The organism is Flavobacterium sasangense DSM 21067 (assembly GCF_000686885.1).
GTDB classification, from domain to species: domain Bacteria; phylum Bacteroidota; class Bacteroidia; order Flavobacteriales; family Flavobacteriaceae; genus Flavobacterium; species Flavobacterium sasangense.
In genome coordinates this window covers 172,757-230,427 of record NZ_JMLU01000003.1, presented here as the reverse complement: position 1 = coordinate 230,427, position 57,671 = coordinate 172,757, and the positions used below count along the sequence as shown (strand labels likewise).

Genomic DNA, 57,671 nt, shown 5'->3' with positions numbered 1-57,671 from the left:
AAGCAAAAGACATTAGATCTTCTTTTAATGCCACCGCAATTAACTACGATGATTGGAATAAGCCCGAACAAGCTTTGTTTTATCACAAACAAAATCTAAAATATATAAAGGGAAAAGACACGCTATTGCTTCATAGCACATTTAATAACATAGGAAACACGCTTTTAAAACAGAAAAAATTTGAAGAAGCAAAAAAGTGGCTTTTACGTTCAGTTAAAATTCTTGATTTTAAAGTTAAACAAAATGATATTTTATATACTGATTATGATTATGCCACTTGTTATACAAATTTAGCCACAATAGCAACAGAATTAAATCAGTATGAGGAGGCCAAAAACTATTTTGATTTAGCATTCGAATATTCAAAAAAATCGGAAACAGCCGAAAAACTTCGGGATTACTATCAGCAAAAGATAATTTTCAACAAAAAATACAATAAACTTGCGGAAGCTATTGAAGAACAAGAGAATTACATCAAACTAAGAGATTCGATTTATACGACTGAGAAAAACAAAACTATTACCGAATTAGAAACCAAATACCAAACGGAAAAAAAAGAAAAGCAAATTTTGCAACACCAAGCCGAAGTGAAGCAAAAAAACATTTGGTTACTCCTAATTTCAAGTTTTACCATCATCGGTTTAATTGTGTTTCGAAATTTTAGAGCCAAAGCCAAATTGCAAAAAGAACAATTAGAATTAGAAAATAAATTATTAGAAGAACAATCCAATTATAAAATTCAAGAACAACGTTTGGATATTTCCAGAGAATTGCATGACAATGTGGGATCGCAATTAACCTTTATCATTTCGATTTTAGATAACTTAAAAAGCTCTTCGGTTCAGTTTGATGATGCTATTGATAAAAAAATAGATACACTAACTAATTTCGCTAACAAATCCATTTCCGAGTTGCGTGATACAATTTGGGTTTTAAATTCTAAACAATTGAGTTTGTTTGAATTAAAAACTAGAATGACCAATTTTATAAAAGATGCTTCTGAATCAGTTGATACGATAAGCTTTCATTTTGATTTTGATATTCAAAATGATGTTCAGTTGTCTTCAAAACAAGCCATTAATTTGTATCGTATTCTTCAAGAAATTGTAAACAATGCTATTAAACATGCTAATGCAAAAGATATTTCGGTTTCAATTTCTCAAATAGAAAATGAATTGCAAATTAAAATTTCAGACAACGGAATAGGCTTTGATTACGAATCCCAAAAGAGAAAATCATTTGGGTTAACCAATATCAAAAATCGAATTCAAGAAATAAATGGAAATTTAGAGGTAGAATCTAATGAAACAAAAGGAACTAATTATTCTATTAAAGTTAAATTGTAATTATGATAAAAGTAATTTTAGTAGAAGATAATTTTTTTTTGCAAAAAGCATTGGAAGAAAAACTATCTAACTTTTCAGATATTGTTATTAAAGATAGCGCTCAAAACGGAGAAGAAGCAATTGCTATTTTAGAAGAAAATCATGTAGTGGATTTAATTCTAATGGACATCGAAATGCCAGTAATGAACGGAATTAAAGCAACTGAAATTATCAAAACGAAATATCCGCAGATTAAGATTGTAATGATTACCGTTTTTGATAACGACGATAATGTTTTTAACGCCATAAAAGCAGGAGCTGATGGTTATTTGCTGAAAGAAACCAAAGCAGAAAAAATCTATGAAGCTATTATTGAAACTTTAGCAGGTGGCGCAGCTATGTCGCCATCAATTGCTATGAAAACTTTAAAATTATTAAAAAATCCAATTCCTTTTGAAACTGCAAATGAAACGGAATTAGTTGAACTTTCTACTCGTGAAATAGAAGTTTTGGAGCATTTAAGCAAAGGTTTGAAAAATAAGGATATTGCTGATAATTTGTTTTTATCTACATCTACAGTAAAAAAACATATCGAAAATATCTACCGAAAACTACAAGCACACAATCGAATTGAAATGCTTCAAAAAGCAAAACAGAATAAACTCATATAGTAAAAATACGCCAAACGGCTTATTTCTTTGTGATGATTTTTAAGGCAACTTTGTAGTATTAAAAATCACGAATCATGAAAAAATTCTACACTTTACTTTTATTGTTATCAGTTGCAATAATAAATGCACAAAATCCTCTTGTGGTAAAAGATGTTACATCTTCATTAAAACCAACTGGTAATTCAGATAAAGCCGATTTAAACTATGCAAAATGGAATGGTAAAATATTTTATGCTGGAAGCGGAAGTAATATGCTTTGTGTTACCGATGGAACAACAGCAGGAACAATTGGTATTTCTGCTTTAGGAGGAACTACTAATATTTCAACCATAATTCCTGCACAAGATTTTGTTTATGTTATAACTAGTGATATTACATTTTCACCATCTATAGCTTCAACAGATAAGATTTGGAAATCAGATGGAACAGCTGCTGGAACTTCGTTAGTTTATGCATTTGAAACAGCACCTGGTTCAACAAATATAGGTGTATTTTATAGTGTTTCTACTCATAAAAAAAATTATTCTGTTGATGGAAACATACTTTACTTTTCAGCTTATGATAGTACTAATGGAAAAGAATTATGGAAAACTGATGGAACAGCTGCTGGTACTATAATGCTTAAAGATGTAAAAGTAGGAACAGGTAGTAGTCAAACTTCTGGGTTTTGTAAAATTCCTAGCACTACCCTATTTATTGCACAAAGTATAGGTCTTGAAAGTAAATTATGGAAAACCAATGGCACAACTGTTGGAACAGAACAAATTCCAGTAGCAGAGCCATTTTATATTGTAAATCAGGACATGGCAAAGTTAGGCGATAAAGTAATTTTCTTTGCTCATAATACGGTTGATGGTTACGAACCATACGTTAGTGATGGAACTGCTGCAGGAACTTTTATGTTAAAAAATATTAATCCAAGTGGGAATTCTTTAACCACACAAGCTATGGGATTACATTTAAAAATAGCAGGTCAATATTGTTATTTCATTGCCAATAACGGAACAAATACTGCCCTTTGGAGAACCGATGGAACAGTCGCTGGAACATTAGAAGTTATACCAAATGTTACAAACGGAATCAGTGATGCAGGCTACTCAACAACGGATGCAGAAAATTTATGGTTTTTAGAATATCTTGGAACAAACGCAACTTTAAAATTATATAAAACTAATGGAACGGTTGAAGGAAGCTCTTTAATTTATTCTAACTTGAGTTATGCTCAAAACTTAACTACTTACAAAGGAGCGCTTTGGTTCAGATCGGCGAATATTGGAACACCTGCAAATGCAGAAGTTTGGAGAAGTGACGGATTAACAGTAAATACAGAATTAGCTTTAGATTTAGAACCTACAATCGTTTCAGGAATACCAATGAGTAGTAATCCAAATGCGTTTTTTGAATTAAATGATAAATTATATTTTTTTGGAAAAGGAAATAACAACAATTCACATTATTTATATCAATATACAGGAGATTTTACCTTTAACGGAAGCGTAAGTAACGATTGGAATAATAAAAACAACTGGAATAGCATGTTGAAGCCAGGAATAACAGACGAAGTTACTATTCCAGCAGGACAAAATGTAAATGTGAGTTCAAATGCTTATGCTAAAAATGCCATGATAAATGGGAATGTAAATTTAGTTACAGGAAATTTAGATTTGTACGGCTATGCATTAATGAACAACAATGCTAAAATTACCTTAAACACAAATAATTTGAATTTAAAAGGAGCTAATTCTTCTTTAGTGGGTTCAAGTACAAGTCATGTGGTAACTAATGGAACAGGGAAAATTACTATTGAAAAAATGAACGCTTCAAGAGGAACGGTTTTGTTGCCAATTGGAACAGGAACTTCATTTCATGAAACAGGAATTTTAAACAATGGAACTTCAGATACATTTAGTGTACGAGTTGAAAATGGAGTTGCTTCAAATTATATTGGAGAAACACAAGGAACTGCAATAACTGAAAAAGCAGTAAATACGACTTGGCATATTAGTGAATCTACACCAGGAGGAAGTGATGTAGCTTTAACTTTTAGATGGAATGGTTCGCAAGAATTATCAAACTTTAATAGAAATACAGCAAAAATTGGTCACTATAATGGCTCTGCATGGGATATGTTAACCAGTTCTCTTTTTGGTAGCGGACCTTATACTTTGCAAACTAACAATGTTTCAAGTTTTTCGCCTTTCATTGTAGTAAATGAAGAATTATTATCAAGTAATCAATTTGAAAATAGTTCAGATTTTATGGTTTATCCAAATCCATCAAATGGGAATTTCACGATTCAAGTTCCTGATAGTTTTATCGGAAGTAGAGCTGTAATTTATAATTTGTTAGGTCAATCCATCAAAGAATTTTCTGTTGATGAGGTGAATCAAAATGCCAATCTTGAAAAAGGAGTTTATTTGCTTCAAATTCAAAAAGGAAACCAAGTGAGTACTAAAAAAATCATAATTCAATAAACATGAGAAAAGCATTTTATTTGATAATATTGACCACATCGGCAGTATTTTCACAATGTCCAGAAGGACTAATCACAAGTGAGCAAAACTTGGTTAAAAATGGAGATTTTGAAGAAGGAAGCACACCATTTAATTCTGATTATAACGAAGAAGAGTTAGCAGGTGCGGGTAATTACAGAATTACAGATGATGCCTATAAGTTTTCACCAATTTATTTTAAAGGAAAAGGAGAAGGTAACTTCATGACAGTTGATGGTGCAAACGGAGAAAATATGACGGTTTGGTCTCAAAAGATTTCAGTAAAAAAGAATACCACTTATTTTTTCTCTTGTTGGACAAGCACTTTAAATGTAAAAACAGGACCACCTGCAGTTTTGCAATTTTCTATTAATGGAAAATTATTAGATGTACCATTTAAGTGTCCGAAAAAATTAAACAAATGGGAGCAGTTTTTTGTTCTTTGGAACTCAGAAGGAACAGAAGAAATTGAAATTAGAATTGTGAGTCAAAATCCAGATTGGGATGGCAATGATTTTGGTTTAGATCGAATTAAATTCTACGAATGCCAAGAAGTAAAATTAAAAATTGTAGAGGATAAACCTGTAGTGTTGAGAAATGTACTTTTTGATACTAATAGTGCTGTAATTTTGGAATCTTCTTTTTCAGAATTGAATGAGTTAGTTGGTTATTTAAAACGAAATAAGGATAAGAAAATTGATATTTCTGGTCATACGGATAATGTTGGTAGCGATGCTTCAAATCAAAAATTATCAGATGCCAGAGCGAAATCGGTTATGAGTTATTTAGTTACCAACGGAATTGAAGAAAGTAGAATGACAGCTGTTGGATTTGGTGAAGAAAAACCAGTAGATTCGAATTATACTTTTGAAGGAAGACAGAAAAATCGACGTGTAGAATTTATTGTCGTAAAATAAAAGAAAGTCCCGATTAATCGGGACTTTCTTTTATAATTTACTTTCTAAACTTTGCCAACCGCCACCATTTATGCAATCAATTCCGTGTTGTTTTAAAATAGAAGTTGCTTGACCACTTCTCATTCCAGAACGGCAACAAGCGATAATCGGTTTGTTCCATTTTTTAATGGTTTCAATGTTTCCGTTTAAAACTTGCAAAGCAATATTTTTTGAACCTTTGATATGACCTTCTCTATATTCTTCTGGCGTTCTTACGTCTAAAATAATAGCGCCTTTTTGAACGTATTCCTGAACATCATTTGTTTTACTTCCTAATCCTAAAAAATCTAAAATTCCCATAATTGTTTTTTTTGACAAAGATAGAGCTGATTGAAAATCTTATCAGTAACAAAAGTTACTTTGGTCAGGCGTTAGCTTTCTCAAAAATCAATTCCAATCCATTGTCAACTAAATGAGCAATTTCTGGGCGATTATTTTTTACTTTCTCCAAGTGATTTAGAACTTTATCTACTAAATCTGAATTTCCTTCTTTTTTAGCTAATTCCGCAATCTCTACTGATAACAACCAATCATTTGGATGTCCAGCAGAAACCGAAGCAAATGCCTCTTTTAAAGTAGTTGAAGCAGGTTTTCCTTCTCTAATATTGCGAACACTTAAATATAATTTTTCTAATTCTTCTCTCTCAGCCGATTTTTTCTGTTTAATCGTTTGTGAAGACGGAACGTGATTAATCATATCAAAACTATTCACATCAGCTGGACCTGAAAAAGCAGAAATTACTTTTTTGCCAACCGCCATGTCATAAATGCCCCATTCTGGTTGGAAAAGAACTGTGTCGTTGTGAGTAACGGTACAATTTTTAAATTTAATCAATAAGATCTCACCTTGTAAATTGCGTGTTCCAGTTACAATTTCACCTACAACTTTGATATTTCCTTCAAATTCTAAAGTTACTTGTTCGCCTTCGTAAATATCATAAGCACGTAAATCTCTCGGACTCATTTCTTCAATGGCTAAGTTGATGCCTTTTAGTTTTCCAATTGGCGAACCAAAGCCTTCTGCGTGATATTCTGTTCCGTGACCTACTAATTCTTTTTCTCTGTAGGATAGAGCTGTTTTTCCTGTAGTTTGAACATAAACTGGTTTTCCTTCGTCTTCAATAACATTCGTGAAAACTCCCGAAATTTGAAGTCCAGTGCTTAATTCGATAGTTCCTAAAGCATTCGAATTAATCAATTTTTTGATTCCCGATAACCCTCCAGTTCGTAATGCCATTTTATTCGCAAACTCCTCTAAAACTTGACTCAATTGAGCAAAATCAGATGTTACATAAAGTTGCGGTTGTGGTTTTGTAATATCGAAACTTTGATCGGCTGCCGAAATATCATAGGGAATTTTCTTTACGTTGTCCGTCATACACCAAGCACTTTCTCCAATTGAAGAAAGTAATCCTGCGCCATAGATTTTTGGATTATCAACCGTTCCAATCAAACCGTATTCGACTGTCCACCAATGTAAATTTCGAATGCGAGACATTTCCGATAATTCACCCATATTATTCTGTAAGAAATCCACTTGCTCTTCCGCTTTTTTGATTTCTTCTTCTGGTGTATCTTCTGCTTCTTTTAAAATCGAAAGTAAACGAATGGCTTCATACAATTCATAATCACGTGCCGACGAAATCGCTTTACAACCAATTTCACCAAAACGTCTTAAATATTCCGCATATTCTGGATTCGCAATAATAGGAGCGTGACCAGCACCTTCGTGAATAATATCTGGAGCTGGAGTGTATTCAATGTGTTCTAATTGGCGAATATCGCAAGCAATAACTAACACATTATACGCTTGAAATTCCATAAAGGCATTAGGTGGAATAAATCCATCAACAGCAACTGCGGCCCAACCGATTTCTTTTAAAATTCGGTTCATGCCGTACATGTTTGGAATATTGTCGATTTCCAAACCTGTTTTTTGTAAACCTTCTAAATACGAACTATGAGCAACTTTTGAAAGATAATCTACATTTTTACGCATAACATAACGCCAAACGGCTTGATTAATAGGCGTATAATCATCATAAACTTGTGGCTTGATGAATTGTTTTAAATGTTTTGGTAATCTGTCAATCAGTGGATTACTTTCAAAATGCGTTTCCATAATTTTACTTGTGATGTTTGACGTAAAATTACGACTTTTTCACAAAGAAGGAAAACATTTTGAGAATTTGATACAACTAAATGGGATAGTACTATTCTGTTTTTTCAACAGGAACGGCTGGTTCAATCTTAGGGACACTATCATTCTGAATGGTTGGAGTAGGAGTGGTAGTTGCAGGAACCGTCGTATTAATAGGCGTTACACCATCAACATATTCCGTCTCTTCTAAATCCTCTGATTTTCTTCCTAATTTGATGTCTGGATTTTCTTGTGTTCCCAAAACTTTAATTGGAATTCCAATAATGCCTAAAGGTGGTAATCCAACACGCATTTTTAAGTTTAATTTACCATCTAAACTCGTTTGTCCTTCAAAACGTAACCTAAAACCAGCAACTTTAAATTTGAAACGATCAACAGTTACAATATTGTTTTTAATGTTTGTTTTGATGTCAACTTTGGAAATATCAGGATCTTTGATGTCTGGATTTTCGGTTTTAGCTGAAACGACATTCAATAATTTAAAACCTTTCATTTTAACTTTCTTCACTGAAAGCGTTCCGCTTCCTTCTAAAGACGGCATTACAGGTTCCATTTGATTATTTAAAACACCTTTTATCGAATAATTCAAACCTACAATTCCTTCCGCGCTTTCTGCAGCGGTTACGATTTCTCGAAACATTTTAATTTCGTTGTAAGCGCGTTTAATATCAAATTCGGAAGCATTGATTTTATAATCGAAATACGCTTTTTGTGTGCCTTCGTTTTTATAAAAAGCATCCATTTTAGCGGTAGCACCAATGATACCCAAACTGCTATTTGAAAGTTGTAAACTACCGTTTTGAATGACTAAATTACCTTTTAAATTTTCAATGGTAATGTCTTCGTATTGTGTTTTTACAGCATTAGTTTGTATGGAAATATTTAAATTTGTTGGAATTTGAACTACTCCAGAAACTTCAGTTTTCTCGGTTTCATCATCCGTTTCATAAGTTAGGGTTGGAATAAATTCGTTAACATTCAAGTAATTCGATGTTAGACTAAAATTCCCTTTTAAAATTTGATTTTCCGAAAGGACAAAATTGATAACGTTTTCTAAATTTCCATTCATGGTAATATCAGACGTTCCGTATGTTCCATTGAAATTAGAAAAGTTCATTTTGTCTTGATTGAAAGTGAACAATCCGTTTTTGATTAAGAAGGGTTTTGCCAAATAAGCACTTGTAGTTCTGATGTTTTTTACTTCAAGAGTTCCACTGTTTTTTAAGTTGCCATATTTCCCACTAGTGGCGTCGCTTTGTTTTCCAACCAGACTCAAATCAGCTTTTATGAAACCGTCAACATCTAATCCTTTTTGCGAGAATACTTTGTAAATTTTGGCAACATTTAAAGTTCCTTTAGCTTTAACATCGTAAGTGATATCGTCAAAGTTTTTAAATGAAGCATTTAAATTAAAAGGTTCTCCTTCAAATGTAAAATTAGCTGGAGAAAGGATAAAAGAAGCATCTTTAAATTCACCTGTTGGGCTATTTAAGTTCGCTTTTAAATTAATATTTTGAATCGGTTTTGGATAATAAGCGGTTTGAATGAAACCGTTAGTAAGTTCAAATTTCCCTTTAGTTACGGGGAATTTTTTATCTTTTTTAATATAATCTCCTTTAGAAACGATATCGGCATCCAAACTTCCTGCTAATTTAAAATTCGGAATTTGAAGCGCATTACTCAAAAACGCCAAATCTAATTTTGATTTTACTTTTGAATCAATTTTAAGTTGTTCTCCAAAACCATCTGAAATTAAAATCGCACTTAATTTGTTTTTATTTACATCAAAATACAACGAATCTAATCGTATTTTTAGTTGATTGATGTCTAAATTTGGAAGTTTAGTATCTAAATTCAAGAAAATATTCTCAACGGGATAAGGCGCTTTTTCATGTTTTACATAACCATCTCTTACTTTGATGTTGAAATTAACTTCTGGACTTAAATTCTCAGAAGCAATATATTTTCCTTTTAAAGTTAAGAAAGCGGAGGTTGTTCCCTTCATTTTAGTTTCGGTCATCCAAGAAACATATTCGGCAGGTAAAGCAGTGAATAAATCATCTAAATCGCTGTCTTCGGTTTTTAATTTGAAATCCACTTGATAACCATTTTTCAAGAAATCAAAGAAACCCGTAAATTCAACGGGTAATTTGTTGATGACCAAATCGTTTTTCTCAAAAATAAAAGAAAGCGAATTGGTGTTGATTTTTGTGATTAAATCCGCTTTTACTTTCTTGTTTTTTAAGTATTCACTTTTGTCATAAGTAAAACTCAAACTGTCAATTCTGGCAGATGTTTTTAAACTAAAATTCGATGCTTGTAAATCACCTTTTCCTTTGTAGTTGAAACCTTTTGCTTCGATAAGAATTTTGGTTGACTTATCGTTATATACCAACTGACTATTATTGATTTGAATGTTTTCTAACTTTAAAGAGGCACTTTCAGATGAAGTTGTTGTGTCTTTAGAATTCGATTTATAGATGTTGTAATTAGCTTCTCCCTTTTGGTTGACTAATACATTAATTTTTGCCTCTTCAAGATAGATTTCTTCAATTTCAGTCTGACTTCCAAAAACTACCGACCAAACGTCGATGCCAAAACTTATTTCTTTAGCAGAAACTAACGATTTATTCTTATAAGGTTTTGAACCATTAAGATTTAATTCGTGCAAAGTCAATGTTAAAGAAGGGAAATGTTTGAAAAAGGACAATTCTGATTCGTTGAAATTTAATTCACCCTCTAAGTTTTTATTGGCCAATATTTTTACTTTTTCCGTAATGGTATCAGCAAAAACAATGGGTAATAATACAATGATTAGTAATGAAATAATAAAAGTGATTCCCGTTACTTTTAGAATTTTAACGAGTAATGTTTTTTTTGAGTTTTCCATTTTTATAGTTGTAGAGAGAGATATAGCAAAATTACTACAATTTTTTTGTGAGAATTGAAATGTTCGTAAAAAAAAAGAGCTAGTAAAAACTAACTCTTTTTTAATTATCGTTTCATGGCGAAATGCGCTTTAAATTGTTTCTTAGCTCCGTTCTCTAAATAATCAACAGTGAACCAGTAATCGGTAGATGGAAGGTTTTCTTGGTTATAAGTACCATCCCAAAACTCAACACCTTTCAACTGTTTGATTAATTTGCCATATCGGTCAAAAATATGGATTACATCTGTGTTTTGTAAACCAGCGATGTACCAAGTATCGTTGATACCGTCTCCATTTGGAGTAAAATAGTGAGGATAATCAATCACCAATAATGTATAAGTTAAATAAGTACATCCTTGTGTATCAACTACTGTTATAGTATGAGGTCCAGCACTTACATTGGTAAACACATTAGAAGATTGTAAGGTTCCTTCATCTAATGAATACATTAATGTTCCGCTTCCTCCTGTTACATTCACTGTTAAAGTGGCATTTCCACTAAAATAAGCACTTTGGGTTACAGTCATACTTACCGCTGGTGTTACAGATGTAACATTTGCAGTTACCATAGTTGTAACATCTGAAGAAACACAATTCGTAATACTATTGGTTGCAATTACACCATACGTACCTACTGCATTTGCAGTATAAGTAGCATTGTTTGAATTTGGAATCGCTACTCCATTGAAATACCATACAAAATCATAAGTAGCATTATCTAAACCAGAATCTAATGTGTACGATTGGAATGGAACTCCAAATTCATCCACACAAATTGCGCCATCAGTTAAAATTGGTGCAGGTAATGGATTAACATATACTCTAACAGTTATAGGTGTTCCAGAACAGCCAGATGAACTTGGTACAATGGTATAATCTACATAACCTTGAGTGTTGCCACTAGTTGTTAGAGTTTGAACAATTAGGGTTGATAATCCAGTAAAAGTTCCAGATAAAGCACCATTAACCCCAACCGCATTTACAGTCCAAGTAAAAGTAGTATTGTTGTTAAATGTACTAACACTAATATTAGTATTTCCACCACTACAAATTGGAGGATGAGAAGGGTTGGTAAATAATTCTGGACGTGGATTAACTAAAACCGTTACCGATTGTGGTGTTCCAACACATCCATTGAACGTTGGAGTAATTTGATAGGTTACACTTCCTTGCGATAATCCAGTTGTTGTTAAGGTCTGTTGAATATTAGTTCCTGTTCCATTAGAAGCTCCTGCTAGGTTTGTAATGTTAGTAATTACCCAACTATACACCGTTCCAGGAACACTTCCTGTAAACGAAATATTAGTAGTCTCTCCTGAACAAATTGGACCTGGGTTATTTGAAACCATTACATCTGGTATTGGATTAACTTGAACTCTTATTTGAGTTGGTGTGCCCACACAACCATTTGCTTCTGCTACAATTGTGTAGATAACTTCCACTGTTGTTGTAGTTCCAGGACTAACGGTTAATACTTGATTAATAGAATTACCGTTTCCACCTGCTGCTCCTAAAACATTCACTCCGGTAACCGTCCATGAGAAAATGGCTCCTGGAACATTACTGCTTAACTGAATATTAGTTGTGCCTCCTGAACAAAACGTTGGATTTAAATTCGTTGCAGTAACAGTTGGTGCTGGATATATTTGAATTGTCATTTGGGTATTCAAAGCACATTGCCCTGAAGTAGGAGTAAAGGTATAAGTTGTTGTTGCATTATTGTTAAATGCTGGTGACCAAGTTCCAGTGATACCATTATTTGATGTTGTTGGAAGCGGTGACGAAGTTGCTCCAGCACACATAGGCAGTACTTGGGTAAAAGTTGGAATTGTACCATTAGTTAAGGTAATAGTTCCTGTTAAACTTTGTGAGCCACATCCGCCAATAGTAGTTATGGTATAATTGTAGGGTGTTCCAATAACTCCAGTTGGATTCCCACTGATAGTTACCGTTGTCCCAGAGGTTGAAGCGGTAACACCTGCTGGTAAACCTGTGACTGTTGCTCCAGTAGCTCCATTTCCAAAAGTGTAGGAGATAGGAGTTATGTTGGTAGCACCACAAATGGTTTGGTTAGTTGTATTCGCAGCAGAATTCAAAATTAAAGAAACGTTAGGATTAACCGTAATAGTTCCGTTAAGAGTGGTTGTCCCACATGATCCTCCAGTCGTAACAATAGTATAGCTAAAAGGCGATCCAGTTGTAGTACTTGGTGTTCCAGTAATAGTTACATTATTTCCAGAAGTTGTTGCAGTAACTCCCGTTGGAAGTCCTGTAACGGTAACTCCTGTAGCACTTCCTCCAAAAGTATAAGTGATGGTATTTATTGAGGTATTAATACAAACCGATTGACTTGTAGTAGCTACAGCAGAATTTAAAACTAAAGTTGGATTTGAATTTACCGTAATAGTTCCGTTAAGAGTTACATTTCCACAATTACCACCTGTAGTTGTAATAGTATAAGAAAATGGAGAACCCGTCGTTGTAGATGGAGTTCCACTAATAGTAACATTATTTCCAGAAGTAGTAAAGTTTACTCCAGTAGGTAATCCTGTAACTGTAACCCCAGTAGCTCCATTTCCAAAAGTGTAGGAGATAGGAGTAATGGCTGAGTTAATACAAACCGATTGATTGGTTGTGCTTGAAGCAGAATTTAAAACTAAAGTTGGATTTGAATTTACAGTAATAGTTCCATTAAGAGATAAAGTCCCACATGATCCTCCAGTCGTAACAATCGAATAGCTAAATGGCGAACCAGTTGTAGTACTTGGTGTTCCTGTAATAGTTACAGTATTTCCAGAAGTTGTTGCAGTAACTCCTGTTAGAAGTCCTGTAACTGTTACTCCTGTAGCGCTTCCTCCAAAAGTATAAGAGATGGTGTTTATTGGGGTATTAATACAAACCGATTGACTTGTAGTAGCTACAGCAGAACTTAAAACTAAAGTTGGATTTGAATTTACCGTAATAGTTCCGTTAAGAGTTACATTTCCACAAGTACCACCTGTAGTTGTAATAGTATAAGAAAATGGTGAACCCGACGTTGTAGAGGGTGTCCCAGAAATAGTAACATTATTTCCGGAAGTTGTAAAGTTTACTCCAGTAGGTAATCCTGTGACAGTAACTCCAGTAGCCCCATTTCCAAAAGTGTAGGAAATTGGAGTAATGCTGGTATTTATACAAACCGTTTGATTGGTTGTGCTTGGAGCAGAATTTAAAACCAGAGTAGTATTAGGATTTACAGTGATAGTTCCATTAAGAGATAAAGTCCCACATGATCCTCCAGTTGTAACAATAGTATAGCTAAAAGGCGATCCAGTTGTAGTACTTGGTGTTCCTGTAATAGTTACAGTATTTCCAGAAGTTGTTGCAGTAACTCCTGTTGGAAGTCCTGTAACGGTAACTCCTGTAGCACTTCCTCCAAAAGTATAAGAGATGGTGTTTATTGGGGTATTAATACAAACCGATTGACTTGTAGTAGTTACAGCAGAACTTAAAACTAAAGTTGGATTTGAATTTACCGTAATAGTTCCGTTAAGAGTTGCAGTTCCACAAGTACCACCTGTAGTTGAAATAGTATAGCTAAAAGGTGAACCTGTTGTTGTACTCGGTGTTCCAGCAATAGTAACAGTATTTCCAGAAGTGGTAAAGTTTACTCCAGTAGGTAATCCTGTAACAGTAACTCCAGTAGCTCCATTTCCAAAAGTATAGGTAATAGGAGTAATGGCTGAATTAATACAAGTAGATTGTGTAGTAGTACCTGCCGCAGAGGTTAAGGTGAGTGTTGGACTTGGACATGAAGTCGAACAAGTAACGGTTTCTGGTGGTACACATGCCACGCCATTTGCAGTTATAGTAAAAACAACAGTTTGTCCTGCTGTTAAACCCGAGACTGTAAAATTGGATGGTGAAATATGAGTTCCTGTGATCGGTGCTCCACCATCTATGGTATAACTATAGGTAAAACTACTTTGCCCTACATTACTAAAATCAAAAGCTAATGAAGTAGGTGTTGAATTTGGACCATCACAAAATAAATTCAAAGAACCAGCAGTATTCACAGAAAGAGTTCCATTTAAAGTAGCATTTCCACACGAACCACCTGATGTTGTTACCGTATAGCTAAATGGTGAACCTGTTGTTGAAGAAGGAGTTCCGCTAATTGTAACAGTATTTCCCGAAACTACAAAACTGACACCGCTAGGTAAACCTGTAACCGTTGCTCCAGTTGCACTACCACCAAAAGTATAAGTAATTGGCGACATAGGAGTATTCAAACAAATATTTTGAGAAGCCGTTCCTGAAGTTAATGTTAAACTTGGCCCTCCAACGTTTATAATTACAGTGTCTGAAATCGAAGCAGCACAAGAATTTGTAGCTGTTAATGTTAAAGTAATACTGCTACCACTAGTTGCAGTTGTAGGTACTGTGTAAGAGGTTAATAAATTATTTGCTGCTGAAAAACTTCCAGATGCAGCGCTCCAAGAAACACTAGTTTGTCCTTGGGCATTTCCAGATAAATTAATTGTTTGTCCAGCACAAGCTGCAATAGGAGTAGTTCCTGCCTCAACAGTAAAGGGTTGAACAGGAGCAACACAACCATTATTCACATAAGAAGCAGTGCCCGATGGGGTGAAATTTACGGTAGCACCATTGTTCTCGGATTCAGTTCCTCCTGAAGCACCAAAAATATTTATTAAATTAGCTTTTTGATAGGTTACACTATCCGAACAACCACCTCCAAAAGAAACACTCAAAGTCCTAGTTGCTGCGGGTAAGCTGTAGTTTGCAAAATGTCCAGCAATTCTTGTTGGATTATTTTGAAATATCATGTAAATTGTAGAAGTTAAAGAACTAAATGAATTTAGGGTTATATCTAAATTTTGACTTGTTACAACAATTACAGTTGAATTTGCCGGTAAAACACCTCCAGTGGGTTCTAAAATTTGGCCGCAACCTCCAGCCGCAGTAATATTAGCATTCAATTGGGCTACTTTTGAAGCAGTTGTAGCATTTTGAATTAAGCCAAGCCAACTCTGAGCAGGCCAGTTTACACTCAACGTACTCGTATTTAAAGCTGTTCCGCCAATTTTCATTCGGAACATTTCGTTATAACCTTCGTCAGCAGTAGAGCCTGAACCATTATTACAAGCATCAACTAAAATACTTTCAATTTCAAAACACTGTGAAAAACTTTTATGGGATATTATGAATAAGCCAATTGATAGCGTTAAAATCTTTAAAAAATTCATTTCGTAGATTGCTTTATTAGAAAAGCGGATGCAAAATTACAAAAACTAATTTTTCTACAGTTAATTTAATATTATTAAAATAAAAAAGGAGAACTTAATTCTCCTTTTTTATTTGTGGTGGATATTGTGCTAATATTCTACTTACAAATTCTTTTATTACGGCCTCTTTCTTATCTCTATTTTGGGTAAGATAACCGGTTCCTTGTCCTTGCCAAACTAATTCTTTTGTTTTTGCATCTACAAAGTCAAGAAAAAGGGTTCCTTCGGGTGTGGTTGTAACTGCAGGACGATTTATTCCCATGCCCCAATAAGGTCCCCAACCCCAGCCAAATCCATAATTTTGATAAACTTCTACACGTTCACGTTCTTTGGTGAAAATATTTACAATAATATCTGGATTTTCCGACTTCGTAAAACCTTTAGTTGCCATAACTTCGTCAATTGCATTTAAGATTCTTTTTTTATCAAAGTCCGAAATGGCAATATTGTCTAAGTTATTCTTCATGTAAGCATACGTTTTGTAATTGCTAAATGTGGCATTTTTGTCATAGTCAGCATTAACATAGACAGAGCTGCAAGAAGCTAAAGTAGCAATAAAAAGTAGCGAAAGTAATTTTAATGTTTTCATAATATTTAGTTTTAAGTTTTGATTTCAGGAATAGAAGCTCAACTTGAAACTTGAAACCTGAAACTACAATAATGATTCATCAACTATATTAGGGATGGTAACTTTTAATAAAGGTTGCGTCTCCATGGCTCTTTTTATTGCAAAAATAGCACCTTCATTTCTTGCCCAACTTCTTCTCGAAATTCCGTTGTTAACATCCCAGAAAAGCATTGATTCTAAGCGTTTTGACGCTTCTTTACTACCATCAAGAACCATACCAAAACCACCATTAATTACTTCGCCCCAACCAACGCCACCGCCATTGTGAATAGAAACCCAAGTAGCACCTCGGAAACTATCTCCAATTACGTTTTGGATGGCCATGTCTGAAGTAAATCTTGAACCATCATAAATATTAGAAGTTTCACGATAAGGAGAATCAGTTCCAGAAACATCGTGATGGTCTCTTCCTAAGATTACGTAACCAATTTCACCACGAGCAATCGCTTGATTGAAGGCTTCTGCGATTTTTATTCTTCCTTCTGCATCTGCATATAAAATACGAGCTTGAGAACCAACCACCAATTTGTTTTCTTGTGCACCTTTAATCCATTGGATGTTATCCGCCATTTGTTGTTGGATTTCCTCTGGAGAATTTTTCATCATTTCTTCTAAAACATCACAAGCAATTTTATCTGTTTTAGCTAAATCTTCAGGATTTCCTGAAGCGCAAACCCATCGGAACGGACCAAATCCATAATCGAAACACATTGGTCCCATAATATCTTGAACGTAACTTGGATATTTAAAATCAATATGATTTTCTGCCATAATATCGGCTCCAGCACGAGAAGCTTCTAACAAAAAGGCATTTCCATAATCAAAGAAATACGTTCCTTTTGCAGTATGTTTGTTGATGGCTGCAGCATGACGGCGTAAGGTTTTTTGAACTTCTTCTTTAAAACGCTCCGGCTCATTTGCCATCATTTCATTTGATTGTTCAAAGGTAAATCCAATAGGGTAGTAGCCTCCAGCCCATGGGTTATGTAAAGAAGTTTGGTCAGAACCTAAATCAATATGTAAATTTTCCTGGTCAAATCGTTCCCAAACATCAACCACATTTCCTAAATAAGCAATGGAAACCACTTCTTGATTTTCTAATGCTTTTCGAACTCTAGCAACTAATAAGGTAATATCTTCTACAATTTCGTTTATCCAACCTTGTGAATGACGAATATGGGTAATTTTCGGATTTACTTCGGCACAAACGGTAACGCAACCTGCAATATTTCCAGCTTTTGGTTGAGCGCCACTCATTCCTCCTAATCCAGAAGTTACAAATAATCCGCCTTTCGGTGATTTTTTTATTTTTCTAAAACCATTTAAAACGGTGATTGTTGTTCCGTGTACAATTCCTTGTGGACCAATGTACATATAACTTCCAGCCGTCATTTGTCCGTATTGAGAAACGCCTAAAGCGTTCATTTTTTCCCAATCGTCTGGTTTGGAATAATTTGGAATAACCATTCCATTTGTAACAACAACTCTAGGTGCGTCTTTATGTGATGGAAATAAGCCCATTGGGTGACCTGAATACATGGCTAAGGTTTGTTCTTCGGTCATTTCTGCCAAATATTTCATGGTTAAGCGATATTGTGCCCAATTTTGAAAAACCGCTCCATTTCCACCATACGTAATTAGTTCGTGCGGATGTTGGGCTACAGCATAATCCAAGTTATTTTGAATCATTAGCATAATCGCTTTCGCTTGTTCAGATTTTCCTGGATATTCATGAATTGGTCGTGCATACATTTTATAATCTGGACGCAGACGATACATGTAAATTCTTCCGTAAGTTTCTAATTCCGCTTTGAATTCTGGAATTAAAGTAGCATGATGTTCGGGTTCAAAATAACGTAGCGCATTTTTTAAAGCTAATTTTTTTTCCTCCTCGGTTAGGATTTCTTTCCTTTTTGGAGCATGATTAATTTCAGTTTCATACGGTTTTGGATTGGGTAAAACCGATGGAATTCCTTCTAATATTTGTTCTTGAAATGTCATTTTAGGTGTATAGTTTGTTGTTTATTGGACACTATTGTCAAATTGAGCGAACTCAAGATGGATGTAAATAAATAATTCGTTTTTGTCAAATCGAGCTCAGTCGAGATTCTTATAAATAATTCGTTAGTTTAATAATCAGTCAAAATTATTCTTCAAAAGCCTTTTGGTTCGGCTAATTCATTTAGATTTTTAGACCTAATTAGCAAAACTAAGGGTAACGAATATCAGACCTGTGATAGGACTTATAAATTTTAATTCGGTATTTATATAACTGTATGTCCATTTTATTTTTTTATTGAAACGAAAAAGTCACCCCAAGTCTCCCAATCGCCCATTCTCTCAGTCTCCTACTTCTTCTTATTATTAGTTCCAGTTTTTTTATCAAAACCATAAGGGCAATGTCTGCACCCACTTTTACAACAATAGCCTCTTTTTAGATGGTATTTTTCTGTGAAACACTTGTATCCTTCTGGTGTATAATAGAAATCTTCACCTTCTTTTAAATTATTCGGATTTAATTCATTGTTCATATGGGCAAATTTACCAATTTTGTATAATATGATTGTACTAGTTTTTAAATATTTAATTCCGAAAGGATTTAGAGGTTTTACCTTTTTTCCGTTTGTGTTTTTATCGGATAAAAAAGATAAAGCACATACGGTCTTATTAAACCATGAAAGAATTCATATTCGACAACAATTAGAGCTTTTGATTGTCTTATTTTTTATTTGGTATGGAATTGAATTTTTAGTTCGATTGGTAAGATATAAAAATAGGAGAGTGGCTTATTATAATATTTCATTTGAACGAGAAGCTTATGCAAATGAAAAAGACCTCGACTATTTAAAGAGGAGGTCTTTTTGGAATTTTTTAAAATATTTATAATTAGTAAATCGCTTTTTTACTAACAACAGTTCCGTTTGATAATGTCACTTCTACTAATAAAGGACTTTGTGTTTTAGCAATGTTTTTAGATGAGAATGTATTGCTATTCACATTGTTAAACGTTCCTAAAACGCGGCCAAGTAAATCATGTACGCGTACCGATTTAATAACTTGGTTTGAAGCACTAATATTAATACTTTCGTTAGTGTATACTGTTACATTATTTGCAATAAAGTCTTCGTTACCCAAAGTTTCATTATTAAATTTCAATACAAAACGATTTTCAAATCTACCAGTAGTAGCAGTAAAGCTATACGGAGCTACTCTTAAATCGTGAGTAATGCCTAAATTTCTATCTTCAAGATATATTCCTTGTGAAGCAGATTCAAATAATCCATCAACTGTTGAAATTCCTAAAGTATGTGTTCCATTTTGAGCAATTGAGATACCTAATGGAATTTGATCTGTATCGTTAAATGGTAATGACTTTCCTTGAATGTTTAATTTATCTGTATTAGAGAACGAATATAATTCAAAGTTTGTTTTAACATCTAAAGCAGGCGCATCATACATTCTGTCTAGTTCATTAGTTGCTCCAGAAATATAACCAACTAAGGTTGTAGTTGAAGTTGAAGCTGGACTAATTAAATTTAACCAAATTCTATGTTTTTCTTCATTTTCAGAATTAGTTGTATTTGAATTTCTAAAGAAATTATCATTTCTATAGTCATTTCTTCTCATGCTGTTATTGAAAACTACATTTTCTGTCGTAGCAGCTGAAGTATGATTCATTAATACAAAGAAACCTTGTCCTGCTGCAATATTACCATTTCCTATAGGAGGATTTGCTCCTGTTGCATTATATGTAACATAATCTGCAACCGTATAATTTTGAACATAGTTGTTATAGAATGGGTCAGAAATTGCTGCTGATGGAAGTGTTCCGTGAGTCCAGAATTTTATAAACCCAGCCAAATTTGTATTGGTTGCTAAGAAAGTATTTGCACTAATTGCAGACGGATAAGGATTTCCTAACAAATTCCAGTTGTCATCGTCTGCTGTTCCTAAAGTTGTAGATACTAATGTATTATAAGTTCCTCCATTATAGGTTCCCCTACTTACAGGTATTGTAATGTTTCCATTGTTTGGTACTCCAACAAAATTAGCAGTAAAGTTTTGTAAGGTTGATGTGTAAGTACTTGGTCCTCTAACGATATAACCTCTACCGTTAACCATAGCTTCATTGCCACCAACCCAATTACCGTGATTATTCACAGTTCCTCCAAGTGTTGGAGCCCATTTGTAAATGAATCCTGTTGGTGTTAATGGTGAAACGGCACTAGAAGCAAAATTAGCAACAGGTGATGACCAGTAAACATAATCTAATTGTCTTATGTTTACATTACGTTTCATAGAAATGGTACCACTATTAGCCACATTGTTCACTTGGATTAAACTTCCTGTGTTTTCAATGTTGAAAATACTCGTTGCACCTCTAACTTCAACAAAATCTGTAATGGTTAGAGTGTTAGAAGGATGAATCGTTAAATTACCACCGTTTACAACTTGTAATGTTTTTCCAAATCCATTATAATTGGTTCCTAATACATTAGAAGTATTGGCAGCAGGAGGGATAATAACACAAGTAGTGGCATCAGGAACTCCTACTGGAGACCAGTTGTTTGGATTATTCCAATCCCCATTTGTTCCACCTTTCCAAACTTTTGATTTGTTATTGATGCTAACCAAACTACTTGCAGAACAACCATTGTTTAATACTGCAGTCGCAGTAAACGAATAGGTAGTTTGTTCTAACTGCGCCATTGTTGGTTTTATATAAACAGTTACTGCTGGTGTTCCTGCTACATAATTTGTTGTACAAGCAGCATCTAAATAAGCATCAACAGGTAATACACTTGTCCAGTTGAAAGAAGTGTTTAATGGTCTTTTTCCAAATAATTGAATATCATCAACTGCCGCACCATCATACCAATCTTGAGCATAATAACGAATACGCACTCTAATGTTTGGACGGTTGATGTAAGCACTCATATCATAGCTGAATTCTTTGAAATCAGTTCCGTAACCTTGATCAGTTACTATATCACCACTTCCAGTGATACTTGTCCAAGCGCCACCATTATCAGATACCTCAACTTGCATGTATTCTAACGTTGGGTTATTACTGTCTGGATAGTATCTTGAATAATACATTCTAAAAGTTAATGTTAAATCTAAGAATGTACTAGTGTTCACAGAAGGAGAAACCAAAGCATTATGAATGGTTATTCCATTGGTTCCAATATCTGAAGTTACAATTGCAAAATGATTGGCTCCAAAATTTGAGGAAATTGCTGGATACCATGATGATCCATTAGGGATGTAGGTACTGGTTTTCTTTTGCCAAGCAGTTTGTGTATTGTAGGCAGTGCTAGTGATGTGATCATTAGAAAAAACACCTAATCCACTTCCTTCAAAATTTTCATCTATTAAATAAATCAACTCGGTATCTCCACCAGCGGTAATAGATACAATATTGTTTTCACCACATACTTCTGGTACAGATGGTGTAAATGTGATAGTTGGTAGTGGACTAATTTTAGCAATTACTTCTGTTCTTACTAATGATTCACAACTTCCGTTAAATGCAGTTACCCAGTAAGAAGTAGTAGCTCCTATAGCAGGTGTAGTCCAACTGCCAGTTGCTGTTGTAGCAAGTAAAGCTCCTCCAGTTTTTGCACTATACCATCTGTATTCTGTAGTTCCTGGTGTTCCAGTTACGGATACATTTACTGCTCCTGGACCACAAATTTCACCATCAGTTACAGTAACAATGTTAGCTAAACACATTTCAACTACTGTAAACAAATAGTCTTCTGTTTCTCCGTATTCTGTGAAAGTAACATTATCTCCCCCGCATCCCGCATTTATGAATTGACTGTAAGAGGTAAATTGGGTACAACTATCAAAGTGGTTTGCGCCATCGCCATAGTATTCATAAGCAGAATCGTCACAAGCATTTCCAAATGGATTGTAATTTCCAAAAGCATTGTAAGTTCTAATTCTTACTCTATAATCACCTGGAGTTGCTCCTGATGGAATGATAAATCCAAAAGTATTAGTAATCATGGCTACACCGGCAGAGGTGTAAACTAATTCACCTGCATCGGTAAAGTCTCCATCTTTATTCCAATCTACCCAAGCTTTCCAAGTTCCGCGAGAATTACTTTCAAATGAAATGTTAACTCCGCCACCTTGTGCTTGTCTCGGTCTAGTAGCTAAACCAGTCCAGTCTTGATAACCTCCAGGAGCTGGTGTAGTTGTAGAACCTGTGTTTAAATTGTAAATATTACCATTCAACATACCTAAGAAGCTAATATCATCAATATAGCGAGTAGCTTGTCCTGTTAGCGTGGTAGCGTTACAATAGGTAGGTGCTGTTGCGCCTGTAGTTAAGTTTCCTGTTAAAGGAGTTGTATTGTATAAAGGACCTCCACTACAAACATTATTCATTGAATAAACATAGAAATAATAAGTAGTCGATGGATTTAAACCTCCGGCTGTAAAAGTAGTATTGGTATCTGTATCAACTACAGTATATCCTACTCCTGCATTACCTCCTATTGTGTAAGTAGTACCATTTGAAATAGATGGTGCAATATTTGAAGTGCTTACTACAACTAAGTAAGAATTAGGAGCGGGTACTGCAGCTGTAAAACTTCCGTTAATAGCAGTTCCTGAAGGAGTTCCTGCACTTAAAGCTAAAGCAGTAGGTGCAGCTGTAGGTGTTGTACAAGCAGGTGCTGCTGTAACTACAATAGTGTAATCTTCAGCTTCGCTGTAGTCTTGATTACCACAAGGGGTTGGAGCGGTATTATAGCTTGCTCTTACTCTCATTTTAAAACTACCTACGATATTAGGAATACTAATGTTTAATGGACTCAAACTACTTAAAATTGGATTTCCATTAGTTGCACTTCCTAAATTGTATTCTTCACCAGGATCTGTGAAAAAACCATTGTTGTCCCAGTCAATCCATGCTTTTACATTTACGGTATAGTTTCCTTCAGTGTTTACCGAAACGCTTAATGGATAAATGTTTGTTCCAGTAACAGTTGTTGATATACCAGTATTAGTATAAGCAGCTGCACCTGTTGTAGTGTTGTTTATTGTATTGAAAGTTACATTAGTTATACCAGTATTGTCGTCTGATGTTGCTGTTGGTATACAAACACATGGTGCGTTTGATGTCGTAAATGTCCAAGTTGCTGGAGTTCCGCTAGTAGCGCCACAAGCATTTCTTGGTACAACTTGCCAGTAATAAGTAGTATTGGCGTTTAAAGTTCCTAAAGTGTAAGAGTTGGTAGCAACGTTAGCAATTGCTGCTCCTGGTAAACTTCCAGCGCCAAAATATACGTCATAAGAAGTGGCTCCCGCTACAGCATTCCAAGTTAGGTCTGTTAAAGTAGAACCACCAGCATAACAAATTCCAGTTGCAGCATTAGTTGGAGCAGGTGTTCCAGCAACAGCACTTAAAGAAGGTGTTATGGTAATAGCAACACTACCCGAACCAGCACTCCAACATCCTGTTGTGTTGTTTTGAGCTCTTAAGTGATAAGTTCCACTTGTAGTAGCAACAAATGTAGCCCCGCTGTTAGTGGTATTGGTGCCTCCAGCAACCGTTTGCCAGTACCATGTTTCTCCCGCAGGTGGTGTTCCTGTTCTTGTAAGGGTAACGCCAGGAGGGTTACATTGTGGAGAATTACTGGTAGGATTTCCTGGGTTAGCAGGCAACGCATTTACAACAAGTGTTCCATTGATAGTTGCGTTAGAACAAGGGGCTCCTCCAGAAGTAGTTAAGGTATAGTTAAAAGTACCATTAGCAGTTGGTGTACCACTAATAGTATAAGTATTTCCTACTAAATTTGCAGTTAATCCAGTTGGTAAACCTGATGGATTAACGCCTGTTGCACCACCACCTATAGTATAAACAATATTAGTTATTGCGCTACCTCTACAGATCGTTTGATTAGCCGTAGCAGCAGCAGAAGTTAATGCTATGGTTGGTAAGGCACGTACCGTAATAGATCCGTTAGCGGTAGTAGAACAAGTCCCTCCTGTTGTGGTGATGGTATAATTAAAAGTACCAGAAGCACTTGGAGTTCCGCTAATGGTTACGGTGCCAGCCGAATAATTTCCGGTAACACCAGCTGGTAAGCCGGTAACAGTTGCTCCTGTAGCGCCACCACCAGCTACTGTATAGGTAATATTGGTAATTGCGGTATTAATACAAAGCGTTTGAGCATTCGTTCCTACAGCCGAAGTTAGAGAAATAGTTGGTAAAGGATTTACCGTAAAAGTAGCTGCCGATGTTGCAGTTCCTGCTGGTGTAGTAACCTGTACAGTTCCTGTTGTTCCTGTTCCTACTGTTACGGTTACAGATGTTGCTGTTGTTCCTGTTATGGTGGCTGCTGTTCCTCCAATAGTTACTGCAGTTGCAGTTAATAAATTAGTTCCATTAATAGTTAACGACGAACCAACGCAACCACTTGCTGCTCCTAAACTTGTGATTGTTGGAGGAGAAGTGTGAGTTACGCAAACGGTAAATCCGTTAGCCATTAAGTCCCCTTGAAAATCATGTATTTGAATCTTATAAAAGTTTCCTACAGTTAAACCTGTTAGCGTTAACGTTTCTATACCACCATTAAAAGTTGCATCAACACATCCTCCACCAGTTGGGTTTCCTGCTACTCCACAAGTATTTAGAGCCTGAATCACAGGATCAAAACCTACTGCTCCATCAACGGTAACAACATGTGTTGTAGCAACTGCTTGAAATTGATACCAAACCGCATTTTCTGTTCCAATTGTACAATCTCCTGTTTCATTATTGTCAGTAGCTCCTACTGTAGATCCATTTATAGTTGTGCATGAAGTGTTAGAAGTTAACATAAAAGCGTTTGCACATCTATCATTCGTTAAAATATGAAATGATGATAGTGGCATATCATTATTTGTTGAATTACCAACTCTGACATAATATGTTACACCATCAGTTAACCCGGTTAAATTTAAAACTTCAGTGTGTCCTCCTGTTCCTGTATTTGCATTTACAGAACCAATTAAAGTCAAACCACCACAAGCCCCTGAGTATGCAAATATCATTGGATTTCTATTTCCTGTTACAACACGAATACTTGCTTCAGTGCCGTTGGAAACGAATGAAAACCATCCATCTCTTTGCATAGTTTGTCCATTAACTGGCGCCTGTGTAGGGTCATTAACTGTGTTGTCAGTTACAGAAAAAGCAGTGTACTCTGTGTTTACATTAACAGAAACTGCTAAAGCACAAGTATTACCCTGTCCCAACGCATCAGTAAATCCAAATACGGTAAATAACAATAACAACCAAGTGGTTGCTGTATGTTGCCAAGATTTTTTTGCAACGATCAAGGCTAAGGGGTTAGCCGACATTGCGGTTTTTGAGAGGTAATTTTTTTTCATAAAATAAAAAATTTTAGTTAAAACAATGGCTCGGGGAAGCTTGTGTTTTGTAAGTATGTCTGTAAAATCATTTTACCTATTTTACGTGCTTTTTTCTTTAATTAAGAAATTAGATTATGTAAACTTAATTAAAAATATGTTAAAAAAAAGAATAACTGTATCTTTTTTTGGAATAACTGTTTCTATTGGGCAAATGTACGTTTTATTTTCAAACAACAAAATTTTTATCGACAAATTGTGGGTTTATTTCGTTGAATTTTAGCTATTTAGTGGTTTATTAGGACTGGTTTTTTGTACGAAATAAAAAAAAATATTTTTCGCATTGTTTTGCTCTTCTTTGCAGGATAAACGGGAATTTTTTGAACATTATTTTGCGGAATTACGCCTTCAATTCTTTTTGTTTACTTGTAATTTGTAATTCTTTAAATGTTTTAAAATGTGAGTGTTAGCTAGTACTAACGTATCTAAAGATTGTTTTTATAATTATTTTAAAAATGTTTGCTATTAAAAAAAACCGACTTCAAAATTTTTACGTAAGTGATTGAGAGTGTTTAAAATAAAAATCGATTAAGTGTTTAAAAAAATCGTTGAATTGCATTTTTGAGTTGATTTGAAGTGTGGGTTTTTTTCATGATTTCCTTTTATTAAATTTTTATGAATTTATGTGGATATTTCAAAAAAAAATAGAATTAATGAATTGAATTCGGGTTAAAATTATAAAAAACAAGATGAAATGCGCTTTTCTATCGTTGTATTGCTAATCAAAATAATAATAAATCAATAATAATTGCATATATTTGCAGATGTAATATTCTAAACTCCAGTATTATGAAGAAAATTATACTTTCCACCTTAGGTTTATTAGGTTCGTTTACAGCATTTTCACAAATGTATGTGAGTCCAAATAGCTATGTATTCGTAAATAATCAGTTTGTTTACGTAAAACAAGACGTTAATTTACAAAATAACGGTAATTTCTTTCTGAGAAATAATTCGCAGTTGTTGCAAGGAACTACAGGTGCGGGTGCTAATACTGGTGCAGGTAAACTTTCTGTTTTTCAGGAAGGTACCGTAAATAATTTTCAATACAATTATTGGTGTTCTCCAGTAGGGAATGCATCAGCGGTTGTTGGAAATGAACCTTTCGGAATTACGATGTTACATCAACCTAATTCTGTAATGGGCAGTACTCCGGCAACTATTTTACCAACGAATAACTATAATGGTACAGCAAGTCCATTAGCTATTGCACCTTATTGGATTTGGCGTTTCGTTACGTCAAATGCTTATGCGCAATGGGCATATGTGGGAAGTGCTACTGGAATTAACGCTGGTGAAGGATTTACTATGAAAGGAACTTCGGGTACGGATGCTACGATTGCTCATGCTGTTGAAAACGTTCAAAATAATACGGGAAGCAAACAGCGTTATGATTTTAGAGGAAAACCTAATGATGGTAATATGGCAGTTGCTGTTTCGGCAGGTAATTTTACTTTAGTGGGTAATCCTTATCCAAGTGCTATAGATTTAAATGCTTATTTATTAGATCCTGCTAACGCCGCTTTAATTAACGGTCAAGCTTATTATTGGGAACAAGTAACGGTTAATACACATACGTTAAATCAATATCAAGGAGGTTATGGAATTTATAATCCGGTTACCGGAATTTACACTCCTGCTGCTTTTTGGACGTATGATGGTTCAGGTAATCAAACAGGAGGAATTCCTTTTGGTTCTGGAACCATTTTTCAAAGAAGATTTACGCCGGTTGGACAAGGTTTTATGGTTCTAGGAACTGCTGCGGGTAATGTTACTATGCAAAATGCATTTCGAGTTTTCGTAAAAGAAGGAGCGGGTAATCAATCGCAATTTGCAAGAACTGCTGAAGTTGCTTCAACTGATGTTTATGATCCAAACTCTGAATTTTTTCCAGAAATTCCTAACGTAGCAGGAACAGATTATACTCAAATTAGAAAAGGTACAGCTCCTTATATTAGAATCCATGCTATGTACAATAATGGTGGTGTTCGCCCAACAACTATAGCGTTTTTAGATACTGCTACAGATGGTTTTGATTATGGAGCAGATGGACGCTCACCATCTGGTGAGGCTGCAGAGTTTTATTATATTTTGCCAGATATGCCTCATGAATATGTGGCAACTGCGGTAAAATTTGATATAGATAAAAGAATTCCAGTAGGATTTAGATGTACGGCTCAAACTAATTTTAAATTACAAGTAAAAGATATTGTTAATTTTGATGCTAATCAAAATGTATATTTACATGATAAAGTAACAGGTGTTTATTACGATATTAAAAATAATATTTTTGATATGACATTGCCTGCAGGAAATAATACAACACGTTTTGAAGTTACGTTTAAAAATACAGATGTGGTGTTAAATAATCCAAATGAGACTATCGAATCTTTCACAGTGTATCAAAACAATCAAAATGCAATGTTAACAGTTTACAATACATTAAATAAAGATATTACTTCATTAATGATGTATGATGTAACAGGTAAAGTTGTAATTGAAAAGAATAACCTTGGTACTGGAGATTCGTATGAATTTTCAACAGCAGGTTTAAGTGATGGTGTTTATGTTGTTAAAGCTAAAACGAAAGACAATTTAGATATGAGTAAAAAAGTTATTGTTTCAAGAAGATAGTACTTACGATTATAGTATATTTGAAAGCAGCTTTAATAGGCTGCTTTTTTTATGGAATCAAATAATAAAAAAATCCAAATTGCATTACCAAATGGCATTGAACTCTTCATTAAAAGAGAAGATTTGTTGCATCCTATAATCTCAGGAAATAAATTCAGAAAACTTAAGTATAATATTCAAGAAGCAAAAAGATTAGGTCATGCTACATTGTTAACATTTGGTGGCGCTTTTTCAAATCATATTTTGGCTGTTGCAGGTGCTGGAGCCGAATTTGGTTTTAAAACGATTGGTGTAATTCGTGGAGAAGAATTGGAATGCAAAATCAATGAAAATCCCACTCTGGCACAAGCACAAGAATTAGGTATGCAGTTTTACTTTGTAAGTAGAGCCGCTTATCGCGATAAGGAGCAACCATCTTTTGTTTCGCATTTGCATGAAAAATATGGAAACTTCTATTTAGTTCCCGAAGGCGGAACGAATGATTTTGCTATAAAAGGTTGTGAAGAAATTCTAACAGATACAGATAAAGAATATTTTACACATATTATTTGTGCTGTTGGAACAGGAGGGACGATTTCAGGTTTGATTAATTCTTCGAGCGAAAAACAGCAGATAATTGGATTTTCTTCATTAAAAGGTGCTTTTTTGTCTGAGGTAATTCGTAATTTTGTATCGAAAACCAATTGGAGTATAAACGATAATTATCATTTTGGAGGTTATGGAAAAGTAACAGACGAATTGATTCAGTTTTTAAATTCGTTTTACAGTCAAACTGCTATTCCATTAGATCCTGTATATACGGGTAAGATGGTTTTTGGAATTTTAGATTGGATTGAGAAAGGATATTTTCCGCCTAATGCTAAAATTCTAATGATTCACACCGGTGGTTTGCAAGGAATTAAAGGCATGAATTTTGCTCTAAAAAATAAGAATAAAGAAATATTGCAATATGATAAAGACTAAATTAGCTCTTTTTTTACTAGCGCTTTTAGTAGTAAGTTGTACCAGTTCGCGCCCTGTGGTTAGAACAACATCAAAGCCTAAAGTTACCACTAAAAAACAGCCAGTATCTCAAACAAAAACAACTACAGCTAAAAAACCAGTTGTAACGATTTCATCAACTAAGTCGGAATCAACAGAATCAAAACAAAAAACTGACTCAGAAGTTACTTTGGTGGCAACTTCTAATATAAAAACCTACGCTGAAGAGATTCAAATTTATGTTGATAATTTCAAGGAAATTGCTCAAAATAACATGCGAGCTCACGGAATTCCTGCGAGTATTACATTGGCACAAGGTATTCTAGAATCAGGTGCTGGAAAAGGAAAATTAGCTTTAAGCGCCAATAATCACTTCGGAATAAAATGCCATAAAGAGTGGACAGGGGAAAGTGTAAAACACGATGACGATTCCGAACAAGAGTGTTTTAGAAAATACGAACATCCATCAGAATCGTATCGCGATCATTCGTTGTTTTTAACTTCACGACCAAGATATTCTAGTTTATTCAAATTAGATAAAGGCGATTATGAATCTTGGGCAAAAGGATTAAAAGCGGCAGGTTATGCAACCGACATAAAATACCCAGAGAAATTAATTGGCTTAATAGAGCGTTTTGAATTGTACAAATACGATAGCGAAGTCTTGAGTCGCGATTTCAAACCAGTTAAAAAAGAAGTTATTGTAGCGCAAGGTGGCGATTATTATACCATTCAACAAGGCGATACATTATATTCGCTGTCAAAAAGATTCAATCTTACGGTGGATGACTTAAAGAAATTAAACAATATGTCTGACAATGCCATTTCTATTGGGCAACAAATCAAAATAAAATAATGTTATATAAAAGAAGTAGCGAACTATTTGTTGAAGCTAACAAAGTAATTCCCGGAGGTGTAAATTCACCTGTGCGAGCATTTAAAGGAGTAGGAGGAACGCCTATTTTTGCAAAAGAAGCAAAAGGAGCCTATTTATATGATGAAGACGGTAATCGTTTAATCGATTACATCAACTCATGGGGTCCAATGATTTTGGGTCATGCCTACGAACCTGTAGTAAACGCGGTTATTGAAAAAGCTAAAAAAGGAACTTCCTTTGGAATGCCAACAGAATTAGAAACTCAGATTGCACAATTGGCAGTTTCTATGGTGCCAAATATTGATAAAATTCGTTTTGTAAATTCAGGTACAGAAGCTTGTATGAGTGCTATTCGTTTAGCACGTGGTTATACAAAAAGAGATAAAATCATCAAATTTTCGGGATGCTATCACGGACATTCCGATTCGTTTTTAATAGCAGCAGGAAGTGGTTTGAGTACCTTTGGAGTGCCAAATTCGCCTGGAGTAACACAAGGTACTGCAAAAGATACTTTATTAGCATCTTATAACGATATTGAAAATGTAAAAGCCTTGTTTGAAGCGAATAAAAATGAAATTGCAGCCATTATAATCGAACCTGTAGCAGGAAATATGGGATGTATTCCCCCAGTAAAGGGGTTTTTAGAAGCGCTAAGAGCTGTTTGTACAGAAAATGGAGCCTTGCTTATTTTTGATGAAGTAATGACCGGATTTCGCTTAGCAAAAGGTGGTGCTCAAGAATTATTCGGAATTCAAGCGGATATAGTTTGCTTCGGTAAAGTAATTGGTGGTGGCTTGCCTGTTGGAGCCTTTGCAGCTAGAGAAGAAATCATGAACTATTTAGCACCACTTGGTCCAGTATATCAAGCAGGAACTTTATCAGGAAATCCATTAGCCATGGCCGCCGGATTAGAAATGTTGAAAGCATTAAATGCTGATGCAAATGTTTTTAAACGTTTAGAAGAAAAAACAGCATATTTAGAAAAAGGAATTCGTCAAGTACTAACAGAAGAAAACGTAATTTTTACCATCAATAGAGTAGGTTCAATGATTTCAGTTCATTTTGATGCTAATCCTGTTTATGATTTTGCAACCGCTAAAAATGGTGATAACGATACATTTAAAAAGTTCTTCCACGGATTATTAAAACGCGGAGTTTATATTGCACCATCGGCTTATGAAACTTGGTTCATAACAGATGCATTGACTTATGAAGATTTAGATTTTACAATTAATGCAATTGCAGAAACAACAAAAGAGTTATAAACAAAATGTCCCGATAAAATCGGGACATTTTTTATTTAATTAAATTATCATAAAGAGCTTTATTGCTTTTAAGTTTTCTTAATTGCTCAGGAGAAAGAGATCCGTCAATTTTACTTTTCATAATGGAATAAACTTCATTTCTTTCCTTATCAGAAGTAGCTTTGGCTAAATTTACGTGTTTGTAAACTAATAAATCATATAAGCCATTTTCTAAATTGCTCTCCAAAGGAATCACTTTTACCAATTCATTTAATTCTAACTTTGCGGCCATTTTAGGATCATTTGATTTTTGATCTTGAGCAAAAGAAAAAGCGCTAAACGCAAAGAATAATACTAGAGAAAAGACTATTTTTTTCATAATTTAAATACAGTTGATTTTTTTTGGTTTGTCAAATCTAAATTAAATTTGAGATTAAAACAAAACATTTTGTCAAAAATAATTAATTACCTCTGCGCTCTTTTACTCTTTTTTGCATTTTTTCTTTTGCTTGTGCTGCTTTTTCATCGTGGTTTTCTTCCCATTTTTTATATTGCTCTGGCTTTAAGATTTTTTTCATTTTGGATTTCATTTCAATTTGATTGTCTAACATCTCATTTTTCATTTCAAATCTTTCGTCAGCAGATGGTTTTTCACCTTTTTCTCTTTTAGCTTTCATTTCGGCTATTTTGGCTTCTCTTTTTTTCGCTTGCTCTAAAAAAATGGTTTTTACTTCTTTTTGTTGTTGTGCATCCAAATCTAAATCGAGAGTCATCTTCTTAACATGAAGTTCGCTTTGCTGTTCTGGTGTTAACTTCTCTCTTCCTTGTTTTCTGTCTTGTGCAAAGGTTAATGTTGTCATCACTAAAGCAATTGCTAAAATTAATTTTTTCATCTTTTCGTTTTTTTAATTGTTTTGATGATAAGACATTCAGGAAATAAAAAGGTTTAATTAGAGAATAAAAAAAAGCGAAACTCTATAAAAAGTTTCGCTTTGAAATTTAGTTGTTTGATCTTATTTTCCTAAGTATTCAGCAATTTTATTTTCGCCATCTACAACAACACGCATCAAGCCGTGTTTGCTTAATCCTTTACTAGCAGCATCCCATTTTTTTCCGCTTAATTCTGATTAAGTTTTTAAATCACCAATCGAAATTCCTTCGTTTGCTTTTAAAATTTCGATAATGTGTTTTTCATCTTCTGTTAATTCTGGACCTTTTTTCTCTGGTCGCATTTGTGGGAAGAACAACACTTCTTGAATCGATTGGTTATTCGTTAAGAACATAATCAAACGATCCATTCCAATTCCTAGTCCAGAAGTTGGTGGCATTCCGTATTCTAAAGCTCTTAAGAAATCTTCGTCAATAATTCCGTTCGCTTCGTCATCACCTTTTGCGGCTAAAGCCATTTGGTTTTCAAAACGCTCTCTTTGGTCAATTGGGTCGTTTAATTCCGAATACGCATTGGCAATTTCTTTTCCACAAACCATCAACTCAAAACGCTCTGTTAAGTCTGGGTTATCGCGGTGCGATTTACACAATGGCGACATTTCTTTTGGATAATCAGTAATGAACGTTGGCTGAATAAAGTTGCCTTCACATTTCTCACCAAAAATTTCATCAATTAATTTTCCTTTACCCATGGTGTCGTTCACTTCGATTCCCATAGATTTTGCAGCTTCGCGCAATTCATCTTCCGATTTTCCAGTAATGTCAAATCCAGTGAATTGTTTGATAGCATCGGTCATCGTTACTCTAGCATAAGGAGCTTTGAAGTTTACTTTGTGTTCTCCAAAAGTAGCTTCTGTAGTTCCATTTACTTGTAAAGCGCAATATTCTAATAAATTTTCAGTCATCTCCATCATCCAGTTGTAGTCTTTATAGGCTACATAAATTTCCATTGCAGTAAATTCTGGATTGTGGGTTCTGTCCATTCCTTCGTTACGGAAGTTTTTCGAAAATTCGTAAACACCATCAAATCCACCAACGATCAATCTTTTCAAATATAATTCGTTAGCAATTCGCATGTATAATGGAATGTCTAAACTGTTATGATGTGTAATAAACGGACGTGCTGCCGCTCCACCAGGAATCGATTGTAAAACCGGAGTTTCCACTTCCATATAACCTGCTTCATTGAAAAACGTTCTCATGGCAGTGAACAATTTTGTTCTTTTCATGAAAACTTCTTTCACTTGCGGATTTACTACTAAATCTACGTAACGCATACGGTAACGCAATTCTGGGTCAGTAAATGCGTCAAACACATGACCTTCTTCGTCAGTTTTTGGTAACGGAAGCGGTTTTAAAGTTTTGCTCAACATTTTAAAATCATCCACACGAACGCACATAGCGCCCACTTTCGTCATGAATAATTCTCCTTCAATTCCAACAAAGTCACCTAAATCGGTTAATTTTTTGAAAACCTGATTGTAAAGCGTTTTGTCTTCGCCTTCACAAAGCACATCGCGATTAAAATACAACTGAATTCTTCCTTCGCTGTCTTGTAATTCAGCAAACGAAGCTTTTCCTTGATCGCGAACACTCATCAAACGACCTGCCAAAATAACCTTCTTACCTTCTTCAAAATTTTCCTTCACTTGCTTTGAAGTGTGATTCACCGGAAATAAATCCGCTGGATAAGGGTTAATTCCAAGTTCGCGTAAAGCGTTTAGTTTGTCTCTTCTAATGATTTCTTGTTCCGAAAGTTGCATAGTATTGTATTTAAGCCTGCAAATGTAACTATAAATTAAAAAACTGCCAACTTTCAACTGAACACTGAATACTTTTTTTATGAGCGAGTGGTTCGGGCTTTTTTGGTTTCCAGTCATCCTGAGCTTGTCGAAGGGCTGCCATCCGTTATATCTTTTTATTTGTTGCCTGAGGTTCTCGAAGGCAACAAATAAAAAAGGATGTCACTCCTGTCAGGGCTAATTAGCAAACTATTCGTATCTTTGCTTCACTTTTCAAAAACACAATTTCGTTTACCATGAACAAAAAAGTCCAACTTCAAGATTTAGGAAATAAAGATTATAAAGACACTTGGGATTATCAAGAAGAATTATTCAAAGAAATTGTCGACATCAAAGTTCAAAATAGGAGAGAGGAAACTGCAATTGCTACACCAAACTATTTTTTATATGTAGAACATCCTCACGTTTACACCTTAGGAAAAAGTGGTGACATCTCAAATTTATTACTTTCCGAAAAACAATTAGAAGCAAAAGGAGCTACTTTTTACAAAATTAATAGAGGAGGCGATATCACCTACCACGGACCAGGACAAATCGTAGGCTATCCCATCTTAGATTTAGAAAACTTTTTCACCGACATTCATAAATACTTGCGATTCTTAGAGGAGGCCATTATTCTAACACTAGCAGAATACGGTTTGCACGGAACTCGTAGCGAAGGAGAAACCGGTGTTTGGTTTGATGTAGGAACACCATTCGCAAGAAAAATTTGCGCTATGGGAGTGCGAGCATCACGTTGGGTAACCATGCACGGCTTCGCTCTAAACGTAAATGCCGATTTAGGCTACTTCGATAACATCATCCCATGCGGAATCAAAGGAAAGGCCGTTACCTCCATGCACGTAGAATTGCGAAGAGAGGTAGATGAACAAGAAGTAAAAGAAAAAATCTTAAAACATTTTCAAAATCTATTCGAAGCGGAAATAATTTAAATGAATCTATTCGTCTTAATTATAACTAATCAATAACTAGTCAAGCTTCTATATCTTAGTACAGATACTCCATAGATAAAGTATGGATAAAGTATAGATAGTGTATGAAACTAGTATAGAAAACTGTATGTAAATTAAGTTATAATTCAAGGGTTAATTGCTCAGGCAATAATCTAAAACTGATTCGGTGGTACTTACAAGGGCCATATTTTTTAATGGCTTCTCTATGGTCTTTCGTTGGATAACCTTTGTTTTTTTTCCAATTATACATCGGAAACTCTTCGTGAATTTTATCCATGTATTCATCACGGTACGTTTTGGCTAAAACAGAAGCGGCTGCTATACTCAAATATTTACTATCACCTTTAATGATGCTAGTTGTAGGAATTGATTTTAAAAGTTCAATTTCTTCTGTATTAAAAATCTTTCCTGTTTTTTGTTTCATGCCTAATTTTCCATTCAAAGGACGATTTCCATCTACAATTATATGTTCTGGTGTTTGATTTAATTTTAAAACACTTTCCTGCATAGCTTTCATTGAAGCGTTTAATATGTTTATTTCATCTATTTCATTTGGAAAAATATGAGTAACGGCAAAGGAAGTTGCTTTCTCTTCAATTATAGGCTTTAGCTTTTCTCTAATTTTTTCAGAAAGTTGTTTAGAGTCGTTAAGGAGATTAAGTTCAAAGTTGTTAGGGAGTAAAATGGCAGCTGCTGTTACGGGTCCGGCTAAACAACCTCTTCCTGCTTCATCTGTTCCGCATTCTAATATTAAATTACTGTAACTTTTGCTTAACATTCTTTTTTTTGACAAAAATATAATTTTATGCGCAACCTTTTTGCGATATTTTCATCTTTAGTATGAGATTCTTCCGTAAAATGTTTTTTTAAAACTAAAACTTTAACATAAATAAATTAGTAATATTCCGAAGTATTATTTGTTTATTTAAGAAATAATTAAGAAGTTTGCGGAATAACTAACTCAAATAAATTTAATATGAGATCGAAGTTTAAATGGATTTTTACGCTTTTAGTAGCGTTTACGATGCAGTTTTCGTTCGCGCAAGACAAAACTGTTACAGGTGTAGTTTCAGATGAACTAGGACCTATTGTTGGTGCTAATGTGCTTGTTCAAGGAACAACTCGTGGTACTACAACTGATTTTGATGGTAAATATACTATCAAAGCAAAACAAGGAGAGGTGTTAGTAATTTCTTACACTGGTAAAAAAACCATGACAGTGGCAATTGGAGCAGCAAGTTCTTACGATGTGTCTTTAAAAGATGACGTTGTTGAGGGTAAAGTTGTGGAGATTGTTGGTGCTATGGGTATCAAGAGAACAAAAGATCAAGTTGTCTCTGCTCAAAAACAAATTGGTGCTGCTGAGTTAACTCAAGCATCTAACCCAAATGCGGTTCAATCTTTAACAGGTAAAGTTTCGGGACTACAAATTAGTACAGTTAGTAATGGTGTAACACCAACAACAAGAATTGTATTAAGAGGTAACCGTTCTGTTTCTGGTGATAACCAGGCTTTAGTTGTTATTGATAATGCAATTTCAAGTGCTACTGTATTAGGTCAATTGCCTCCAGATGTTATTGAGAGCGTGAACGTTATTAAAGGAGCTCAAGGGGCTGCTTTGTATGGTTCTCAAGGGGTTAACGGGGTAATTATTGTTACAACTAAAAGAGGTTCAAAAGAAGAGAAATTTACTTTTGGTGTGACTTCTTCAATTGATTTCGAAAGTGTAAACTTTGTACCAGAAAGACAAACTCAATATGGTCAAGGTTGGGCTACAGATCTTGGTTTTGATGATGGTTCTGGTCTTATCGCTACTTTCGTTCCTTGGGAAAATGGTTCATGGGGTCCTGCTTTTAATGATCCAAACATGCCAGCTATCGTTCCTGTTGGATTACCACAAGCTGATGGTAACTTCTTGTTCACAGAATGGAAACCTATTAAAGATAACATTAAGCAATTTTTCCAAACAGGAACAATTATGCAAAATGGTTTCAACTTTAGTGTAGGTGGTGAAGATTCTTACGCTTTCTTATCTGCAAACAGACAAAATACTGATTTTGTTGTTGATGGAGATATGTTGGTTAGAAACTCATTCTTATTTAGAGCTGGTAAAAAAGTTGGTAAATTTAAAATTGACGGTAACGTAAATTATATCACTCAAAGAGCTTCTCAAACAGATTCAAACTTGTTTGATGATTTGATTCAAACACCTTCTAACGTTCCAGTTAGTAGATTTAAAAATTCAGGTAATGAAGGTCACTGGACTGCTTACGCTCAAAACCCTTATTGGATTACTAAAGCTAAAAGAAATGATAGTCGTTCTGATTTCATGAATGGTATTGCTGCATTAAACTATGAGTTTAACAAAAACTTCAATGTTAGTTATACAGCAAATATTCAAATGAGAAATACTGAAGGTCAATCTCATGAGGATGCTTTTACTAATATATATGAAGAATTTAGTATTGCTCCTTATACTTATTTTGGAAGTGACATTGAAACAATTGAAGCTTTAGCTGGTGCAAGTGCAGCAACTCCATCTTCTTACTTTGCTAGTCAATCTACATCAAGAAATTTCTATGGAGATTTATTATTTAACTTCAATTATGACTTAACTAAAGATTTAAACTTGAAATTCAATATTGGTAATAACATCCAAGATAGAATGTCAAGAACTACATCTCAAGGTGGTAATAATTTAGATATTCCTGGATTCTACCATATTTCTAACGTGTTAAATCCTGCAAATCCTTCAACTTTAGATAACAGATATATTCGTTCTAGAATTGTTGCAGGTTTTGCAAATTTTGATTTTGACTATAAAGGATATTTATTCTTGAATGTTACAGGAAGAGCAGAACAGTATTCTACTGTTAACGATCCATATTTTTATCCTTCTGTAGGGATTTCTTTTATTCCAACAAAAGCATTTGATATTAAAGGGAAAGTGTTAAATTATATGAAGTTAAACGCTTCTTACACGTCTGTAGGTAATGCTTCAGCTGTTGCTGCTTACGCTACTGATGTAATTGGTGTTACTCCTTCTGGTTTCCCTTACGGAAATTTATCATCTTATGTTTATAATTCTGCTCCTACTGCTCCTGGTATTAAGCCTGAGTTCGTTAATACGTTAGAGGTTGGTGCTCAATTTGGTTTCTTTAATGATAGAGTTACTTTAGAAGCTTCTGTTTACAAAGCAGATACTAAAGATTTGATTTCGAATGCTACAGCTTCATCGGCTTCAGGAAATGCTACTTTAAGAGATAATATTGGTGATTTAGAAAACAAAGGTTTTGAAATTGATTTAGGTTTAATTCCTGTTAAAACTCAAAACTTCAAATGGACAGTTAACTCTAACTTCGCAGCTTACAAAACTAAAATTACTGCTTTAAGAGGTGGTGCTACAAGTATCAACTTATTAAGTGGTGCTTCTGTAGGTATTTTTGCTGAAGTAGGTGAAGAGTTCCCATTAATTAAAGGTACTAAATTTGTTAGAGATGATTTTGGTAACATCATCGTTAATGCAAATGGTACTCCTCAAAGAACTTCAACTTTTGAAAAACTTGGAAAAGGTGTGCCAGATTATATCGTAGGTTTAACTAACTCTTTTGAATTTAAAGGTTTCAAATTAACTGCAGTTGCTGATTACCGTAATGGTGCTTCAACTTATTCAGAAGCAAGAAACTTATTATTATTCACAGGAGGTGCAATGGATACTGCTGGATTTGATAGAGCTAATGGTTATGTAGTTCCTAATTCTGTAGTCTTTGACCCAGTAACTAGTACTTATGTACCAAATACTACTCCTGCATTTACTCCTGATACAGCTGGTGTTACAAATTATTTTACTACAAATTATAGAACTGTAGGTGAATCAAGTGTTATTGATGCTGCTGCTTTAAAAATTAGAGAATTATCGTTAAGTTATTCTTTACCTAAAAAATTAATTGAAAATACTGGTTTAACTTCTATGCGTTTTGGTATCAATGCAAGAAATCCATTTGTTTTCTTAGCTGATGGAAGCTTGTTAAAAGCTAAAAATGGTGTAGAAAACCGTGGTTATGTAGATCCAGAAGCTTCTATTTCAGGTGGTAACGCTCAAGGTTATTCTAATATTGGTCAGTATCCAACAACTAGAACCTTTGGTGCTAGTCTTAATTTAACATTTTAAAAAATAATGTTTATGAAAAGAATAAAATTTTTAGTGCCTTTATTGGCCGTAATGATGTTTTCTTGTGATGATTATTTAGACATTAATGAAAGTCCAAATAATCCTCAATTTGAAGATGTAACTCCTAAGTTGTTATTACCTGGAGCTCAGGTATCTGCTGCTAGAGTTCAAATTACTACTGCAAATCAGTTGGGTAATGTTTTTATGAATTCTTGGACTCGTAACGTTCAATCATTTGGTAATGGTTTCGATAGAGAATTACAATTAAACATTGATAATACTTTTTACAGCGGTATATGGGATGGTTACTTCAGAGCATTAAAAAACTTTGATGGTATCATCAAGTATGATAATACATCTGGAAAGTATGATAATTATGTAGCTATTGCAAAAATTTGTAAAGCGCACTATATGCAACAAATCGTTGATTTATATGGTGATTGTCCTTACACTGAAGCTTGGCAAGGTAATGATAACATTACTCCAGCATATGATGATGATTATGCTATTTATCAAGATTTAATTGCTAACTTAGAGCAAGCTAGAGATTTAATTGCTAATGCTAACCCTGATCCAAATATTACTGATGTAGTTGTATCTGATGCTATGCTTTTTGGTGATATGAACAGATGGGTTGAATTCGCTAATACAATCGAATTAAGAATGTTATTAAGAATGTCTAATATGACAGGTGCTCCTGCAACATATAGAGATACTAAATTAGCAGAAATTGCTGCTGGTCCATTCTTATCTGATAACGTAGCTATCAATCCTGGTTACAATGCATCTACTAATGCTTCTGCTAACCCTGCTTATAATACATTTGCTGCTGATGTAGCTGGTATTGCAAGATCTAACAGAACTTTCATCACTATGGCGGGTCATGCTTACAAATCATTACAAAGCTATGCTACTACTAATTACCCTGCTGCAGGTTCGCAAGAAATAGTTGTTGGTTCAGGTGTAAATTATCCAAACGTTACTGACCCTCGTTCAGCTCGTTTATTTACAGCAGCTCCAAGTAATCCTAGAAGAGCAGTTAACCAAGGTAGTTCTTTAGTTGATGTAGGTGCGCCTACAACTACATTCCCTGGTTTACCATGTCGTTTAGGTTTAATTGGTCATTTTAATCCTTATGCTACTGCACCTAACCAAACTCCAGCTGAATATTCTGCTGTTGATAGTTATGTTATGACTTATTCAGAATCTTGTTTCTTACAAGCTGAAGCTGCAGTTCGTTATCCTGCTTTGTTCTCTAACGAACAATTCTGGTTTGACGAAGGTATTTATGAAGATTGTGCTATGAGAGTTGCAGCTGTTGGTTCTTATGTAACAACTATTAATACTAGACCTTGGTTTGGTTTAGCTGCTTCAACTACATTTGATCAAAAAATTCATGCTATCATGTACCAAAAATGGGTTGCTTTATTAGGTATTAATGCTATTCAGTCTTATATTGATTATACTAGAACTGGTTATCCATTAACTCCATTAGCTTCTGTAGCTATTCAATCTCGTAAACCATATAGATTGGTTTACCCAGTTTCTGAATACGTTGCAAACTCTGCTAATGTACCTGCTATGACAGCTAATGATGCATTCGTAGTTAATTCATTGTCTCCATTCTGGTTACAATAATTAGTTAAATTTTATATAAAAGAGGTCGCACTTAGTGCGGCCTTTTTTTATTCCCTAATTTCTCATTACATTTGCTCATATTTTTATGTAATGAAGAATTATCTATCAATTTTCTTATTTTTTGTTTCTTGCTTTATTTTCTCCCAAGTTCAAGATGATACCGATTTATCAAAAGATCTTGTTAAGGGAAAAGACGTTAAGCCTTCTATAAATCTCTATAAAATATATACTTTAGAGAAAGATACTACTTATGCAGATACTTCAATGTCTTTAAAGAATGAGTATAAATACAATTACTTAAGAAAAGATATTTTTGGGTTATTGCCTTTTGCTAATGAAGGGCATACTTATAATACTCTTAATTTTGGTTTAGTGCATAAAAGCATCTCACCATCTTTTGGTTTTACTGCAAAACATTTTAATTTTTTAGAAGCGCGAGATATTAAATATTATTCTGTTCCTACGCCTTTTACAGAACTATACTATAAAACAGTTATGGAACAGGGACAGTCTTTAGATGCTTTTTTGACTCTTAACACTAAGCCTAATCTAAATTTTTCAATTGCTTATAAAGGATTACGCTCTAATGGTAAATACATAAACAATATCTCGAGTACAGGAAATTTTAGGTTTACCACTAGTTATTTTACAAAAGATAAACGTTATTTTTTAAACGCTCATTTTACAGCTCAAGATATTTCGAATCAGGAAAATGGCGGTATTATCAATACTGATTTGTTTGAATCTAGTGAAGATCCTTATAATGAGCGTGATCGTTTAGATGTTTATTTTAAAGATGCAACATCTCTATTAAAAGGTAATCGTATCTTTCTTGACCATTCTTTTAAATTAAACAAGACTAATCCAAATAGTTTGGTTTTTTCTCATCAATTTAGTTCAGAATATAAGTTTTTTGAGTTTGTTCAAAAGACGCCAAGTGAGCGTTATGGAGATTCTTTTTCCACGACAATAAATAATAAAACGCGTTTTAATAAATTATACAATAAAGTTAGTGTCGGTTATAAAACTAAGAGTTTAGGTGATGTTCAATTTTTTATTGATGATACTAATTTTAATTATTATTACAATAGTTTAATTTATGATAATTCTGGAAATATAATTGTACCAAATGCAATTTCAGACAGGATTAATATGATAGGAGGAAATTACACCTATTTTGCTAATAAATTAATTGCCAAATTAGAAATATCGCAAGCAATTACAAATCAATCCATTTCTAATATTGAAGCTACAGCAAAATACACTGTTAACTCCGATTATCAATTCGAATTTCAGTATCAAAAACTGAACAGTTTACCTAATTTGAATTTCACTTTGTATCAAAGTCGTTATGTAGATTACAATTGGGCTAACAATTTTAAAAATGAAAAACTAAATCAGTTTTCTTTTTCTGCTTTGACAAAATGGTTAAATGCATCAGTTCAATACAAAGTGTTGAACGATCATTTATATTTTGATAATACTACAAATGATATAACAAAACTTACTGTTAAACCTGTTCAATACGATAAAACAATTAATTATTTGTCCATAAACGCTAACAAAGAGATTAAGTTTTGGAAGTTTGGTTTAGATGTTACTCTTTTATATCAGAAAGTTGATCAATCTTCAGAAATTGTAAATGTACCTGAATTAACTACAAGAAGTACATTATACTTCTCTGATCATGTTTTCAAAAAGGCGATGCTTTTACAAACTGGAGTTACTTTTCAATATTTTACTGAATATTTTGCAAACGATTATAATCCTTTAATTGGTGAGTTTTACGTTCAAAATGAGAAGAAAATAGGAAACTTTCCAATGTTTGATTTCTTTGTAAATGCAAGAATTAAACAAGCCCGTATTTACTTAAAAGCAGAACATTTTAATTCGGCAATGACAGGATATAATTTCTATTCGGCGCCAAATTATCCTTATCGCGACTTTATGGTTCGATTTGGTTTAGAATGGAATTTCTTTAAATAGAATTTTGTATTCAATTCCTAATTTTTAGTGGGTTTGCTTTTTTTGCAAAATTCACACTATCTTTGCAAAATATTACAAATATCACAAATGAAATACGCAAAAAATATATTAGAAACCATCGGGAATACCCCTTTGGTTAAATTAAACAAGGTTACTGCTGAAGTTGATGCATTAGTATTGGCTAAAGTAGAAACTTTCAATCCTGGAAATTCTGTTAAAGATAGAATGGCAGTAAAAATGATTGAAGATGCAGAAGCAGATGGTCGTTTAAAACCAGGAGGAACAATTATTGAAGGAACTTCTGGAAACACCGGAATGGGTTTAGCCTTGGCAGCTATCGTTAAAGGTTACAAATGTATTTTTGTGATTTCAGACAAACAGTCAAAAGAAAAATCAGATATTTTACGCGCTGTGGGTGCAAAAGTAATCGTTTGTCCAACCGATGTAGAACCAACAGATCCTCGTTCATACTATTCAGTTTCAAAAAAATTAGGGGAAGAAATTCCAAATTCTTGGTACGTAAATCAATACGATAACCCAAGTAACGCTATTGCACATTACGAACAAACGGGTCCAGAAATTTGGGAACAAACCGAAGGTAAAATTACACATTTCGTAGTAGGTGTTGGAACTGGAGGAACGATTTCTGGAGTTGCTAAATATTTAAAAGAAAAAAATCCAAACATCAAAATTTGGGGAATTGATACCTATGGTTCGGTTTTCAAAAAATACCACGAAACAGGAATTTTTGATGAGAACGAAATCTATTCGTATATCACTGAAGGAATTGGAGAAGACATTCTACCAAAAAACGTTGACTTTTCATTAATCGACGGATTTACTAAAGTTACAGATAAAGATGCAGCTGTTTATACAAGAAAAATCGCTTTAGAAGAAGGAATTTTTGTTGGAAACTCAGCTGGAGCTGCTGTAAAGGGTTTATTGCAGTTAAAAGAGCACTTTGGTCCAGAAGATGTAGTTGTGGTCTTATTTCACGATTCTGGAAGCCGATATGTTGGAAAGATGTTTAACGATGATTGGATGCGCGAAAGAGGTTTCTTAGAAGAAGAAATTACAAAAGCAGAAGATTTAATCAAAGAACACATCGACAAACCATTAGTAATTGTTCGTACAGAAGAATTAGTTTCACATGCTATCGAAAGAATGAGAAAATATAAAATCTCACAAATTCCAGTAGTTGATGTAAATGGTTTTGTAGGTTCTGTTGATGAATCGGATTTATTCCAAAGTTTTATAACTGATAAAAACACAGCTGAAAGACCAATTCGAGAAGTAATGGGGAAACCATTTCCAATTGTAAAAATTGGAACGCCAGTTGAAGAAGTTTCTAAATTAATCAATAAAGATAACCAAGCGGTTTTAATTGATTTAGGAAATGGTAAACATCACATTATTACGAAATATGATATTATTGGTTCAATAAAATAATTTTAAAAAGGACGTTCAATTGAACGTCCTTTTTTTATTCTCCTAGTAATACTCCCGAAACATTCCAAGCACTAAAACTTCCGCCTTCGTTTGGGCCTTGTGGGATTTTCACTTGTATGGTATGTGTTCCTGCTTTCAAATCTCCTAATTCAATATAAATCGGATTCGTAGCTGTACCCGGACACCAATTGGAACGACTCAAATCAGATGAAGACAATCCGTCATTAAAATTTCCTGACGCTGGATTAAACAATCGGTAACCACCACAATCTTGTCGCCATGGAATAAAAGAAAACACTTCTTTTCCATTTAAAATTATAGTGTTTCTTTTGGGAACAAATTCGTCGCCGTTTTCCCAACCTCCATGACCGGTGGTGATGTAGCGCAGTTTCGCATTTTTGATTTCTTTATCTAGCGCGAAAGTAATTTCCAATCCTTTTTCATGATTGAACATCGTTGCATATTCTTGTCCAGCCATTTCCATTACGTTTGTCGTATTAAATAACGGAATAGAAACGTTGGTTTTGTCTAATGAACTTTCGCTCGGATTAATCGTAATATTCATTGAGATTTTATGTCCGCCTTTATCGTAATTACCAATAAAAGTTCCTACATAAACCGTTTTTCCTGATAAATTAGGTTTTAAATCAGTAATATCCATTCGGTACGGAACAATTTCGTGCCACGTTTTGTTTTTCAACTGAATGTAATTGTATTGTTTAATTCCAAAAGGTGTAAAAAATCGCATCAATTCAATTATTGGAGAAAATTCTTTTGTAGCCACAACACCTTGATATTGTTTTCCATTTCCGTTTTCATAAATTGGCAATGTTTTACTCCCGTTTTGCAAACCATCTAAAAATGATTGCTTCTTATCTTGCGGAATCACAAAAACCGACCCCGTTCTGTCATATGCATCACCATTCGATTGTTCGGCTAAATCTAAAAACACTAAATCTCCTTTTTTAATTTCCGGAAAAGTGATTTTTTTCAAGATGATAGTTCCGTTTGCAAATCGTAAAATGCTATCATTTGATTTGGAAGCATCTGAAAAATTAATGGTTTCATTTTCAAATACTTTAATCGTAGTAAAGCGACTTTTCCAAACTAAATCTTTATAAGTCAAACCATCTAAAACAGGACTTTTGGTTGTGCTTTTTTGTAATTCTAAATTTGGACTAACTGATTTTATTTTCTCGATTTTAGTAGCAGAAATCACAAAATTTCCATTACGAACCATTTCCAAAACCAATCCAATATTTTGACCTAATGTCGTTGGTGCGCCTTTCACTTGTAATTCATTGGTGTACCAAAGTTCAATGGTGTTGGAATTAATTATCGTTTTTGCTTTTTGGCATTTGTAACCTAAAATTGTTTTAGTATCCGTTAAAAACTCGAAGTTTTGTTTTGCCAACGAAAGACTATCAACTGTAGTAACCGATTTCTCTTTTTTGAGTTGAGTAACCTGAACAATTTTATTTTCAGAACGATTGATTAACGTTTGTTCGAAGGGAAATTCCGCTTTTCCAGAATTCATTTTTTCAGAAGTAACTAAAGTTTCCGTTGGATTCGTAAAAACAAAAATCGCATCTTGATTTTCTATTAGCTTTCCGTTTGAACTTCTATTATAGGTTATTTTGAATCCTTTTGGTGGTTTTGCATTAGTTTGAGATTGAGTAAATGTAAAAAGGCTTAATAATGTGATGGTTATAAATTTTTTCATAAAAGTTGGGTTGTTCAGCAAATATAATTTTTTTATCTTTGTTTTTCAATTATATACGCCATACAGAATGAAAGAAGATTTTTTGCACCACGTGTGGCAATTCAAGAAATTTGATATTGCCAATTTAAAAACTACAAAAGGAGAGTCGATTCAGATTCTCAATTCAGGTCAATATTTACAACTTGCCGGACCTGATTTTTTCAATGCGCAACTTATTATCGGAAATCAAAAATGGGCTGGAAATGTAGAAATTCATCTCAAGTCATCAGATTGGTATGTGCACAATCACGAGAAAGATTCCAATTATGATTCCGTTATTTTACATGTCGTTTGGGAGTATGATGTGCCTATTTTTAGAAAAGATAATTCAGAAATTCCAACAGTAGAACTCAAAGAACACGTCGCACTTTCGGATTTACATAAATATCAATCGTTAGTAAGTCACAAATCTTGGATTTATTGCGAAAACGAAATTCAAAATGTAGATGAATTTATCTTCAAAAATTGGCAAGAGCGTTTATTTTTTGAACGCTTAGAACGAAAATCGCAACTGATTTTTGAATTAGCTGAAGATTCTAATCAAGATTGGGAATCGGTCTTATTTTGTCTTTTGGCTAAAAATTTTGGTTTAAATACAAATGGCGAAATGTTTTATAAAGTTGCTAAATCGATTCCGTTTTCAGTTGTTCGAAAAGAATCTTATTCTTTGGAATCATTAGAAGCGTTATTATTAGGTCAAGCAAATTTACTTTCTCATGATTTACAAGATAGTTATGCGAAACAACTCCAAAAATCCTATGCATACTTAACTCAGAAATATCAACTACATGAAAAAGTAGCTGGCTCGGTGGAATTTTTCAAGCATCGTCCTGATAATTTTCCAACCATTCGTTTAGCGCAATTGGCTAATTTGTATTTTCATCGAAAGAATCTTTTTTCATTGGTTATGAATGGTACTTCCATAAATGAATTGTATCAGATTTTTAATGTGGGTGTCAGTGAATATTGGGAAACACATTATAATTTGGATAAAGAAAGTTCTAAAAAGATGAAAAAACTTTCCAAATCATTTATAGATTTATTGGTTATAAATACAATCATTCCGCTTCGTTTTGCTTATGCTAGAAGCCAGCAAAAAGAAATCACACAGGAATTAATAGATTTAGCGATTACAATTACTTCGGAACAAAATGTGATTATTGAGAAGTTTGAAGTTTTTGGAAAACGTTCTAAAAATGTATATGAATCTCAAGCTTTATTGGAATTAAAAAAGAATTATTGCGATTATAAAAAGTGCTTGGAATGTGCAATCGGACATTTTATTCTTAAAAAATAATCGTATTTTTGAAAAAAAATATTTAAAAATGGTCCAAAACCTATTGCATTTTTTTGAAAAACATGGATTTTTTGTAGCCTCTCGTTTGGCTGATAGATTAGGTATGCGAGCTACAAACGTTCGCTTGTTTTTCATATATATATCTTTTGTAACAGTAGGTTTGGGATTTGGATTGTATCTTACTTTGGCTTTTCTTTTAAAGTTTAAAGACATGATAAAAACTAAAAGAAGTTCAGTTTTTGACTTATAAAATTTCATTAAGTGTAAGTTTTATTTGAATTTTAGATACTTTTCTTATCTTTGAGGCTTTAACAACCAATAAAATTATATGACAGCAAAAGTAGAATCGTGGGGTTCACGAGTTGGACTTATCTTGGCCATGGCTGGAAACGCTGTAGGATTAGGTAACTTTTTAAGATTTCCAGTTCAAGCAGTACAAAATGGAGGGGGAGCTTTTATCGTTCCTTATTTAGTGTGTTTTTTATTAATGGGAATTCCGTTACTATTTGTAGAATGGAGTATGGGAAGATTCGGTGGAAAATACGGTCATCACAGCACGCCTTTTATTTTAGATAGTATGGATAAAAGAAAATTTTGGAAATACATTGGTGTTTTCGGAATCTTCACCAATTTAGCAGTTGCTGCTTACTATTGTTATTTAGAATCATGGACTTTAAGTTGGGTTTGGCATAGTATATCAAGAACATTTGCAGGACAATCTCAAGATGAAGTTGCTGGATTTTTCAATAGTTATGTAGGTTTAGATATGCCTTTTGAAACAATTTTCTTTTGGTTAGTTTGTTTGCTTTTAAATACTTGGATTTTATCTAAAGGATTAAGTGGAGGTGTTGAAAAAGTAGCAAAAGTGGGAATGCCATTGTTAATTTTGTTCGGTGTCTTCTTAGCTATTATGGCATTTAATGTAAAAGCGGGTGAGGCTGGAGCTATAAATGATGCATCTGTAGGTTTAAATTTCTTATGGACTCCAGATTTTTCAACTATATGGTCTCCTAAAATATGGCTAGCTGCAGCAGGTCAAATATTTTTTACACTTTCTGTAGGTATGGGTTCAATTCAATGTTATGCTTCTTATGTTAAAAAGAATGATGATATTGCATTAAATGCCATGAGTGCAGGTTGGATGAATGAGTTCGTAGAAGTGGTTTTAGGAGCTGCTATCATTATTCCTATTTCTGTTGGATATTTAGGTATCGACAAAGTGTTAGAAATGACACGAACAGGAGGTTTAGGCTTAGGATTTAAAACGTTACCATTTTTGTTTGAACAATGGGGAACTGTTTTAGCTATATTGTGTGGAGTTTGTTGGTTTGGTTTGTTGTTTTTCGCAGGGATTACATCTTCTTTAGCAATGGGAACACCAGTTATGGGATTCCTAAAAGATGAATTTGGGTGGAAACATAAAAATGCAGCTTGGACATTTGGAGGGTTAGTATTCATATTAGGACTTCCAACAGTTTTATTTTTCAATTACGGAGTTTTTGACGAATATGATTACTGGGCAGGAACTTTTTCATTAGTAGTTTTTGCATTCTTTGAAATTATTCTTTTTGCTTGGATTTTTGGAATGGATAAAGGTTGGAAAGAAATCACGACAGGTGCTGATATTAAAGTTCCAAGTATTTATAAATTTATCATCAAATTTATTACGCCGCTATTTTTAGGGGTTGTATTTTTCTCAAGTTTGCCGGGAGTATGGGATAAAATTATAAACAAAGATATTTATCTAAAAATTGCAACTACAACTGATCCTAAAGAATTAGAATTGTTAAATGAAACAATTTTATTTGTAAACGCTTCAAGATTATTATTGCTTTTGGTGTTCCTAGGAATTTCATACTTAGTATTTGTTGCTTATAAAAAACGTAAAAAAGAGGGGAGAATATAATCATGAAAACAGAAGCTTTAATCACAATGCTTTCAGCAGTTGGAACGGTAACAGCGGTTACAGGATATTTTTTCTATTTAGTATTAAGTACGCCTCCTAAACAAGAACCCGATTCTTATGAAGATAATGATGAAGAATTAGTTCGTCAAAACGATTAATTTTTTTTTCAAAATGAATAAATTAAAATCCTACTTCCTGTTTTCAAGAGAACACAGAAGTGGGATTTTTTTGTTGTTTGCAATTATTATTTTGGTTCAATTAGGTTATTTTTTTCTAAAAGATAATTTTGTTTCTACTAACAATGCTTCAGAAGATAAAGCTTGGTTGTTAGTTCAAAATGAAATTGATAGCTTAAAATACCTTCAATCAACAAAAAAAGATACAATTTATCCTTTTAATCCAAATTACATTACCGATTATAAAGGGTATAAATTAGGAATGTCAATTCAGGAAATTGATCGTCTACACGCTTATCGTAAAAAGGGAAAATTTGTAAATTCTGCCGAAGAGTTTCAACAAGTAACAAAGGTTTCTAATGTTTTTTTGGCAAAAGTTAGTCCTTACTTCAAATTTCCAGATTGGGTAAAAAACAAAACCAATGTCACTTCAGAAAAGTTTCACAAGTTTTTGCCAAAGGAAAAAGAAAAGATTGTTCAAAAAGATATCAATAGTGCAACAAGAGAAGATTTAATTGCGGTTTATGGTATCGGAGAAAAATTAGCAGATAAGATTTTACAAGAGAAAGAGAAGTTAGGATGCTTTGTTAGTATGGAGCAATTTCAATTTATATGGGGAATTAGTCCAGAAGCTTTAGCGGATTTAGAAAAACAATTTGTTGTAAAAACTCAAAATGGAATAAAGAAAATTGCAATCAATGATTTGTCTCAGAAAGAATTGGCAAAATTTCCCTTTTTCAATTATGCGTTAGCTAAAGAAATTGTCATCTATAGAACTATGAATAATGGTATTAAGAATATTGATGATTTAACAAAAATTAAGGGAATGCCTAACGAAAAAATAAAAATAATCGCCTTATATTTGGATTTTTAAAAATATTACCAATAAAACAACCTATACAATTACAGATTTATGAATTCAATGTATTTCACAGAAGAACACGAATTATTCAGACAAAGTTTTAGAGATTTTTTACATAAAGAAGTGGTGCCTCACATTGAAAAATGGGAAAAAACAGGAACTATCGAGCGTTTTATTTGGGAAAAATTTGGGGAAATGGGCTTTTTTGGATTAAATTATCCTGAAGCATATGGCGGAATGAATTTAGATTTATTCTACACTGTTATATTTTTAGAAGAACTTCAAAAAGTGAAATCTTCTGGTTTTGCTGCAGCTATGTGGGCACATGCTTATTTAGCTATGACACATTTAAATGCAGAAGGTGATGAAAGAATCAAACAAGATTATTTAGCGCCAAGTATTGCTGGAAAAAAAATTGGAGCATTATGTATTACGGAACCTTTCGGAGGAAGTGATGTTGCAGGAATGCGAACGAATGCAGTAAGAAATGGTAATAAATTTGTAATCAACGGTTCTAAAACCTTTATCACAAATGGGGTTTATGCTGATTACTATGTTGTAGCTGCTAAAACTAGTCCAGAATTAGGTAATAAAGGAATCAGTATCTTTTTGGTGGATGCAAAAACACCAGGTATCTCAGCAACTAAACTAGATAAATTGGGTTGGAGAGCATCAGATACGGCTGAGCTTGCATTTGATAATGTGGAAATTCCATCTGAAAACTTAATGGGTGAAGAAGGGAAAGGTTTCCCATATATCATGCAACATTTTGCTTTAGAACGTTTAATTATGGCAATCAATGCTCACGCAAGAGCAGAATATGCAATTGAGTACACTATTGAATATATGTCACAACGTGAAGCTTTCGGAAGTACAATTAATAAATTCCAAGCTTTAAGACATACGATGGTTGAGCATGCTACAGAAGTAGAACATTGTAAAATATTTAATTACGCAGCTGTAGCAAGATTAAATAAAGGAGAATATGTGGTTAAAGAAGCTACAATGGCAAAATTAAAATCAACTAAAGTTGCAGATTTAGCAATTTATGATTGCTTACAAATGTTAGGAGGTTATGGCTATATGGAAGAGTATCCATTAGCACGTTTATTAAGAGATAGTCGTTTAGGTCCAATTGGTGGAGGAACTTCTGAAATTTTAAAAGAAATTTTATCAAAAATGATAATTGATAATCAGAATTACAAACCTGCGGTTAAATAAATTAAGCAAATAACGTTGAACTCCTGTCTAAATAGATAGGAGTTCTTGTTTTATAAAGTTTTTTCTTTAAAAGATTGACAAATAGTTGTTTTGTAATTGAAAAATAATTTCTACATTTGCATCCTTAACGAGAGGAGGTGTCTATATTATGTTAATTATACCAATTAAAGACGGAGAAAATATCGATAGAGCATTAAAGCGCTATAAAAGAAAATTTGATAAAACAGGAACTGTTCGTCAGTTACGTGCACGTCAAGCTTTCATTAAACCATCTGTTGTAAACAGAGCTAAGATCCAAAAAGCATCTTACATTCAAGGATTAAGAGACGCATTAGAGAGTTAATTTTTTGAATAAACTATATCAACCGCTAACTAATAAAGTGTAACTTTGTTGTTAGCGGTTTTTTTATGGCTACAAATCTACAAGCATATCAAGATTATTTGGTTAAAGAGAAAAACTATTCTCCTTTAACGGTTCGAGCGTATTTAGATGATATCAATTCGTTTCAAGAGTATCTTAAAGAGCAATCTATCAATCTTGAAGAAGTTGTTTATCCAAATGTTCGAAATTGGATAGTGATTTTGGTAGAACAAAATCTTTCAACAACTTCTGTTAATCGTAAAATATCCGCTTTAAAATCATATTATAAGTTTCTTTTAAAGGTTAAGCAAATTTCGGTTAATCCGTTATTGAAGCACAAATCTTTAAAAACTGCAAAAAAAGTTCAAATTCCATTTTCGGAAAAAGAATTGCAAGATGTTTTTTCGGATAATGATTATTCGAATGATTTTGAGGGAATTCGAAATCGATTTGTGATTGAGCTTTTTTATACTACGGGAATTCGTAGAGCTGAGTTGATAAATTTAAAGTTGAATAGTGTTAACGAAATTCAAAAAACAATTCGTGTTATTGGAAAAAGAAACAAAGAGCGGATTATTCCAATGTTGGATTGTACGTTAAATTTGCTTAAACGCTACAAAGAACAACGAAATCATTTAGAGGTAATTAAGGATAAGGAGATGTTAATTTTATCTAAAACCGGAAATAAAGTGAGTGAATCGTTTGTGTATCGATTAATAAATGATTACTTTAGTACTGTCTCGAAAAAAGAAAAAAAGAGTCCACACGTTCTTAGGCATTCATTTGCAACGCATTTGTTGAATAATGGAGCCGATTTAAATTCCGTAAAAGAGTTATTAGGTCACGCTAGTTTGTCGTCCACTCAGATATACACACACAGTAGTTTGGCTGAATTAAAAAAAGTATATCAACAGGCACATCCAAGAAGTAAAAAATAATTCGATTGTATAACCATTTTAATTAACAGAATTATGAAAGTTAATGTGCAAGCAGTAAATTTTAATGTAGACAGAAAATTGGTAGATTTCATTCAAGAGAGAATGGATAAGTTGGAAAAGTATTATGATAAAATAGTATCGGCAGAAGTTTTTTTAAGACTTGAAAATACCAGTGATAAAGAAAATAAAACGGTTGAAATTAAAATTATAGTTCCAGGTGATGATTTTCTGGTAAAAAAAACAGCAAAAAGTTTTGAAGAAGGTGTTGATTTGTCTGTAGATTCATTGGAGAGAGTTATTGTTAAAAGAAAAGAAAAATTAAGAGCGCATTCATAAAAAGAAAAAAAACATAAAAAATGTTTTGATTCAAAAATAAATTATATACATTTGCAGTCCGTTAGAAATAGCGGACTTTTTATATTTAAGTTGCCGGTGTAGCTCAGCTGGCTAGAGCAGCTGATTTGTAATCAGCAGGTCGTGGGTTCGAGTCCCTCCATCGGCTCAAAGTTGTAGGTAACTTAATATAAAAGGTTTGGGGAGATACTCAAGCGGCCAACGAGGGCGGACTGTAAATCCGCTGACTACGTCTTCGCAGGTTCGAATCCTGCTCTCCCCACGAGATTTTGAATTTAGAGAGAAGGATTTGGTTTTTCTGAATTCTGATGGCTAACTTCTGAATACACAAAAGCCGGTGTAGCTCAGGGGTAGAGTGCTTCCTTGGTAAGGAAGAGGTCACGGGTTCAATTCCCGTCATTGGCTCTTAAGAAAGTTTATTTTTTGAACACTAATATATAACTAAGATTAAATTATTAAATCATGGCAAAAGAAACCTTTGATCGTTCGAAGCCCCATTTAAATATTGGAACTATCGGACACGTTGACCACGGTAAAACTACATTAACAGCTGCAATTACTAAAGTATTAGCTGATGCTGGTTTATCAGAAGCAAAATCATTTGATCAAATTGATAATGCTCCAGAAGAAAAAGAAAGAGGTATTACTATTAATACATCTCACGTAGAATATTCTACAGCTAACCGTCACTACGCTCACGTTGACTGTCCAGGTCACGCGGATTACGTTAAGAACATGGTTACAGGTGCTGCTCAAATGGACGGTGCTATCTTAGTAGTTGCTGCTACTGATGGTCCTATGCCACAAACAAGAGAGCACATCCTTTTAGGTCGTCAAGTAGGTGTGCCTAGAATGGTTGTATTCATGAACAAAGTGGATATGGTTGATGATGCTGAATTATTAGAGTTAGTAGAAATGGAAATCAGAGATTTATTATCTTTCTATCAATATGATGGTGATAATGGTCCTGTTGTTCAAGGTTCTGCTTTAGGTGGATTAAACGGTGATCCAAAATGGGTTGCTACTATCATGGAATTAATGGATGCAGTTGATAACTGGATTGAATTACCAGTTCGTGACGTTGAAAAACCATTCTTGATGCCAGTTGAAGACGTATTTACAATTACAGGTCGTGGAACTGTTGCTACAGGTCGTATCGAAACTGGAGTTGCTAATACAGGTGATGCTGTTGAAATCATCGGTATGGGAGCTGACAAATTAACTTCTACTATTACAGGAGTTGAGATGTTCCGTAAAATCCTTGATAGAGGTGAAGCTGGAGATAACGTAGGTTTATTATTAAGAGGTATCGCTAAAGAAGATATCAAAAGAGGAATGGTTATTATTAAGCCAGGATCTGTTAAACCACACGCTCACTTCAAAGCTGAGGTATATATCTTGAAAAAAGAAGAAGGTGGACGTCACACTCCATTCCACAATAACTACCGTCCACAGTTCTATGTACGTACAACTGACGTTACTGGTACTATTTCTTTACCAGCTGGTGTAGAGATGGTTATGCCTGGTGATAACTTAACAATTGATGTTCAATTATTAAGTCCTATCGCTTTATCAGTAGGTTTACGTTTCGCTATCCGTGAGGGTGGTAGAACAGTAGGTGCTGGTCAGGTTACTGAAATTTTAGACTAATTATAAGTCGATAATAAATAAAACCAGCAGTTCGCTGCTGGTTTTTTAACAAACGGGCGTAGTACAAGGGCTAGTATAGTGGTCTCCAAAACCATTGATGGGGGTTCGAATCCCTCCGCCCGTGCAAATAAAGATTAAAATGACAAAAGTAGTTAATTACATATCTGAAGCATTTCATGAGTTGAAAGCGAATGTAACTTGGCCAATTTGGGCTGATGTACAACGTTTAACAATCATTGTAGCTGTATTTTCAATCATTTTTGCTCTATTAACTTGGGGTGTGGATACACTTTTTGGAAAGGCAATTGCTGGTTTTTTTAATATTTTAAAATAATATTACAGTATGGCTGATAATAATGTTAATAAATGGTATGTGGTAAGAGCTGTAAGTGGTCAGGAAAACAAAGTTAAAGCTTACATTGAAACGGAGACAGCAAGATTAGGGATGGCTGATTATATTTCTCAAGTTCTTGTTCCTACTGAAAAAGTAGTGCAAGTAAGAGATGGGAAGAAAATAGCTAAGGATAAAGTATATTTTCCTGGTTATATTATGATTGAAGCTAATTTAACAGGTGAGATTCCACATATTATTAAATCGATTCCTGGTGTTATCGGATTTTTAGGTGAGACAAAAGGAGGAGATGCTGTACCATTAAGACAATCTGAAGTAAACAGAATGTTAGGTAAAGTAGATGAATTGTCTGTTAAAGTAGATAGTGTTGCTATACCATATACAATTGGTGAAACGGTTAAAGTTGTAGATGGTCCTTTTAATGGTTTCAATGGAACTATTGAAAAAGTAAATGAAGAAAAGCGTAAACTTGAAGTAATGGTGAAGATTTTTGGAAGAAAAACACCATTAGAGTTGAGTTTTATGCAAGTTGAAAAAGTATAATTTTCGTTACATATATAAATCACATCAATCGCTTCCAATTGATAGATGTGCTAAATTTTTTTAAAAATGGCAAAAGAAGTTAGTAAAGTAGTTAAACTACAAGTTAAGGGAGGTGCTGCGAATCCATCGCCACCGGTTGGACCTGCTTTGGGGGCTGCTGGGGTTAACATCATGGAGTTCTGTAAGCAATTTAATGCTAGAACACAAGATAAACCTGGCAAAGTTTTACCAGTACAAATTACTGTGTATAAAGACAAGTCTTTTGACTTTGTTGTTAAAACGCCACCTGCTGCAATTCAATTATTAGAAGCAGCAAAATTAAAGTCTGGTTCAGGGCAACCTAACCGTAAAAAAGTAGCAAATGTTACTTGGGATCAAATTAGAACTATTGCTGAAGACAAAATGGCAGACTTAAACGCTTTCGAAATCGAAAAAGCGATGAGTATGATTGCTGGAACAGCTAGATCTATGGGTATAACAGTAACAGGAAATGCTCCTTTTTAATCTCTAAAAAGAAATTAGACAATGGCAAAATTGACAAAAAAGCAAAAAGAGGCTGCAGCAAAAATTGAGAAGAACAAACTTTATACTTTAAGAGATGCTTCTGCATTAATTAAAGAAGTTGCTTCTGCAAAATTTGATGAGTCTGTTGATATCGCAGTTAAGTTAGGTGTAGATCCTAGAAAAGCGAATCAAATGGTAAGAGGGGTTGTAACATTACCTCACGGAACTGGTAAAGATGTAAGAGTATTAGCATTAGTTACTCCAGATAAAGAAGCTGAAGCTAAAGCTGCTGGTGCAGACCACGTAGGTTTAGATGATTATCTTCAAAAAATCAAAGATGGTTGGACTGATATTGATGTTATCATCACTATGCCAGCTGTTATGGGTAAATTAGGTCCATTAGGACGTGTTTTAGGTCCAAGAGGTTTAATGCCTAACCCTAAAACAGGAACTGTAACTATGGATGTTGCTAAAGCTGTTGCTGAAGTAAAAGCTGGTAAAATCGACTTTAAAGTTGACAAAACTGGTATCGTTCACGCTGGAATAGGTAGAGTATCTTTTGATGCTGATAAAATCTATGACAATGCACACGAAATCGTTCAAACATTAATCAAATTAAAACCAACTGCAGCTAAAGGTACTTATATTAAGTCTATTCATATATCAAGTACACAAAGTCCTGCTATTGCTTTAGATCCTAAAGCAGTATAATTGGTAGTTAAAAATTTTTAGTATGACTAGAGAAGAAAAATCAATCGCTATTGAAGATTTAACTGCACAGTTAGCGGATGTGAATGTTGTTTATTTAGCAGACATTTCAGGACTAGATGCAGATACTACTTCAAACTTAAGAAGAGCTTGTTTTAAAGCTGGTATTAAATTAGAAGTTGTTAAGAACACATTGTTAGAAAAAGCAATGGAAGCTTCTGATAACGACTTTGGTGATTTATCATCAGTTCTTAAAGGAAATACTTCTATGTTTATTGCTGATACAGCTAATGGACCAGCAAAAATCATTAAAGAATTCCGTAAGAAAGGTGAAAAACCAATCTTTAAAGGAGCTTATATTAACCAAGAAATTTACATTGGTGATAACTTATTAGACAGCTTAGTAGCTATCAAATCTAAAGAAGAAGTTATCGCAGAAATTATTGGATTATTACAATCTCCTGCTCAAAGAGTTATT

The 57,671-nt window shown here is 33.9% G+C and carries 41 protein-coding genes, 4 tRNA genes and 1 pseudogene (2 of these 46 running past the window's edge); 33 read left to right on the top strand and 13 right to left on the bottom strand.

What is annotated here, in order from left to right; all coding sequences use genetic code 11:
* The 4 genes from BP92_RS0104260 to BP92_RS0104245 all read left to right on the top strand — a co-directional run.
* Positions 1 to 1,346, top strand: the 3' portion of a protein-coding gene (locus BP92_RS0104260) for a tetratricopeptide repeat-containing sensor histidine kinase (protein ID WP_026724910.1). It extends 511 nt beyond the left edge of the window; the window shows 1,346 of its 1,857 coding nt (coding positions 512-1,857); its start codon lies beyond the left edge, outside the window; it ends in the stop codon at positions 1,344 to 1,346.
* A 2-nt stretch (positions 1,347 to 1,348) separates the two neighbouring features.
* Positions 1,349 to 1,996 (top strand): response regulator transcription factor, encoded by a 648-nt coding sequence (locus tag BP92_RS0104255; RefSeq protein WP_316929524.1) that lies wholly within the window; start codon positions 1,349 to 1,351, stop codon positions 1,994 to 1,996.
* Between the two features lie 74 nt (positions 1,997 to 2,070).
* Positions 2,071 to 4,470: an ELWxxDGT repeat protein gene (locus BP92_RS0104250; protein WP_026724908.1), complete on the top strand. Its 2,400-nt coding sequence runs from the start codon at positions 2,071 to 2,073 to the stop codon at positions 4,468 to 4,470.
* 2 nt (positions 4,471 to 4,472) lie between these two features.
* Positions 4,473 to 5,405 carry an OmpA family protein gene (locus BP92_RS0104245; RefSeq protein WP_084329648.1) on the top strand — a complete coding sequence of 311 codons (933 nt, stop codon included), beginning with the start codon at positions 4,473 to 4,475 and terminating at the stop codon, positions 5,403 to 5,405.
* A 30-nt stretch (positions 5,406 to 5,435) separates the two neighbouring features.
* On the opposite strand, the gene BP92_RS0104240 is transcribed toward BP92_RS0104245, so the two are convergent.
* From BP92_RS0104240 to BP92_RS0104210, 7 genes are all read right to left on the bottom strand, one after another.
* A complete protein-coding gene (locus tag BP92_RS0104240; protein WP_026724906.1) occupies positions 5,436 to 5,744 on the bottom strand; it encodes a rhodanese-like domain-containing protein in 309 nt (102 codons plus the stop codon).
* Positions 5,745 to 5,808: 64 nt separating this feature from the next.
* Complete coding sequence (locus tag BP92_RS0104235) at positions 5,809 to 7,566, bottom strand: aromatic amino acid hydroxylase (protein WP_026724905.1); 1,758 nt, start codon at positions 7,564 to 7,566, stop codon at positions 5,809 to 5,811.
* Positions 7,567 to 7,657: 91 nt separating this feature from the next.
* The gene (locus tag BP92_RS0104230) at positions 7,658 to 10,495 is read right to left on the bottom strand and encodes an AsmA family protein (protein ID WP_026724904.1); all 2,838 of its coding nucleotides are present in this window, start codon (positions 10,493 to 10,495) and stop codon (positions 7,658 to 7,660) included.
* Positions 10,496 to 10,599: 104 nt separating this feature from the next.
* Positions 10,600 to 15,780 (bottom strand): T9SS type B sorting domain-containing protein, encoded by a 5,181-nt coding sequence (locus BP92_RS0104225; protein WP_026724903.1) that lies wholly within the window; start codon positions 15,778 to 15,780, stop codon positions 10,600 to 10,602.
* A gap of 94 nt (positions 15,781 to 15,874) precedes the next feature.
* Positions 15,875 to 16,408 (bottom strand): DUF4136 domain-containing protein, encoded by a 534-nt coding sequence (locus BP92_RS0104220; protein WP_026724902.1) that lies wholly within the window; start codon positions 16,406 to 16,408, stop codon positions 15,875 to 15,877.
* A 63-nt stretch (positions 16,409 to 16,471) separates the two neighbouring features.
* A complete protein-coding gene (locus tag BP92_RS0104215) occupies positions 16,472 to 18,448 on the bottom strand; it encodes a urocanate hydratase (RefSeq protein WP_026724901.1) in 1,977 nt (658 codons plus the stop codon).
* Positions 18,449 to 18,795: 347 nt separating this feature from the next.
* Complete coding sequence (locus BP92_RS0104210; protein WP_026724900.1) at positions 18,796 to 18,978, bottom strand: DUF5522 domain-containing protein; 183 nt, start codon at positions 18,976 to 18,978, stop codon at positions 18,796 to 18,798.
* Positions 18,979 to 19,006: 28 nt separating this feature from the next.
* Here BP92_RS0104210 and BP92_RS0104205 point away from each other — a divergent pair, with 28 nt between their 5' ends.
* Positions 19,007 to 19,333, top strand: a complete 327-nt coding sequence (locus BP92_RS0104205) for a hypothetical protein (RefSeq protein ID WP_026724899.1) — start codon at positions 19,007 to 19,009, stop codon at positions 19,331 to 19,333.
* Here BP92_RS0104205 and BP92_RS0104200 read toward each other — a convergent pair whose 3' ends face one another.
* Positions 19,334 to 25,837: a GEVED domain-containing protein gene (locus tag BP92_RS0104200; protein ID WP_026724898.1), complete on the bottom strand. Its 6,504-nt coding sequence runs from the start codon at positions 25,835 to 25,837 to the stop codon at positions 19,334 to 19,336. It abuts the gene before it with no gap.
* 828 nt (positions 25,838 to 26,665) lie between these two features.
* Between BP92_RS0104200 and BP92_RS0104190 the strand changes: the two genes are divergently transcribed.
* The 4 genes from BP92_RS0104190 to hemL are packed head-to-tail and all read left to right on the top strand — an operon-like array spanning position 26,666 to position 31,633.
* Positions 26,666 to 28,510 carry a T9SS type A sorting domain-containing protein gene (locus BP92_RS0104190; protein ID WP_035692833.1) on the top strand — a complete coding sequence of 615 codons (1,845 nt, stop codon included), beginning with the start codon at positions 26,666 to 26,668 and terminating at the stop codon, positions 28,508 to 28,510.
* Positions 28,511 to 28,561: 51 nt separating this feature from the next.
* Complete coding sequence (locus tag BP92_RS0104185) at positions 28,562 to 29,473, top strand: 1-aminocyclopropane-1-carboxylate deaminase/D-cysteine desulfhydrase (RefSeq protein ID WP_026724895.1); 912 nt, start codon at positions 28,562 to 28,564, stop codon at positions 29,471 to 29,473.
* Positions 29,460 to 30,347 carry a glucosaminidase domain-containing protein gene (locus BP92_RS0104180; protein WP_026724894.1) on the top strand — a complete coding sequence of 296 codons (888 nt, stop codon included), beginning with the start codon at positions 29,460 to 29,462 and terminating at the stop codon, positions 30,345 to 30,347. The genes BP92_RS0104185 and BP92_RS0104180 overlap by 14 nt, the downstream gene beginning before the upstream one ends.
* Positions 30,347 to 31,633, top strand: a complete 1,287-nt coding sequence (hemL, locus tag BP92_RS0104175) for a glutamate-1-semialdehyde 2,1-aminomutase (protein WP_026724893.1) — start codon at positions 30,347 to 30,349, stop codon at positions 31,631 to 31,633. The genes BP92_RS0104180 and hemL overlap by 1 nt, the downstream gene beginning before the upstream one ends.
* Positions 31,634 to 31,664: 31 nt before the next feature.
* Here hemL and BP92_RS0104170 read toward each other — a convergent pair whose 3' ends face one another.
* The 3 genes and pseudogenes from BP92_RS0104170 to lysS form a co-directional block, all read right to left on the bottom strand.
* Positions 31,665 to 31,991, bottom strand: coding sequence for a hypothetical protein (locus BP92_RS0104170; protein WP_026724892.1), 327 nt, complete (start codon positions 31,989 to 31,991; stop codon positions 31,665 to 31,667).
* 82 nt (positions 31,992 to 32,073) lie between these two features.
* On the bottom strand, positions 32,074 to 32,505 hold the full coding sequence (locus tag BP92_RS0104165; RefSeq protein ID WP_026724891.1) for a hypothetical protein: 432 nt from the start codon (positions 32,503 to 32,505) through the stop codon (positions 32,074 to 32,076).
* A gap of 120 nt (positions 32,506 to 32,625) precedes the next feature.
* Positions 32,626 to 34,323, bottom strand: a pseudogene (gene lysS, locus BP92_RS15760) (lysine--tRNA ligase).
* Between the two features lie 275 nt (positions 34,324 to 34,598).
* Between lysS and lipB the strand changes: the two are divergent.
* Positions 34,599 to 35,294, top strand: a complete 696-nt coding sequence (gene lipB, locus BP92_RS0104150; RefSeq protein ID WP_026724890.1) for a lipoyl(octanoyl) transferase LipB — start codon at positions 34,599 to 34,601, stop codon at positions 35,292 to 35,294.
* 139 nt (positions 35,295 to 35,433) lie between these two features.
* Here the strand turns inward: lipB and BP92_RS0104145 are convergent, their stop codons facing one another.
* Entirely contained in the window at positions 35,434 to 36,093 is a 660-nt protein-coding gene (locus BP92_RS0104145; protein WP_026724889.1) for a ribonuclease HII, read from the bottom strand.
* 198 nt (positions 36,094 to 36,291) lie between these two features.
* Between BP92_RS0104145 and BP92_RS0104140 the strand changes: the two genes are divergently transcribed.
* The 4 genes from BP92_RS0104140 to BP92_RS0104125 all read left to right on the top strand — a co-directional run bounded on the left by BP92_RS0104140 (position 36,292) and on the right by BP92_RS0104125 (position 44,559).
* Positions 36,292 to 39,486, top strand: a complete 3,195-nt coding sequence (locus BP92_RS0104140; RefSeq protein WP_051604382.1) for a SusC/RagA family TonB-linked outer membrane protein — start codon at positions 36,292 to 36,294, stop codon at positions 39,484 to 39,486.
* A gap of 12 nt (positions 39,487 to 39,498) precedes the next feature.
* Positions 39,499 to 41,124 (top strand): SusD/RagB family nutrient-binding outer membrane lipoprotein, encoded by a 1,626-nt coding sequence (locus BP92_RS0104135; RefSeq protein ID WP_035692829.1) that lies wholly within the window; start codon positions 39,499 to 39,501, stop codon positions 41,122 to 41,124.
* 90 nt (positions 41,125 to 41,214) lie between these two features.
* Positions 41,215 to 43,110, top strand: a complete 1,896-nt coding sequence (locus BP92_RS0104130) for a putative porin (RefSeq protein ID WP_026724886.1) — start codon at positions 41,215 to 41,217, stop codon at positions 43,108 to 43,110.
* An 87-nt stretch (positions 43,111 to 43,197) separates the two neighbouring features.
* The gene (locus BP92_RS0104125) at positions 43,198 to 44,559 is read left to right on the top strand and encodes a pyridoxal-phosphate dependent enzyme (RefSeq protein WP_026724885.1); all 1,362 of its coding nucleotides are present in this window, start codon (positions 43,198 to 43,200) and stop codon (positions 44,557 to 44,559) included.
* Between the two features lie 34 nt (positions 44,560 to 44,593).
* Here the strand turns inward: BP92_RS0104125 and BP92_RS0104120 are convergent, their stop codons facing one another.
* Positions 44,594 to 46,282, bottom strand: a complete 1,689-nt coding sequence (locus BP92_RS0104120) for a GLPGLI family protein (RefSeq protein WP_026724884.1) — start codon at positions 46,280 to 46,282, stop codon at positions 44,594 to 44,596.
* A gap of 67 nt (positions 46,283 to 46,349) precedes the next feature.
* Here BP92_RS0104120 and BP92_RS0104115 point away from each other — a divergent pair, with 67 nt between their 5' ends.
* From BP92_RS0104115 to rplJ, 19 genes are all read left to right on the top strand, one after another.
* Positions 46,350 to 47,618: a DUF2851 family protein gene (locus BP92_RS0104115; RefSeq protein ID WP_026724883.1), complete on the top strand. Its 1,269-nt coding sequence runs from the start codon at positions 46,350 to 46,352 to the stop codon at positions 47,616 to 47,618.
* Between the two features lie 28 nt (positions 47,619 to 47,646).
* Positions 47,647 to 47,868, top strand: coding sequence for a PspC domain-containing protein (locus tag BP92_RS0104110; protein WP_026724882.1), 222 nt, complete (start codon positions 47,647 to 47,649; stop codon positions 47,866 to 47,868).
* Positions 47,869 to 47,946: 78 nt separating this feature from the next.
* Positions 47,947 to 49,524, top strand: coding sequence for a sodium-dependent transporter (locus BP92_RS0104105; RefSeq protein WP_026724881.1), 1,578 nt, complete (start codon positions 47,947 to 47,949; stop codon positions 49,522 to 49,524).
* A 2-nt stretch (positions 49,525 to 49,526) separates the two neighbouring features.
* The gene (locus tag BP92_RS17200) at positions 49,527 to 49,682 is read left to right on the top strand and encodes a hypothetical protein (protein ID WP_162833733.1); all 156 of its coding nucleotides are present in this window, start codon (positions 49,527 to 49,529) and stop codon (positions 49,680 to 49,682) included.
* A 13-nt stretch (positions 49,683 to 49,695) separates the two neighbouring features.
* On the top strand, positions 49,696 to 50,574 hold the full coding sequence (locus BP92_RS0104095) for a ComEA family DNA-binding protein (RefSeq protein ID WP_026724880.1): 879 nt from the start codon (positions 49,696 to 49,698) through the stop codon (positions 50,572 to 50,574).
* Positions 50,575 to 50,613: 39 nt separating this feature from the next.
* Complete coding sequence (locus BP92_RS0104090) at positions 50,614 to 51,783, top strand: acyl-CoA dehydrogenase family protein (RefSeq protein ID WP_026724879.1); 1,170 nt, start codon at positions 50,614 to 50,616, stop codon at positions 51,781 to 51,783.
* Between the two features lie 148 nt (positions 51,784 to 51,931).
* The gene (gene rpsU, locus BP92_RS0104085; RefSeq protein ID WP_026724878.1) at positions 51,932 to 52,126 is read left to right on the top strand and encodes a 30S ribosomal protein S21; all 195 of its coding nucleotides are present in this window, start codon (positions 51,932 to 51,934) and stop codon (positions 52,124 to 52,126) included.
* 65 nt (positions 52,127 to 52,191) lie between these two features.
* A complete protein-coding gene (locus BP92_RS0104080) occupies positions 52,192 to 53,082 on the top strand; it encodes a tyrosine-type recombinase/integrase (protein ID WP_026724877.1) in 891 nt (296 codons plus the stop codon).
* A 33-nt stretch (positions 53,083 to 53,115) separates the two neighbouring features.
* On the top strand, positions 53,116 to 53,418 hold the full coding sequence (gene hpf / locus BP92_RS0104075; RefSeq protein WP_026724876.1) for a ribosome hibernation-promoting factor, HPF/YfiA family: 303 nt from the start codon (positions 53,116 to 53,118) through the stop codon (positions 53,416 to 53,418).
* Between the two features lie 92 nt (positions 53,419 to 53,510).
* A tRNA-Thr gene (locus BP92_RS0104070) sits at positions 53,511 to 53,584 on the top strand.
* Between the two features lie 32 nt (positions 53,585 to 53,616).
* A tRNA-Tyr gene (locus BP92_RS0104065) sits at positions 53,617 to 53,698 on the top strand.
* Between the two features lie 71 nt (positions 53,699 to 53,769).
* A tRNA-Thr gene (locus tag BP92_RS0104060) sits at positions 53,770 to 53,841 on the top strand.
* Between the two features lie 57 nt (positions 53,842 to 53,898).
* Positions 53,899 to 55,086, top strand: a complete 1,188-nt coding sequence (tuf, locus tag BP92_RS0104055) for an elongation factor Tu (RefSeq protein ID WP_026724875.1) — start codon at positions 53,899 to 53,901, stop codon at positions 55,084 to 55,086.
* A gap of 52 nt (positions 55,087 to 55,138) precedes the next feature.
* Positions 55,139 to 55,210: transfer RNA gene (locus BP92_RS0104050), tRNA-Trp, on the top strand.
* A 15-nt stretch (positions 55,211 to 55,225) separates the two neighbouring features.
* Positions 55,226 to 55,420, top strand: a complete 195-nt coding sequence (gene secE / locus BP92_RS0104045; RefSeq protein ID WP_026724874.1) for a preprotein translocase subunit SecE — start codon at positions 55,226 to 55,228, stop codon at positions 55,418 to 55,420.
* A 9-nt stretch (positions 55,421 to 55,429) separates the two neighbouring features.
* Positions 55,430 to 55,981, top strand: a complete 552-nt coding sequence (gene nusG / locus BP92_RS0104040) for a transcription termination/antitermination protein NusG (RefSeq protein WP_026724873.1) — start codon at positions 55,430 to 55,432, stop codon at positions 55,979 to 55,981.
* Positions 55,982 to 56,047: 66 nt separating this feature from the next.
* Positions 56,048 to 56,485, top strand: coding sequence for a 50S ribosomal protein L11 (gene rplK, locus BP92_RS0104035; protein WP_026724872.1), 438 nt, complete (start codon positions 56,048 to 56,050; stop codon positions 56,483 to 56,485).
* 21 nt (positions 56,486 to 56,506) lie between these two features.
* Positions 56,507 to 57,196 carry a 50S ribosomal protein L1 gene (gene rplA, locus BP92_RS0104030; protein WP_026724871.1) on the top strand — a complete coding sequence of 230 codons (690 nt, stop codon included), beginning with the start codon at positions 56,507 to 56,509 and terminating at the stop codon, positions 57,194 to 57,196.
* 22 nt (positions 57,197 to 57,218) lie between these two features.
* A protein-coding gene (rplJ, locus tag BP92_RS0104025) for a 50S ribosomal protein L10 (RefSeq protein WP_026724870.1) crosses the window boundary here: on the top strand, positions 57,219 to 57,671 show its 5' portion. 45 nt of this gene lie beyond the right edge of the window; the window shows 453 of its 498 coding nt (coding positions 1-453); it begins with the start codon at positions 57,219 to 57,221; its stop codon lies off the right edge, out of view.

What these genes read in the sequence shown, in the direction of transcription:
- BP92_RS17200 (WP_162833733.1), top strand. Translation starts at nt 49,527, where the DNA reads ATGAAAACAGAAGCTTTAATCACAATGCTTTCAGCAGTTGGAACGGTA.
- BP92_RS0104215 (WP_026724901.1), bottom strand. Translation starts at nt 18,448, where the DNA reads ATGACATTTCAAGAACAAATATTAGAAGGAATTCCATCGGTTTTACCC.
- BP92_RS0104080 (WP_026724877.1), top strand. Translation starts at nt 52,192, where the DNA reads ATGGCTACAAATCTACAAGCATATCAAGATTATTTGGTTAAAGAGAAA.
- BP92_RS0104225 (WP_026724903.1), bottom strand. Translation starts at nt 15,780, where the DNA reads ATGAATTTTTTAAAGATTTTAACGCTATCAATTGGCTTATTCATAATA.
- BP92_RS0104180 (WP_026724894.1), top strand. Translation starts at nt 29,460, where the DNA reads ATGATAAAGACTAAATTAGCTCTTTTTTTACTAGCGCTTTTAGTAGTA.
- BP92_RS0104170 (WP_026724892.1), bottom strand. Translation starts at nt 31,991, where the DNA reads ATGAAAAAAATAGTCTTTTCTCTAGTATTATTCTTTGCGTTTAGCGCT.
- rplK (WP_026724872.1), top strand. Translation starts at nt 56,048, where the DNA reads ATGGCAAAAGAAGTTAGTAAAGTAGTTAAACTACAAGTTAAGGGAGGT.
- rpsU (WP_026724878.1), top strand. Translation starts at nt 51,932, where the DNA reads ATGTTAATTATACCAATTAAAGACGGAGAAAATATCGATAGAGCATTA.
- BP92_RS0104240 (WP_026724906.1), bottom strand. Translation starts at nt 5,744, where the DNA reads ATGGGAATTTTAGATTTTTTAGGATTAGGAAGTAAAACAAATGATGTT.
- BP92_RS0104105 (WP_026724881.1), top strand. Translation starts at nt 47,947, where the DNA reads ATGACAGCAAAAGTAGAATCGTGGGGTTCACGAGTTGGACTTATCTTG.
- BP92_RS0104135 (WP_035692829.1), top strand. Translation starts at nt 39,499, where the DNA reads ATGAAAAGAATAAAATTTTTAGTGCCTTTATTGGCCGTAATGATGTTT.
- BP92_RS0104190 (WP_035692833.1), top strand. Translation starts at nt 26,666, where the DNA reads ATGAAGAAAATTATACTTTCCACCTTAGGTTTATTAGGTTCGTTTACA.
- BP92_RS0104255 (WP_316929524.1), top strand. Translation starts at nt 1,349, where the DNA reads ATGATAAAAGTAATTTTAGTAGAAGATAATTTTTTTTTGCAAAAAGCA.
- BP92_RS0104115 (WP_026724883.1), top strand. Translation starts at nt 46,350, where the DNA reads ATGAAAGAAGATTTTTTGCACCACGTGTGGCAATTCAAGAAATTTGAT.
- BP92_RS0104165 (WP_026724891.1), bottom strand. Translation starts at nt 32,505, where the DNA reads ATGAAAAAATTAATTTTAGCAATTGCTTTAGTGATGACAACATTAACC.
- BP92_RS0104210 (WP_026724900.1), bottom strand. Translation starts at nt 18,978, where the DNA reads ATGAACAATGAATTAAATCCGAATAATTTAAAAGAAGGTGAAGATTTC.
- BP92_RS0104095 (WP_026724880.1), top strand. Translation starts at nt 49,696, where the DNA reads ATGAATAAATTAAAATCCTACTTCCTGTTTTCAAGAGAACACAGAAGT.
- BP92_RS0104140 (WP_051604382.1), top strand. Translation starts at nt 36,292, where the DNA reads ATGAGATCGAAGTTTAAATGGATTTTTACGCTTTTAGTAGCGTTTACG.
- BP92_RS0104230 (WP_026724904.1), bottom strand. Translation starts at nt 10,495, where the DNA reads ATGGAAAACTCAAAAAAAACATTACTCGTTAAAATTCTAAAAGTAACG.
- BP92_RS0104110 (WP_026724882.1), top strand. Translation starts at nt 47,647, where the DNA reads ATGGTCCAAAACCTATTGCATTTTTTTGAAAAACATGGATTTTTTGTA.
- BP92_RS0104250 (WP_026724908.1), top strand. Translation starts at nt 2,071, where the DNA reads ATGAAAAAATTCTACACTTTACTTTTATTGTTATCAGTTGCAATAATA.
- tuf (WP_026724875.1), top strand. Translation starts at nt 53,899, where the DNA reads ATGGCAAAAGAAACCTTTGATCGTTCGAAGCCCCATTTAAATATTGGA.
- BP92_RS0104130 (WP_026724886.1), top strand. Translation starts at nt 41,215, where the DNA reads ATGAAGAATTATCTATCAATTTTCTTATTTTTTGTTTCTTGCTTTATT.
- BP92_RS0104145 (WP_026724889.1), bottom strand. Translation starts at nt 36,093, where the DNA reads ATGTTAAGCAAAAGTTACAGTAATTTAATATTAGAATGCGGAACAGAT.
- rplA (WP_026724871.1), top strand. Translation starts at nt 56,507, where the DNA reads ATGGCAAAATTGACAAAAAAGCAAAAAGAGGCTGCAGCAAAAATTGAG.
- BP92_RS0104245 (WP_084329648.1), top strand. Translation starts at nt 4,473, where the DNA reads ATGAGAAAAGCATTTTATTTGATAATATTGACCACATCGGCAGTATTT.
- hemL (WP_026724893.1), top strand. Translation starts at nt 30,347, where the DNA reads ATGTTATATAAAAGAAGTAGCGAACTATTTGTTGAAGCTAACAAAGTA.
- secE (WP_026724874.1), top strand. Translation starts at nt 55,226, where the DNA reads ATGACAAAAGTAGTTAATTACATATCTGAAGCATTTCATGAGTTGAAA.
- BP92_RS0104185 (WP_026724895.1), top strand. Translation starts at nt 28,562, where the DNA reads ATGGAATCAAATAATAAAAAAATCCAAATTGCATTACCAAATGGCATT.
- BP92_RS0104205 (WP_026724899.1), top strand. Translation starts at nt 19,007, where the DNA reads ATGATTGTACTAGTTTTTAAATATTTAATTCCGAAAGGATTTAGAGGT.
- lipB (WP_026724890.1), top strand. Translation starts at nt 34,599, where the DNA reads ATGAACAAAAAAGTCCAACTTCAAGATTTAGGAAATAAAGATTATAAA.
- BP92_RS0104120 (WP_026724884.1), bottom strand. Translation starts at nt 46,282, where the DNA reads ATGAAAAAATTTATAACCATCACATTATTAAGCCTTTTTACATTTACT.
- hpf (WP_026724876.1), top strand. Translation starts at nt 53,116, where the DNA reads ATGAAAGTTAATGTGCAAGCAGTAAATTTTAATGTAGACAGAAAATTG.
- BP92_RS0104220 (WP_026724902.1), bottom strand. Translation starts at nt 16,408, where the DNA reads ATGAAAACATTAAAATTACTTTCGCTACTTTTTATTGCTACTTTAGCT.
- BP92_RS0104200 (WP_026724898.1), bottom strand. Translation starts at nt 25,837, where the DNA reads ATGAAAAAAAATTACCTCTCAAAAACCGCAATGTCGGCTAACCCCTTA.
- nusG (WP_026724873.1), top strand. Translation starts at nt 55,430, where the DNA reads ATGGCTGATAATAATGTTAATAAATGGTATGTGGTAAGAGCTGTAAGT.
- BP92_RS0104235 (WP_026724905.1), bottom strand. Translation starts at nt 7,566, where the DNA reads ATGGAAACGCATTTTGAAAGTAATCCACTGATTGACAGATTACCAAAA.
- BP92_RS0104125 (WP_026724885.1), top strand. Translation starts at nt 43,198, where the DNA reads ATGAAATACGCAAAAAATATATTAGAAACCATCGGGAATACCCCTTTG.
- BP92_RS0104090 (WP_026724879.1), top strand. Translation starts at nt 50,614, where the DNA reads ATGAATTCAATGTATTTCACAGAAGAACACGAATTATTCAGACAAAGT.